Below are 57,671 nucleotides of genomic sequence, written 5' to 3'. Positions count from 1 at the left end.
CTGTCCTGGGTGGCGGCCGTGGTGGTATCGGCAATCGCCCTGTATGTCGCCAGCCGCAATCGCCTGACCACGGCGCGCCTGGTGGGCGGCTCTATCACCATGGGCGCGGGCATCTGCGCCATGCACTACACCGGCATGGCGGCCATGGACATGGTGCCCGGCATCCGCTGGTCCACGCCCTGGGTGCTGGCGTCGGTGGCGGTTGCGGTGGGGGCCTCGGCAGTGGCCTTGCTGATCTTTTTCTGGTTGCGCCGCCAGACGGGCTGGGCTGCCCGGCGTTGGGAGCTGGTGGCGGCACTGGTGCTGGGGGCGGGTATCAGCGGCATGCACTACACCGGCATGGCGGCGGCCTCTTTCCCCCTGGGGTCGCTGTGCCTGAGCGAGAACGAGCTGGGCGGTGATGGCCTGGGTCTGCTGGTGTCTGTGGCCACTGTGGTGCTATTGACCATGACCATGCTGACCTCCGTCATCGACGCGCGCATGCAAAGCAAGGCCGAGGTACTGGCCGCATCCTTGCAAAAAGCCAATACCGAGCTGCAGCAACTCGCTTTCCGCGATGCGCTGACAGGCTTGCCGAACCGGCTGCTGTTCGACGACCGGGTCGCCTTGGCGGTGGAGCGCAGCGTGCGCGACGGCACCTTGCTGGCCGTGTTGTTTGTCGATCTGGATGGCTTTAAGCCGGTGAACGACTCTTTCGGCCACGGCTTTGGCGACATGGTCTTGCGCGAAATGGCCCAGCGCCTGGCCAGCGTGGCGCGTACCACCGATACCGTGGCTCGCGTCGGTGGCGATGAGTTTGTGCTGCTACTGGAGGGCGGGCTGGACACCACCGCCACGGCGCAGATCGCCCAGCGCGTCATCGACGCGCTGACCCAGCCTGTGACCGGCGGCGAGCACGAGGTGCGGCTGTCCTGTTCCATCGGCATCGCTATGTACCCCTCCGATGGCGCGCGCGACCAGCTAATGGCCAATGCAGACGCTGCCATGTATGCCGCCAAGCGCGGTGGTGGCACGGCTTACGCATTTTTTGAGCCGCACATGAATGCCGGCATACGCGAGCAGATCGAGCTGCAGCACGACCTGCGCAGGGCTCTGGAGAATGGGGGCGAGCTGGCCTTGCACTACCAGCCCAAGGTGGGTGCTGGCGGCAGTCTCATCACCGGGGTGGAGGCCCTGTTGCGTTGGAACCACCCGGAGCGCGGCATGGTCAGCCCTGCTGTTTTCATCCCGGTGGCAGAGCGTTTTGGCCTGATCAACCGCCTCGGAAACTGGGTCATAGAAGAAGGCTGCCAGCAGATGCGTGCCTGGATGGCCCAGGGCCTGCGCATCCGCGTGGCCATCAATTTGTCGGTACACCAGCTGCGCCAGGACGACCTGGTGCAGCGCGTGGAGCTGGCTCTGCAGCGCCACGCGGTTGACCCAGCGCTGCTGATTTTCGAGATCACCGAGTCTGTGGCCATGGAGGATGCGGAAGGCACGTTCAAGGCCTTTGAAAACCTGGGCCGGATCGGTGTGAAGCTGTCCATCGACGACTTTGGCACCGGCTACTCCAGCCTGTCCTATCTGCGCCGCTTGCACGTCAGCCAGCTGAAGATAGACCAGTCTTTTGTGCAGGACCTGGAGACCAGTTCCGACGCCCGTGCCATCGTCGAGGCCGTGGTGCAACTGGCCCACGCGCTGGGCCTCAGTGTGGTGGCCGAGGGCGTGGAAACTGCCGCCCAGCGCGACGTGCTGACGGCGCTTCATTGCGACGAGCTACAGGGCTATCTGTTTGCCAAGGCTATGCCGGCCAGCATGATGGCCGACTGGGCCGTCAATATTGGCCGGCCTGCGGACCTGGCGTTCAAAGAGTCGGTGTATCTGAACTGAACCAGGCTCGCCGTTTCAGCGTTTTCAAAAGGGGGGCAGGATGGAATTGCGTAAACAATGCTTGCTGGTTCTGGGTATGCTGTTGGGCCCGGTCCTGGCCGTCGCGGCCGATGGGCTTGCGCTGGCCAAGGCCAAAAATTGCCTGGAATGCCACGCGGTGGACCAGGCCGTCGTGGGCCCGGCGTTCAAGGACATCGCTGCCCAGTACGCGGGCCAGGGGGGCATGGTCGATAAGCTGGCCCACACCATCATCCATGGCGGCCCCACCGACCAAATGGACGTGATGCCGGCCAACCCCCAGGTGTCCGAGGCGGAGGCCCGGCAGTTGGCCGCCTGGATTCTGGGGCTGAAATAGGTTGCTGTCGCCGGACTACAGCCGGCCGGTTAGCTTGAAGCGCTCGGTAGCGGCGACCAACGCGGTGGCGATGCCGGGCTCAAACGCCGCATGGCCTGCGTCTTCCACCATCGTGAAGCTGGCTTCGGGCCAGGCTGCGTGCAGCGCCTTGGCCGAACGCGGCGGGCAGACAGCGTCGTATCGACCCTGGATGATGGTGGCCGGCAGGTGGCGGATGCGCCCCACGTCGCGCACCAGCTGGTTCTCGTCCAGAAAAGCGCCGTTGCGCATGTAGTGTGCTTCCAGCCGGCCCACGCCCAGGGCGACCGCGTCGGAGCCAAAGGCATCCGCCACCTCCGGGTGCGGCAGCAAGTGCAGGCAACTGCCTTCATAGCGGCTCCAGGTGCGGGCTGCGGCCAGGCTTTCAGCCCGGTCGTCACTGAATAGGCGCTGCACGTAGGCCTTGAGCAAATCGCCGCGCTCGGCCTCGGGGATGTGGCCGGCAAACTTCGCATGCGCCTCTGGGAAGAACCAGCGTATGCCGTTCAGAAACCAGTCCACCTCGGCCCGGGTGCAGAGGAAGATACCGCGCAACACAAAACCGGTACAGCGCTCGGGATGGGTTTCGCCATAGGCCAGCGCCAGGGTGGAGCCCCAGGAGCCGCCGAATACCAGCCACTGGCCAATGCCCAGCATCTCGCGCAGTTGTTCAATGTCCTGTACCAGCAGCTGGGTGGTGTTGTTGCGGACATCGCCCAGCGGCGTGGACTTGCCCGCGCCGCGCTGGTCGAACAGCACGATCCGGTAGTACGCGGGGTCGAAGAATTGCCTGTGCTTTGGCGATGTGCCAGAGCCCGGTCCGCCATGCAGAAACAGCACCGGCACGCCGTCCGGGTTGCCACATTCTTCCCAGTACAGGGTGTGGATGTCGTCCACCGCCAGCGTGCCACTGCGGTAGGGTTCTACAGGGGGGTAAACCGGAACGACGGTGGGCGTATCTGCCATGGTGCTGCCTTTGCTGGTGATGGTGTCAAGCGAAGGCAGCATTGTGCAGGCAGCCGAGCCCCGAGCCGCATCAGGCGGTGCTGGTCTCGGCCTGGCGTGCCTTGTCGGAGCAGCTGGCGCCGCCGCAGCCGTGGATGGGCGTATCTGGCAGGGCCTGTGGCATAGCGACCTGGCCGGTGGACGGGTCGTAGCCTATGCCGCGCAAATGCAGGGCCAGTGCGGCGTCCATCGACTGGGCGTGGGCCGGGAACCAGGCGGCCAGCTCGCGGGCCATGTCGCGCACCACGTCCAGCTTGCCATCATGCCCGTTGCGCAGGCCTTCGCGCATCACCTGCAACACCACTTTGTGCTGCAGGCTGTGGCAGTTGGAGGATGAAAACCCGGTGTCGCGCATCCACGCGTCTTCCTGGCCGAAATGCGCTTCGGTGTGTGTGATCAGTTCTGCCCAGTGGCGTACCACGCTGTCGTCCGGCGCGGCTTCGACCAGCGCCAACAGGTCTACAAATTCGTGGTGGGTGTGGTCCATTTCCGCCAGGTCCAAGACCAATGCGTTGCTCCATTCCAGCTGTGCCATGTTCAGAGTCCTTTCAAGCTGCTGCAGCTTAGGTGGATTGGCGAGGCTTGTACTTGATCCAGGTCATGGGGCGGAATACCTGCAGCCGATTCAACGCTAAGGCAGCAGAGTGCCCGCACTTTGGCGTGACAACTGGTGCGCCGCCCGATGCAGGTGGGCAATGCAGTGGCGTATGGCGGGGGACAGTACGGAGTCGCTACGCACAATGGCGCCCACGGTGAGAGGAAAGCCACCCTCTGCCAGCGGCACCAGGCTCAGGAACGGTGCGGCCATGGGGTGGGTAGCGATCTGCTGCGGCATCAGTCCCACGAAGTCGCCGGTGGCGACCAGCGACAACAGGGCCAGAGTGGAGTTCACGATGGCGCCTACCGGCGGTGCGGGCAGGCCATGGCTTTCAAACAGCAGCTTGGCGTAACCGGTGTCGTTGGAGGCGCCGGTGTAGACCCATTTGGCTCCCATCAATTGTTGTAGCGAGGTGGCGCGCGCCAGCGGGCTGCCCTTGCGCACCACGACCACCATGCTGGTTTGCAGCAGCGGCTCGACGACGAATTCACCCGACGACAGGCCGGTCGGTATGCCACCCACGGCGATGTCCACATGGCCGTTACGCAGGCGCTGCATTTGCGCCTGGTACAGCTCTTCGCTGACGCGCAGCTGGATCTCGGGGAACTCGCGGCCAAAGGTGCGCAGGGTTTCAGGAATCAGCAGCATCACCGCCAGCGGCACCGCGCCTATGTGCAGCGAACCCACCATCTTGCCGCCCAGCTGGTTGATCTCATCCACCGCCGTACCCAGCTCCTTGCAGACCGCCAGTGCCCGCTGGTACAGCACCGTGCCCTGGGCCGTGGGCAACACGCCTTTGGAGGTGCGCACCAGCAGCGTGGTGGCCAGCTCTACCTCTAGTTCGCGGACCATTTTGGTGAGGGCGGGTTGTGATATCTGCATGCGTCTGGCGCCGCTGCGCAGGCTGCCTTCTTCGATGGTGGCGATCAAGGCCCGTAGCGTCGTGAGTTTCATGGGGCGCATGGTAACGACTCGTGTGGGCGTGTGGAATCCTGATAACCAGAGGTTATCGCGGCGGGCTTTGTGGCATCTGGTGGGAAGCGGTTCGTCTGCCCAGAATGCGGTCCTTGCCATGTCTGGCACTGCGCCAGTGCACTCGAAAACTACAACGGAGACCTCTCACACCATGCAGCTTGCCCCTACCCTGAACGTCCGGGAATTCATCAACAGCAGACCCCTCTCACGCAACCAGTGGTGGCTGGTGGTGCTGTGTTTTTTGATAGTTGCCGTGGACGGCATGGACGTTGCCATCATGGGCTTCATCGCACCGTCCATCCTGGCCGAATGGCATATCTCGCGCCCCGCTTTCGGCATAGTGATGGGGGCGGCCCCCATCGGCTTGGCGCTGGGCGCCTTGTTTGCGGGCTCCTCGTCGGACTGGTTCGGCCGGCGCAAGGTGCTGCTGTTTTCGGTGCTGGGCTTTGGCCTATGCACCCTGTTCACCGCCTTCGCACGCAACCCCACCGAGATGGCCTTGCTGCGCCTGCTGACTGGTCTGGGCCTGGGGGCGGCTATGCCCAACGCCACCACGCTGCTGTCTGAGTACGTGCCAGAGCGTCGACGTGCCTTTTTGGTGGCCATCATGTTCACCGGCTTCAACCTGGGTTCGGCCATGGTGGGCTTTGCGGCAGCCGCGCTGATACCGGCGTTTGGCTGGCAGTCTGTACTGGTGATGGGCGGCGCCTTGCCCTTGCTGCTGTTGCCCATGCTGTTCTTCTTCTTGCCCGAGTCGGCGCGTTTCATGGTGACCCGTGGCTACACCACGGCGCAAATCGGCGAGGTGCTGGCCAAGGTCAGCCAGAGCCCTTTGCAGGGCGTGCGTGAATTTATCTCTGGCGAAGCCGCTGTGGGTGCGCGCCAGCCCTTGGCTGTGCTGTTCCACCAGGGTTTTCGCCTGCGCACCATCACCCTGTGGGTGACCTACTTCATGGGTTTGCTGGTGATCTACCTGACCACCAGCTGGTTGCCCACCATGATGAAAGACGCCGGCATGTCGGTGGACCGTGCTGCCAATGTGACTGCCATGTTCCAACTGGGCGGCACCGTGGGTGCGCTGCTGGTCGGTTGGCTGATGGACCGCATGAATCCGAACAAGGTTATCGCCGGTGCCTACATCCTGGGGGCTGTGGCCCTGGTGGTGATGGGCCTGAACGGTCTGATGTCCGCGTCCATCGTGGCGTTGGTGGTGGCCGTGGGCTTCTGTCTGAGCGGCGCGCAGACCGGACTGAACGGCTTTGCCCCGGGTTGCTACCCCACCATGGCCCGCGCCACCGGCGTGAGCTGGATGCTGGGCGTGGGCCGCCTGGGCAGCATCATGGGCTCGTCGATTGGCGGCGTGCTGCTCAGCCTGGGCTGGGGTTTTGAAGGCATCTTCACCGTGCTGGCCGTGCCGGCGGTGCTGGCCGGGCTGGCGATTTTGCTGAACCGCCGCAGCATTGCGACCACCCCGACGATTCCTTACGCATCACAGAGCGCGCACTGAGCGCCATTTAGAAAGAGAACTATGGCCACCATCATCGGCGGTATCGCCGCCTCCCATACGCCGACGATTGGCTTCGCGTTCGACCGCAACAAACGCGACGACCCGGTCTGGGCGCCCATCTTCGAGGCCTTTGCCCCGGTGCAAGCCTGGCTGGCCGAGAAGAAGCCCGACGTGCTGCTGTTCATCTACAACGACCACGTCACCTCCTTCTTCTTCGACCACTATTCGGCCTTCGCATTGGGCGTGGGGCCGGAATGGAAAGTGGCCGACGAAGGCGGCGGCGAGCGCGACCTGCCGGCCGTGCCAGGCCACCCTGCGCTGGCCGCGCACATCGGCCAGTCGCTGGTGGCGGACGAGTTCGACATGTCCTTCTTCCAGGACAAGGCCCTGGACCATGGCTGCTTTTCGCCGCTGTCCATGCTGTGCCCGCACGAGCCTACCTGGCCGGTGCAGGTCGTGCCGCTGCAGATGGGCGTGCTGCAGTTTCCCGTGCCCAGCGCACGCCGTTGCTACAAGCTGGGCCAGGCGCTGCGCCGCGCCATCGAAAGCTACCCCGAAGACCTGCGCGTGGCCATCGTGGCCACCGGCGGCCTGTCGCACCAGGTGCATGGTGAGCGCGCCGGCTTCAACAACCCGGCCTGGGACGCCCGCTTCCTGGAGATGTTTGAAAACGACCCCCAGCGCCTGACTGAGATGACCCAGGCCGAATATGCCGAGCTGGGCGGACTGGAGGGTGCCGAGGTCATCATGTGGCTGACCATGCGCGGCGCCTTGTCCAGCCAGGTGCGCAAGCTGCACCAGAGCTACTACCTGCCATCCATGACCGGCATCGCCACCGCCATCTACGAAAACCTGGCCGCCCCCGCGCAGGCCGGCGAGATCGCCCGCCACCAGGCCCATATGGCGCGCCAGTTGGATGGAGCCCAGTCGCTCAAGGGCACCTATCCCTTTGATCTGAAGCGCAGCGCGCAGGCCTACCGGATGAACCGCTACCTGCACGCCATGGTGCAGCCCGCGCACCGCGCCGCCTTCCTGGCCGACCCCGAGGCCAGCTTTGCCGCCGCTGATTTGTCTGAGCAGGAACGCAGCCTGCTGCGCGCCCGTGACTGGCGCGGCCTGCTGCACTACGGCGCGATCTTCTTTGTGCTGGAAAAGTTGGGTGCGGTGCTGGGCGTGTCGAATCTGCACATCTACGCTGCCATGCGCGGCGAAACGCTGGAGCAATTCCAGCAGACCCGTAATGCACCCGGTGCCTTGTATTCGGTGGCCGGCGGTGCCAGCGCGCCGCAGGCCTGGGACAAGCCCGCAGCGCGCTGATTGCTCTGCTTTTGATAGCTGCCTGCGCAGTTGCAATCTGCGCGGCAGTCTGATTTTTTGAACAGCACTGGGCTAGCCAGCCGATGCTGTGCTGGCCATAATCCTTGCACCATGATGTACCTACGCCATGTACCCCGGGCCGCCGCCGCGTTGACGGCCTGCCTGCTGCTTGCTTGCAGCAGCCCTGTCATTCAGCCGCGTGCGGACGCACCCTCCGTTTCCATGCAATTTGACCCCAACCATTACCAAACCCAGCAACTGCTGGTCGATGGCCAGACCGTCACGGTGCGGGCTTTCGAGAACCTGGTGTACGTCGCTCACCCGGTGGACCCGAGCTACCAGGCCATGAATATCTATGTGCCCGAGGCCTACTTCCACGGCCAGACCGTGGGGCGCTTTAACGCGCAGACAGCGCCTATCTTCCTGCCCAACCAGGTGGGCGGCTATATGCCGGCCAAGCCAGGCACCCCCGCTAGCCGCAACGGTCCACCCCCCGCCGCTGGCCAAACTGCCCCGGCCAGCGCCATCGCCGTGGCTTTGTCCCAGGGCTTCGTCGTGGCAGCGCCCGGCGCGCGGGGCCGTACCGCCGTTACCGGTAAGGCACCGGCAGCCATCGTCGACCTGAAGGCGGCTGTGCGCTACCTGCGCTTCAACGATGCGCGCATGCCCGGCGATGCCGAAAAAATCATCTCCAATGGCACCAGCGCTGGCGGCGCGCTGTCGGCTCTGCTGGGGGCCAGCGGCAACAGCCCCGACTACGCGCCAGCACTGCAGGCGCTGGGCGCGGCAGAGGCACGCGACGACATCTTCGCCGTCTCGGCCTACTGCCCCATCACCAACCTGGAGCACGCCGATAGCGCCTATGAATGGCTGTTCAACGGCATCAACGACTACAAGAAGATCGAGCTGTCCATGCTCGACTTCAATGTGCAGCGCAAGGAAGTGGCGGGCAGCCTGACGGACGCGCAGATCCGCGTGTCGGCCGATTTGAAGGCCCAGTTTCCCGCCTACCTGAACAGCCTGGCTCTGCGCGGCCCGCAAGGCCAGCCGCTGACGCTGGACAGCGCTGGCCAGGGCAGCTTCCAGGCCTATGTGCAGTCTCTAGTGCTGGCCTCGGCACAAACCGCGCTGGACCAGGGCCAGGACTTGTCGGGCCTGGCCTGGCTGACAGTGCAAAACGGCGTGGTGCGCGGCCTGGACTGGGCCGGCTATGTGCGTTACGCGGGGCGCATGAAGTCCCCGCCCGCATTCGACGAGCTTGACCTCAGCAGCGGCGAGAACCAGCTGTTCGGCACGGCGGCGGTGGATGCGCAGCATTTCAGCGCCTGGGCCAGCCAGCACAGCACGGTGGCTGCCACGCAGACCGATGCGCAGACAGTGAAGATGATGAACGCCATGGCCTATATCGGCGCGCCCGGGGCGAGCACCGCCGGCCATTGGCGCATACGCCACGGCACCAAGGACCGCGATACCTCCCTGGCCGTGCCCGTCATGCTGGCTAGCGCCCTGCAGAACCGGGGCTATGCGGTGGACCTGGCGCTGCCCTGGGACCGCCCGCACAGCGGCGACTACGATCTGCCCGAGCTATTTGCCTGGATGACACGCATCAGCACCGCGCCGTGAAGACCTGGATGGCCTAGGCGGCCTGGTGCCCCTGGGTGAAGGCTTCCTCAAATACCGAGTAGCCCGCCCAGTCGCTGTGCGCAAACGCAATTCGCTCTGTTTTTTGTAGCTGCTCGCGCAGGTTAAATGTGCGCTGCAGGCCGATTTGGCTTGAAAGTGCGGGCGTGGGTATGGCCATGGCGTGGCCGTAGCGGGTGATGTCGATGCGCTTGGTTTTGCTGCGGATGTCCGGGTGGGCTGTGGCCAGCTCGGCCAGGATTTCGTCGCGCCACTGCGCCCAGGGTTTTTCCAGCAGCAGGCGCCGGCCGTCGGGCACATCGCCCAGTGCGCGGTAATAGCTCAGCACTGTGGCGCCGGGCACGGGCTGCAGGCTTTGGTGCATGGCGTCCACATAGCCCAGGCCGGGTGCGTCGTACAGCACGTTGTCCCAGCTGGGGGCCGGGCCGGGGCGGTCAAACAGCGGCGCTTCAATGTGGATGTTCGCCACCAGCCAGGGCGCGTAGGTGGTAGTTGCGGCGGCTTGGCGCAGGAAGTCCGGCGGGTTCTGCATCACGCGCGCGGCAATGAAAACGGGCAGCGCCACGATGGCGCGGCGCGCCTGCCAGCGCTCCAGCGCGTGGGTGGCGGTGTTGTAGGCGTCTACTTCTATGCCGTGCTTGGTCGCAGTGATGCGCACCACCACCTGGCCGGTACGCAAGCGATCACCTAAGGGCGTGGCCAGGCGGCGTGTCAGCCAGGCATTGCCCTCGGGCCAGGTCAGCACGCTGTCACGCTCACCGCTATCCGCACCCGGCGCATGGAAGCCGTGGCGGCTGGCGAAGTAGTGGATGCCGGCCCAGGCGGATACGGTGGCCGCACCCGCGCCAAAGTCGTCGCGGCAGCAGTAGTCCAGGTACCAGCGCAGATAGCTGTCGTTCAGGCCGTTCTGCTCCAGCCATGCTGCGAAAGTGATAGCTGCTAGCGCACGTTGTACCTGCGCCAGAGGCTTGTTTGACATGGGAATGGTCCAGCGTGCCTGCCCACGCAGCTGCTCCACCAGCGCGGCCATCTTTTGGTACTGGGCCAGCGTCTCTGCACCTACGCCGGCTACCGGCAGCAGACCGTCTTGCCAGGCGCCGTGCAGGTACAGCCGCTCTTGCGGGCTGTGGCACAAATGGCGTTCCTCGTATTCCCAGCGGCCTGCCACGCGCTTGCGCAGGCCCAGCTCTTCCAGCAGGTTTTGCACATCGGGTGCGTCGTCGCCGGGTACGGGCAGGTAGTGCGCGCCCAGCGGACATGCAATACCGTTGACCGTGCCGCCCCGGCTGTTGCCGCCGGCGCTGTCTTCCAGCTCCAGCAGGGCGAAGTCTTCAACACCTTTCAAGCGCAAGGCCCGCGCCGCCGCGAGGCCGGATACGCCGCCGCCGGCGATCAGCACCTCGGTGCGGCGGGTAATGCTGGGCGTGGGGTAGCTGCGGGTGTCGCGCAGCAGGTGGCCGCGCTCGAAGTGGATACCGGTGAAACCGCCCGTGATCTCTGATGGGCTTTGGCAGCCCAGCAGGGGCAGGCTGCTGGCGGCGGCGAGAAATTGGCGGCGGTGCATCATGCCGAATTGCCGTCCAGGCAACCTGGGGCCGATCCGCGTAGCTGCGGACGGGAGGTGGTCTGCATGGAGGAGGCCAAGGGTGTGGAAAAATGCGTTGGCATTCAGAGCAAGCGGAAGCAGCTGGGACGTGGACGAGATGCGTTACAGGTCGGCGGGGCGCTGCGTTTTACCGCAGATTCGACTTTAGCAGTTGGATGGCCAGAGGCCGCTTGCGACCCTACCCATGGCGCTCGTTTGCTGGCGCGGTTGTCTAGGATAAGAGCCGATGGAGAACTTCAACCATATTGGGGCTGTACCTTGATAGCCTAGCCATTGGCCGCAGTGGCGGTATGGTGAAATTTCAATTGAAGCCGCATTACCCCTCGCACTTGGAAAAAAGCTCAGCCCATGACAGACAAACCCACATCGTTTCCCCCCAAGTGGAAGGTGTTTTTTGCCGGAGCCGGTTATGGCTTGCTGATGCGCCTCCTCTTTGGGATGGCGACATTTTTAAATACATCAAGCCCCAGTTCGCCAAGCGGCCCGATGTTGCTGTCATTTGTGATGGCTGTCCCTTTGCTGATTGGCGCCTACACCGTGTACGCGTCTCGGCTACACGCATCCAGTTTGGGATTCGCGCTGTTTGCGCCCTGGCTGCCAACATTGTGTTTTGTGGCGGGTACGGCGTTGCTACTGATAGAGGGGTCGATCTGCATTGCCATGGCTCTACCGATCTTCTTGTTGATGGCATCGGTGGGGGGCCTGCTGGCGTGGTTGGTGTTGAAGACAATGGTGCCCCGTCCGGGCGCGGTCAATGCCCTCCTGTTATTGCCGTTGCTGGCCGGATATGGCGAGACGCAATTGCCGCTGCCGCAGGCAGTAAGCCAGAGTCGATCGTCCATCTACATAGCAAGCAAACCCGAAGTAGTGTGGGGTTACATCAACCATGCGGTGGACATCCAGCCCGCCGAAATGCAGGGCGGGCTGGCCTACATGATCGGCGTGCCGTATCCGCTGGAAGCGATCACGCAGGTGGAAGGAGGACAGCGGGTGCGCAAGCTACGCTGGGCAAAAGATGTTCACTTTGACGAGCCGATCACCGCATGGGACGAAAACCGCTTCATTCGCTGGACCTATGCGTTCAAGCCGGAATCATTTCCACCGGGTTCCCTGGACGACCATGTGCTGATTGGCGGTAAATACTTTGACCTTGTCGATACCTCTTACCGGCTGGTGCCGGAAGGTGAAGGTACGCGCTTGGAGATCGATGTGCACTACCGCGTTAGCACCCATTTCAACTGGTATTCGGGCTGGTGGGGGCGGGTGCTGGTAGACGATTCTGCTACCGCCATTTTGCGGTTTTACAAACACCGCAGCGAGGCTTGAGGGCAGTCCATTACCAATGGGGGGCTACGCTGGCCCCGTACTGAAGGCCGTCTCAGGGATGGCTGGCCTGGTAGTTCGAAATCGCCTTGGCCAGGTCTTCGTATTCTTCGCAACTGCGGTTGCCGCAAATCTGCTCCAGCGCGGCAAGGTGCTTTTGGGCCTCAGCAGGTTGCTGGTTCATCAGATAGGCCTCGCCAATGTACTCGTGGGCACCCCGGTGTTTGGGGTTCAGCTGCAGTGCGATTTTGTAATGCTCAAAGGCCTTGGCCAGGTTCGGCGTGGGGCTCTTGCGGGCGGTGTAGCCCATCAGGTTGTGGATGTCGGCGTTGCGCGGGTCGGCGCGCACCGCTGTGTCCAGCTCGGTCTGCGCCAGGCCCCAGTTGCGTGCCTGGATGGCCGCCTGCGCGGCTTTCAGGTGGTCGTCCGAGTTGGTCTCGGACATGGTGCCCTTGGCGTGGGCTGTTCCGCAGGCGAGCAGGCTTGCGGTGAGCAGTGTGTAGATGAAGCGGCGCATATCGGACTCCCATGGGTTGCCTGAATGCCAGTTATAGACGGTTTGGCGGGCTTACGTCGCCAGCATGTCTTTCTGCACCCGCTCCAGATGCTGCCGTACATAGAAGCCCGCTGCCTCCTGGTTGCCGGTGGCAATGGCCTCGTAGATCAGCCGGTGCTCGTACACATACAGCCTGGCGCGGGCCGGGTCGTGTATGCCGTGGTCGCGCAGCTGGCGCCAGAGCGGCTCGTCCACGGCGGAGGCCACCACCTGGGCAATCGCCTGCATCACCGGGTTGCCGGTCATCAGCGCGATGCGGTGGTGGAACTGGCGGTCGGCCTCGTTCCAGTCGCGGCGCTGGGCCGGGTCGCTGAGGTCGCTGGTGCGCTCCATCAGGTCCAGCAGGCGTTCTATCTCTTCGTCGCGCCGGCCCACGGCGGCTGCAAACTGGGCGACCAGCGGCTCTATGGCCAGCCGAGCGGCCAGGGTAGACAAGGGGCTGGTGTCGGGTTGACTGGGGGGTGCCTTCAGCGCGCGCATCACTTCCAGCGCGTTGTCGCGTACAAAGGAGCCGGAGTGGGGCTTGGTCTGCACCACGCCCTGGTTCACCAGCTCGCCCATGGCCTCGCGCACCGTGGCGCGGCCCACGCCCAGGGTGGTTGCCAGGTCGCGCTCGGCTGGTAGGCGCGAGCCGGGCGGGTAGCTGCCGTCCTGGATGGATTTCTTCAAGCGCTCGGCGACCAGTTCGTAGAGCTGGGGCACGCGCAGCGGCGATGCGCTGGGTTCAGTGGCGGAGAGGGCGGGGTGTTTCATAAATTGGCATAATTTTAAAACCAGTTTGGTTAAAATTAAACCAGATTGCCTTGTCAAATCTCTCCTGAAAGTCCGCCATGTTGAATCTAGTCCGTAGCGTCCAGACCGTGGATGCCCATACCGGCGGCGAGCCGCTGCGTATTCTGGTGTCCGGCATGCCGGCCGTGCCGGGCAACGGCATTCTGGAGAAACGCGCCTGGCTCAAAGCCCACCGCGACGACCTGCGCCAGTTTCTGATGAACGAGCCGCGCGGCCATGCCGACATGTACGGCGCCTACCTGCTGCCGCCCACCACGCCAGAAGCTGACTTTGGCGTGATCTTCATCCACAACGAGGGCTATAGCGATATGTGCGGCCACGGCATCATCGCCCTGGGCAAGGTGCTGGTGGAGCTGGGCTATGTGGAGCGCACCAGCCCGCTGACGCGCATTGGCTTTGACGCACCGGCGGGCTTTATTGAAGCCTTTGTGGAGTGGGATGGCCAGCGTGCAGGCAAGGTCACTTTCAAGAACGTGCCAGCCTTCATCTACCTGCGCGACCTGGAGGTGCAGACCCCCAGCTTTGGTACGGTGCGTGGCGACATCGTGTTTGGCGGCGCGTTCTACTACTACCTGAACGCCGAACAGGCCGGGTTGACGGTGAAGCCTGAACTGGTCCGTCAGCTGATCCAGCTGGGCGCGGAAACCAAGGCCGCCGTGATGGCCAAAGTGAAGATCCAGCACCCGCTGGAGCCGGGGCTGGACCAACTCTACGGCAGCATCATCGACAGCGCACCCAATTGTGCGGGAGTGGACCAGTCCAACGTCTGCGTGTTTGCCGACCGCGAGGTGGACCGCTCGCCCACCGGTACCGGCACCTCGGGCCGGGCGGCCCAGCTGTTTCTGCGCGGCCAGCTGGCCCTGGGCGCGAACTATGTGAACGGCAGCATCGTCGGCAGCCAATTCGAGGTGAAGGTCACGCAGGCGGTGAAGGTCGGCGACTTCGACGGCGCGCTCACCGAGGTCACCGGCAGCGCCCACATCATGGGCCACCACCAGTGGGTGCTGGAAGAGCTGGACCCGTTCCCCACCGGTTTCTTTTTACGCTGAGGCCCACCATGCAGATTCTGAACGCCGTACAGACCGCTCAGGCCTTGCCCTATGCGCAACTGGTGCCTGCCGTAGCGCAGGCCGCGCGCGAGCTGGCGCAACAGAAAATCCAGGCGCCTGAGCGTATGGTCGTGCCCATGGCAGCGGGTGGCGTGCTGCTGGCCATGCCCGCCGTGGGCCACGACCTGAGCGTGACCAAGCTGGTTACCGTGCACCCGGGCAATGGTGCGCACGGCCTGCCCGTGATCCAGGGCGAGGTGGTGGTGATGGACACCGCCACCGGCCGCCGCCTGGCTTTGCTGGACGGCCCCACCGTCACGGCTCGCCGCACTGCGGCCGTCAGCTTGCTGGGCATCGAGACGCTGGCACCCCACACGCCAAAGACCGCTTTGCTGATCGGCACCGGCGCCCAGGCTGCTGCACATGCGGACGCCCTGGTGGAACATCTGGGCATCGCCCAATTCTGGATCGCCGGGCGCAGCCTGGCGGCGGCACAGGCCTTCTGCGCGAAGCTACAGGCCCAGCATCCGCAGGTTGACGCTACCGCCATGCTGGTTAGCGACTTGCAAGATGCCTTGCCGGCGACCGATCTGGTGCTGGCCTTGACGACATCGCGCACGCCTGTCATTCCCGCCCACATCGGCGCGCAGACCTTGGCCATCGGCGTAGGGGCGTTCAAACCGGATATGGCGGAATTCCCTGCGGCACTGCTGCACAGCCGGCAGATCGTGGTGGACGACCTGGGCGGCGCCCGGCATGAGGCCGGCGATCTGCTGCAGGCTGGCGTGGACTGGGGGCAGGTGCGGGACTTGGCGTCTGTGCTGGATACGCCACTGGCCCCCAGTGCTGTAACGCCGGTGTTCAAAACCGTGGGTCAAGCGGCCTGGGATTTGGCAGCGGCGCGGGTGGCGATGGCCAGCCTTTAGCGCGCCACTACCTTGCCCCATTCCTCTTCATAGGTGGTCACCAGCACCTGGTTCGACAGCCGGTTGACCTCAGTCGGCACGCGCGCCATGTCCAGCGGGAAGTCGAACAGTGCGGGCAGGCTGGGCGGGCTCAGGAAGCGCAGGCCGGCTGGCAGTGTGGTGGGGATGCGGTAGGGCCGGCGGCTGGCGATGATGTAACCCCATTCGCCGAAGCTGGGCACATGGGCGTGGTAGGGCGTGGTGTGCAGGCCCACGGATTCGATGGTGGTGGCCACGGTCCAGAAACTTTTGCGCGCCACCAGTGGCGAGGTGGTCTGGATCACGGCGTAGCCGCTGGCCGACAGGCGCTGGTCCAACAGGCTGTAGAAGGAATTTGTATAGAGCTTGCCGATGGCGAAATTCGTCGGGTCGGGGAAGTCCACGATGACCACGTCGAAGGTTTCCGTGTTGGTTTGCAGCCAGTTGAAGGCGTCGGTGTTGACGATGTGAAGCTTGGGTGAGAGCAGGGCGCCGCCATTGAGCTGCACCAGCGCCGGCTGGGTGGCAAACAGCGTGGTCATGGCCGGGTCCAGCTCGACCAGGGTGATGCTTTCCACGCCGGGGTACTTCAGAATTTCGCGCACCGCCATGCCGTCGCCACCGCCCAGCACGGCCACCTTTTTCGGCGCGGCGCCGCTGGCCGAGAAGGCCGACATCACCGGGTGTACCAGGGCTTCGTGGTAGCGGTATTCGTCACGCTGGGCGAACTGCAGATTGCCGTTCAAGAACAGGCGGTAGCCGGCCTTGCCTTCGCCCGCGCTGTGCGTCACCACGATGCGCTGGTAGGGCGTGGCCTGGGCGATGACGACGCGGTCCTGGTAGAGCTTGTCTTCGGCCCAGGTGGTAATCAAGTCGGCTGCCGCCATGGCGGCGGCCAGTGCGGCCAGCGTCGCCGCGCAGGCCAGGGCGTGGGCCTTGAATTGGCGCAGGTCGTGCCGGAACAGCCACAGCGCCCACAGCGCCACCGTGGCGTTCATCAGGCCGAACAGCAGGCCGGTGCGTATGAGCCCCAGGTGGGGCACCAGCACCAAGGGGAAGGCCAGCGACACGGCTAGCGCGCCCAGGTAGTCGAAGGTCAGCACCTGCGACACCAGGTCGCGCAGCGCCACATTGCGCTTCAGAATGCGCATGACCAGCGGAATCTCCAGCCCCACCAGCGTACCGACCAAAATTACCAGGCTGTACAGCAGCGGGCGAAAGGCATTGGGCAGATAGGCATTTGCTATAAAAAGAAGAGCTGGAAGTGCACCACCTACCAGCGCTACCAGCAGTTCTATGCGTAAGAAGTGGGCGGGCAGCTGGCGCTCGAAAAAGCGCGACAGGTAAGAGCCCACGCCCATGGCAAACAGGTAGCTGCCGATCACCGTGGAAAACTGCAGCACCGAGTCGCCCAGCAGGTACGAGGCCAGCGCACCCGCCGCCAGCTCGTACACCAGGCCGCAGGCGGACACGATGAAAACCGAGGCGAGCAGCGCCACCTCGACCGGGCGTGGCCCGGGTTTGTCTGTCAGGCTCAATGGATGGCCGCTGCCACGATGATGCAGATACCTAGTGACATAGCTGCGACTACGAGTGCCAGCGCCAGGTTCTGCTTCTCGATGATTTCTTCCCACAGCTTGTAGGGCGTGAGCTTGTCCATCACCACAAAGCACAGACCAAAAACTGCCACACCGATCAGCGCGTACACGATGGAGCCGAAGACGACCCCAGCTTTCAACCATTCAACATCCATGGAGATCTCCTTCAAAAATTACTTGTGTCCGCCGCCGGATGAGAAACCACCGAACGAGCCACCCGAGGTGCGGGTGCCGCCGCTGGACGAGTTGCTGCAGTTCTGCACATTCGGGTCGCAGTCGGAACAGCGCGTCACCATGAATAACACCAGCAGCAGGATCACGAACACCCATATGGCGGTGCCCATGCTGATGTTGATGTTGTTGCCATTCAGGCTCAGGGGCGCGGCGTCGCTGCGTTTGAGCAGGTCTTTCTTGGCCTCCAGCTTGAATGCGCTGGCTACCATGCTGCTGTCGATCTTGCTGCCCACCGACCAGGTGACTTCACCGGGAGACTGCTCGCGCGATAACAGGCCTTTGCCGCTGCTGAAGTCCTGGTTGGAAGTGATCTGGCCGCGCCGCACCTGCCAGTAGAACTCGCCTGCCACATAGGTGGTTTCGGCGCGGTACGTGCTTTGCAGCCGGTACTGGCTGCCCAGGTAGCTGGCGCTCTGGCCGTTCTTGGCCATGGTGGGCGCGCCGGTGGCGGGTTTGACCACGCTCCAGCCGTCAGTCGCATCGACCAGGAATAGGAAGCCGCGCTTGCGGTGGTATAGCAGGTATTCTTCCCAGCCGAATTGCTCGTCTTCTTCGCCGGGCTCGGTGCCCATGCGGTGCTGGAAGCCCACTACCTGCCAGTCGGCGCCCTGCAGCTTGCCGACCGAGCCCAGGGGGATCAGCGGCTGCATGGGCTCGTCTTGCACCGCATGCCGCAGCTCGCCACCCACGCCGACCGTCAGGTCGATCAGGCTGTGGCACGACCCGCAGGCCAGGCTTTTGCTGCTGGCCAGCAGCGGGGTAATTGAGGCACCGCATTGCGGGCAGTTGAACTGGCGGCCTTGCTCGTCTTTGACCGATTCCTCGCGCAGGCCCACGAGCTGCAGATCTTCCAGCTGCACCGATGTCCCTATGGACAGGGTGGGCGGCTGGCTGCCGTAGTCCACGCTCAGCACCTCGCCCTCGGGGCTGCGCAGGTCCACCATGGCAAAGGGCTGGCCCAGCGCAGGCAGGCGGGGTAACTCGCCTTGGGCCGACATCAGCGCTACGGTTTGCTGGGAGGCGACACTGCAGCTCTTGCCGTTGATGGCCGTGGTGGCGCCAACACGCAGGTGTTCTGCATCCGGCAGTTCGCGCTCGGCGCGCAGCGGCGTGCTGAAGACGTAGGCGCCGTTGTCCTCGCTCAAAAAGGCTGTGCTGCCGTCGTCCAACAGGGCGACCCACTCGGTCCAGCGGCCTTCGTCGTATTTGTACTGCAGGCGGCCAACCAGGGTGAAGCCCTTGTTTTCCCAGCGGCCGCTGGCTTGTAGCTGCAGCGGGCTGTGGTCGTCGAACAGCTCGGCCATCTTGCCGATGCGCTGCAGTACTTCGCCGTTGCGTATCACCATGCTCTGGCAGTAGGCACAGATGGCGTGCGTCGATTGCGCGCTCAGAAAGTCAACCGGCGCGCCGCAGCCAGGGCAGGGCGCGCGGTAGGCGCGCTGGAGATTCGGTATCGCCACGAAGCTAAGGTGCGGCTAGACCAGTTTTTTCAGCAGTTCAGTCTTCTTGGCGTCGAACTCTTCTTGCGTGAGGATGCCCTTGGTCTTGAGTTCGCCCAGCTTTTCCAGCGTGGCCATGACTTCTTCTGGTTTCATGCCTGCCGCGTTGGCACCGCCTTGCAGGCCCGCCTGCAGGTTTTGCGCCAGTACCTGGCCGAGCGCGACGCCCGCGCCCAGGCCCATGGCGTCACCCGCCACACCGCCGCCGGAGCCTGCGCCCTCGGCAAATTTGGGGATGGCCTGCGCCGTCTGGTACTGCATGAATTTGCCCATGTCGTTGCCGACCATGCCCATGCCAATCTTCTGGTCCAGTATCTTTTGCAGGTCTTCGGGCAGGGACAGGTTTTGCACCGTCATGCCGTCCAGTTGCAGGCCGATCTTGGCGAATTCCGGCGCCAGTTGGGTGCTCAAGGCCTGGGCAAATACCTGCTGATTCGCCGCCAGGTCCAGGAAGGGGATGCCGCTGCTGGCGATCGCGTTGCTGATGTTCTGCAACACCAGGCCGCGCAACTGGCCGTCCACGTCGGCCACGCCATAGCTGTCGCGCGTGCCGGAGATTTCGGTGTGGAAGAGTTTGGGGTCGGCCACGCGGAAGCTGTAGTTGCCGAAGGCACGCAGCCGCACCGCGCCAAAGTCCTTGTCGCGGATGGTGATGGGCTGGGGCGTGCCCCATTTTTGGTCGATCTGTTGGCGCGTGCTGAAGAAGTACACATCGCTTTTGAAGGGCGACTCGAACAGCTTGTCCCAGTGCTGAAGGTAGGTCAGTACCGGCAGGGTTTGCGTGGTCAGCTTGTGGGTGCCGGGGCCGAACACGTCGGCCGCCTGGCCTTCGTTGACGAAGATGGCGACCTGCGACGCGCGCACCACCAGTGCAGCGCCGTTCTGGATTTCCATGTCGGCCATGGGGAAGCGCCAGGAAAGCAGGCCGTCGCTGTCTTCGGTCCATTGGATGATGTCAATGAACTGTTTGCGGATGAAGTCCATCAAGGCCATGGTGTGCTCCGGTAGCTGAGTGTGGTGGATGATGATACCCGCGGCCTAGTCGCCTCCGCCACCGCATCCGCCGCCACAGCCGCCTCCATCGGCGCTACCGCCGTCGCTGCTGCTGGAACTACTGTCGGAGCTGCTGTCGGAGCCGCCGAAATCACCACCACCGCAGCCTCCGCTGCTGCCGCCAAAGTCTGTGCCGCAATAGCCGCCGGCATCGCTTTGCGCGCCCACGTTGTGGCAGTCGGGTGTGTAGCGGTAGCCATCTGCAATCCCGAACTTGGCATCCAGCGCGAATAGCAAGGGCAGTCGCGTGGGTTTACGTGGGTTGATGCTTTCTTCCTTGCAGGCCCAGTACCAGGTACGCCGCAGGCCGTTGTTGCGCCGGGCATTGCTGCCCATGGCTTCGGCGGGCGTGTGGTGCAGCATGTGACCAAAGGCGCGTTGGCACCACAGCGCGTAGCCCTGGGTATGCAGGATGTAGGCGTGCCAGGCGCTGTCCACCACCTTGGATGGCATGCCGACGAATTGCTGTCCGCTACGCAGATAGGCCATAAAGAACTGGCGCAGGCCGCGCAGCACCAACTCGGCATCGCGCGGCTGCAGGCCGGGGTGGGCTTCTAGGATTTTGGCGGCCAGAAAGCGAGGGAATTCTGCGTCACGAATGAACTGGCGGCGCAGGCTTTGCTCCCAGGCGCGCAAGGCGGCCCACAGCATGGCGCCCATGGGCAAGACCAGCGCAGGCCACCAATGGTGGCGGGCAAAGCCCCAGATGCAGATCGGCAAGACCAGCAGTGCGCTGATACGGCGTAGCCACACCAGTGCGTAAATGCGTTGGTAGGGGCGGAGGTGGTGCAAGGCCGGCATGGCGTCAGCCCGGCTGCGGGGTCAGTCCGCCGCGCTGCAGGCGGTGGTGCTCGGTGCGGCCGGGCATGAATAGCGCGATCAGGCTGTCTAGCAGCAGCTGGGCTTTGGCCGAGTGGTCGGCGCCGAAATTGCACACATACACGTCCAGCGTCACGGCCGACTGCTCGGGCCAGGTGTGCACGCATAAGTGCGACTCTGCTAGCAAAATGGTAGCAGTAACCCCACCTGGACCCTGCGCTGTGGCAGGAAAACTATGGAAGAGTTCGCCCACGGCCTGCAGGCCTGCGGCTTGCACGGCATCCCGGCAGGCCACACCCAGCAGCTGGGCATCCAGCAGCCAGGCGCTGGCACAGCGGCAGTGGTGGAGATCGGCGGTGAGGTGCAGGCCTTGCATGGGGCCAGACTGTAGCGGCCTTTTGTGCGTTATCTCGCACTACATGGCGCTACGTGGCGCTACGTCAGCTGCGTTGAACGCGCGGCGGATTGGTCTGCAGGCCGGCCATCACCATGTCCACCATTGATGGTGCAGCTGTCTCCAGCGAGAAACTGTGCGGCGACAGCAGCCATTCCCGCATGGTGCCGGCGATAAAGAAATTGATGATTTGCTGGGACAGGAGCACATCGGTGTCAGCGGGCAGTTGGCCGTTGTTCACCGCGCGCACCAGAATGCCCTGGATCTGGGTGAAGCATTCATCGCGCCTTGCCAGCTTGTTCTCCATCACGGTGACCACTTCGCCGATGTTTTCGCATTTGAAAAACATGATGCTGAACACCCGCTGCTGCCGTGGCGAGCCGGCCAGCGTTGTCAAAGCCCGTACGCACATCTGGCGCAATGCGGCCAGCGGATTGGTGTCGGCGCATACGTCCAGTTCGACAAGCATGGCCTCCATCGGTAACATGGCCTGCGCAATCAGCGCTTGCAGTACGTCGGCCTTGTCTTTGAAGTGCCAGTAAATTGCGCCACGCGTCATTCCAGCTGCGGCGGCGATGTCATTCAGCGTGGTGTGGGCAACACCTTTGTCAAAGAACATTTGCTCCGCGGCTTCCAGTAACGCGGCATAGGTATGCTCTGCGTCCTCTTTGGTTTTTCTAGCCATGGTCGTGTCTTGCTGCTGTAAGAGTTAGTAACGTAGTTGAAACAAACATTCGTGAATGTATGTGATACTACACCCTCCAATTAAACCATTTATGTCTATGTCCATCGCATCTCCTCGCGCTTCATCGACCGAAAACCGCAACACCCGCTTTGCGCACCGGCGGTGGATATCCCCATTTTTGTTGGCGGCCCTGCCTTTGGCCCTGGTGGCTTGCGGCAAGTCCACCGGTGCGGCGGGCGGTCCGGGGGGCGCGATGCCCCCGCCCGAGGTGTCGGTGGTCACGGTGCAGGCCCAGGCCCATGCGGTCGAGTTGGAGTATGTCGGCCAGACCGCCGGTTCGCGTGAAACCGAAGTGCGTGCGCGTGTAGCCGGCATTCTGGAAAAGCGTTTGTACGAAGAAGGTTCGCTGGTCAAGGCCGGCACGCCCTTGTTCCAGATCGACCCGGGTACCTTCCAGACCCAGGCCGCTTCGGCAGAAGCCAATGTGGCTGTAGCCCAGGCCAAGGTCAACCAGGCCCGCCGTGACCAGGCCCGCCTGGCCCCACTGGCGGCTGAAAAAGCCATCAGCCAAAAAGAATTTGACGACAGCAAGTCCACCCTGGAATCCGCCGAAGCCTCGCTGAAGCAGGCCCAGGCCCAGGCCAACGAAGCCCGCTTGAACCTGGGCTACACCAAGGTGGTGGCCCCCATCAGTGGCACCACCGGCACGGCATCCAAGTCGGATGGCGCCCTGGTGTCGGCCAGCGACAGCCTGCTGACCACGATCGTGCAAACCAACCCGATGTACGTGAACTTCAGCGTATCGGAAAGCGATTTGCTGCGCATGACCAAGCAAGTGAGTACCGGCCAACTGAGCGTGCCCGGCCAGCGCTCGGCCAACGGCAGCCTGGGCTTTACCGTCAATGTGAAGCTGGCCGATGGCAGCATCTTCCCGCGTGCCGGCAAGCTCAATTTCGCCAGCGAAAAGGTGAATCCACAAACCGGCAGCTTTGACGCCCGTGCCGAGATCCCCAACCCCGATGGCAGCCTGCGTCCCGGCCAGTTCGTGCGAGTGCTGCTCAGCGGCGCAAGCCGCCCTAACTCCATCACCGTGCCCCAGCGCGCGGTGATCGACAGCCCCATGGGCAAGATGGTGTTCACTGTGTCGCCAGACGACAAGCTGGTACCCCACCCGGTGGAGCTGGACGGCTGGAGCAAGGGCGAATGGATCGTCACCAAGGGCATACAGAGCGGCGACCGTGTGCTGGTCGAAGGCTTCATCAAAGCCCATGAGCCCGGCATGACCGTGAAGCCAGTGCCCTATGTGGCCAAGGCCGCCAACGGCCAGCCCGCTGGGGCGCCTGCGTCCGAAGCAAAAACACCCGCAGCGCCTGCCAGTGCTGCGCAAGCTGCTTCGAAATAAGGAGCAACTGACCCATGTTTTCCAAGTTCTTTATTGACCGTCCGATCTTCGCGACGGTGCTATCGCTGTTCCTGGTGCTCGCCGGGTTGGCCGCCATGCGTGTGCTGCCGATCTCGCGCTACCCGGAAATCTCGCCACCGGTGGTGAGCGTCAGCGCGGTCTACCCCGGTGCTTCGGCCGAAGTGCTGGAAACCACCGTGGCCGCGCCTATCGAGCAGGCCATCAACGGCGTCGAGAAGATGCTCTATATGAGCTCCACCTCGTCCGGTGACGGCGCGGTGTCCATCAGCATCACTTTCGATGTCGGTACCGACCTGGACATCGCCGCAGTGAACGTGAACAACCGCGTGAACCAGGTGCTGAGCAAGCTGCCCCAAGAAGTGCAGCGCCAGGGCGTGACTGTGGCCAAGAGCTCGGCCAGCTTCATGACGGTGGCGGCGATCTATTCGCCCGACGACCGCTATGACGCGCTGTACATCTCCAACTACGTGACGCAGAACGTGTTGGACGCGATCAAGCGGGTGCCCGGCACCACCAATGTGCAGATCTTCGGTGCCAAAGACTACGCCATGCGCATCTGGCTGCGCCCGGACCGCATGGCCCAGCTGGGCGTCACGGTGGGCGATATTTCGGGTGCCATTACCGAGCAGAACGCGCAGTACGCGGCAGGCAAGATCGGCGCCCCGCCGAACAATACCGAAGAGCTGACGCTCACGGTCACCGCCAAGGGCCGCCTGCTGGAGCCCGATGACTTTGCCAACATCGTCGTGCGCAGTGGCGCCAACGGAGCGATTGTTCGCGTCAAGGACGTGGCCCGCGTTGAGCTGGGCGCCAAGGACTACAACTTCTATGGCCGCGTGAACGGCCACCCCACGGTGCCTGTTGGTATCTTCTTGCAGACCGGCGCGAATGCGCTGGAAACCCGTGAAGCGGTGGAAAAGACCCTGCAAGATCTCAAGGCCAAGTTCCCTGAAGGCCTGACCTACTCCACACCCTACGACACCACGCCTTTCGTCACGGAGTCCATCCACGAAGTGCTGAAAACCCTGGCGGAAGCCATGGTGCTGGTGTTCATCGTGGTGTATGTGTTCCTGCAAAGCTGGCGCGCCACCATCATCCCGACGCTGGCTGTGCCGGTGTCGCTGATCGGCACCATGGCCGGCCTGCATCTGTTGGGCTACAGCATCAACACCTTGACGCTGTTCGGCATGGTGCTGGCCATCGGTATCGTGGTGGATGACGCCATCGTGGTGCTGGAAAACGTCGAGCGCCTGATGCATGAAGAGGGCATGACGCCGCGCGAAGCCGCGATTGAAGCCATGCGTGAAGTGACCGGCCCGGTGATCGCCATCGTTCTGGTGCTGTGCGCGGCCTTCATCCCGGTGGCCTTCCTGGGCGGCTTGGCGGGCGAGTTGTACCGCCAGTTCTCCGTCACCATCACCATCGCCGTCTGCTTGTCGGGCGTGGTGGCGTTGACCTTGACGCCGGCACTCTGCGCCGTGCTGCTCAAGCCGGGTGCCGAGCGCAAGAACAAGGTGTTTACCTGGTTCAACAAGAGCTTCAGCAACCTGACCCACCGCTATACCAAGGGCGTGGCCTTCTTCCTGAAGCGCGGCGTGCTGGGTCTGGTGCTGTTCGTTGCCATGGGCGCGTTGACGGGCGTGCTGTTCAAGCTCGTGCCCAGCAGCCTGGTGCCGGACGAAGACCAGGGCTACTACATCGCTGCGGTCATCTTGCCGGAAGGTTCGTCTCTGGACCGTACCAACCAGGTGGTCAAGCAGGTCGAAGCCGCTGTGGGCGGTAACAAGAACATCGACACCACGTTCAGCTTGGTGGGCTTGAACTTTTTGGGTGGCGGCGGCTTGAAGTCGTCGGCGGCCACCATGTTCTTCCCGCTCAAGCCTTGGGGCGAGCGCGACCAGTCTGCCCAGCAGATGGTGGGCGAGTTCTACATGAAGACGGGCGGCATCAAGGAAGGTCTGCCCTTGGCCTTCGGTCCTCCGGCTATCCAGGGCCTGGGCCAGACTGGTGGTTTCGAGTTCTATTTGCAAAACAAGGGTGACGGTGGCGTGCGCCGCCTGGCCCAATTGCTGCCAGCCCTGCTGGAAGAAGCCAACAAGCAGCCCGAGTTGCAAGGCGTGAAGACGCTGTGGCAAGCCAACTCGCCCCAGCTCTTTGTAAGCGTCGATACCGAGAAGGCCCGCTCCATGGGCATCGCCGTGGCCGACATCTACAACACGTTGGCGGCTACGTTGGGTAGCTACTATGTGAATGACTTCAACAAGAGCGGCCGTATCTACCAGGTGCTGATGCAGGCCGAAGGCCAGTTCCGCTCCAAGCCAGACGACATTGGTGCGCTGTATGTGCGTTCCAATGCCGGCAAGATGATCCAGCTGCGTTCTGTGGCAGACGTGAAGTTCGTGGCCGGACCGGAATCCGTGCAGCATTTCAACGCGCTGCCATCGATCCAGATCCTGGGCGATCCCAAGCCAGGTTTCAGCTCGGGCCAGGCCATTGCCGCCATGGAACGCGCTGCCAACAAGGTTCTGCCATCTGACATGGGCTACGACTGGGGCGGAACCGCGTTCCAGCAAAAGCGCAGCAGCGGTGCTGCGGGCCTGGCCATTGGCGCGGGCTTTGTGATGATCTTCTTGATCTTGGCCGCGCAGTATGAAAAGTGGTCGCTGCCGTTCTCGGTGCTGCTGGCTTTGCCCTTCGGTATCTTCGGCGCGCTGGTGGCGGTGTACCTGCGCAACCATGCGAACGACGTGTACTTCCAGATCGGGCTGGTCACGCTGCTGGGGCTATCGGCGAAGAACGCGATTCTGATCGTGGAGTTCGCGATGATGAAGGTGCACGACGGCATGACCCCAGTGGCTGCGGCCCTGGAAGCCGCGCGCCTGCGCTTCCGTCCCATCATCATGACCTCGCTGGCCTTTATTCTGGGTGTGGTGCCCTTGGCCATCTCCACCGGCGCCGGCGCGGCAGCGCGCCAGTCCATTGGTACGGGTGTGGTGGGCGGCATGATTGCAGCGACCTTCCTGGCGGTGTTCCTGGTGCCGCTGTTCTTTAAATTGGTGAACGACTGGCACTTCCGCAGCAATCCGGAAGACTTTGACAGCGTGAACAAACCCGCCCACGGCGAAGGAGCGGCCCATGTTTAAGCGCATGCCCAAATTTGCTATATCTTTGATAGCTGCTGGCGTACTGTCTGCCTGCGGTATTGCGCCTGTAGGCCCTGATTACAAACGGCCTGAGCTGGATGTACCGGCCACGCTGTCAGTAAACGGCACAGCCACCAATGTGGACTGGCTGAGCTGGTGGAAGGGCTTCCAGGACCCGGTGCTGGACAGCTTGCTGCAGGAAGCCTCCAGCAACAGCCAGGACTTGGCCTTGGCTACGGCCCGCATCGCCGAAGCCCGAGCTACGGTGGACCAGAACCTGTCCAATTTCTACCCCTCGGTGGACTTGACGGCTGGTGCTACGCGCAAGCGCGGCAGTGAGAATTCGGCTTCGTTTACCCCAGGCGCGAACCCTTACTCCAACGACCGCCAGCTGGGCCTGAGTGCCAGCTACGAGATCGACTTCTGGGGCAAGTACGCACGCGCCGACGAGGCCGCCAAAGCCCGCCTGCTCAGCCAGGCCGCCAGCCGAGGCACGGTGCTGACCACGCTGTACGCCAACGTGGCGCAAAGCTACTTTGCACTGCGTGGGCTGGATGCGCAAACTACGCTGGCCGAACAAACCCTGGCCACCCGACAAGAGAACCTGCGCTTGCAGAAGCGCCGCTTCGACGCCGGTGTGATTGGCGAGCTGGACATGCGCCAGGCCGAGTCCGAAGCCGCCGGCATCGAAGCCACGCTGCAACAGACCCGCCAAAGCCGTAGCAATGCCGAGTCGGCCCTGGCCGTGCTGTTGGGCCGCAAGCCCAGCGACATCGTGCGCCCGGTGCTGGCACGCGGTGCGGAACTTGGCAAGCTGTACGCAGCCCAACCGATTCCTGCGGACCTGCCGTCCGACGTGCTGACGCGCCGGCCCGACGTGGTCAGCGCCGAGCAAAGCCTGATTGCGGCCAACGCCGACATCGGCCAGGCCCGTGCCGCCTACTTCCCCAAGTTCAGCTTGACCGCGAGCCTGGGCCAGCAGTCGAAAGACATGTCGAATCTGTTTGATCCGGCATCTTTGTTCTGGAGCCTGGTGGGCAACCTGACCCAGCCTATCTTCCGTGGTGGCGCATTGAAAGCTGTGGAAGCCGCCGCCAATGCCCGCCAGCAGCAGGCTGTGGCCACGTACACGCAGACCGTGCAAAACGCCTTCCGCGACGTGCATGACGCTTTGAACAATGTGTCTACTGGCAACGAGATCACCGCCACCACAGCCAAGCGCATCGCGGCATTGCGCGGCACCTTGCGCCTGGCGGACCTGCGCTACAAGGGCGGCTATTCCAGCTACCTGGATGTGCTGAATGCGCAGCGCGATCTGATGCAGGCCGAGTCTGGCCTGATCGACGCGCAGCGCACCCAGCTGAACGCGGTAGTCAGCCTGTACAAGGCTCTCGGCGGCGGCTGGGATGCCAGCAACCTGGTGGCCCAGGGCACCCAGCCCTGAGCATCCGCTGACCAGCCTGTTTGCCGAACGGCAGCAGGTTGGTTTGAATATCAAAATAGCACCCAGCGCAGACAATACCTGCGCTGGGTGCTATTTTATTTGTAGCGGTATGGAGGTGCTGGTGTGCTCGCTGCATCCATGCACAGTGATGGCTTGGGCGTGCAGCCTGCCGTCCATAGGCCGCTGAGGCCGAGGTTGTCTCTGGTGGCCATGCAGGCCGCAGCTGCCTGTGATACCTTCCGTGCCCAGTTCAGAATAGATTTACGCTTGATTGACGTAGCAGCCGTGGCCGCAGGCCAGCACCGGCTACTGCGTGAGTTCTCTTACGGATACCCACGACATGCCCAGTTTGCCCACACCGTCCCACGCCGCCTTGCTGGAGCGCCTGCATGCGCTCGCGCCCGCCCGGCTCCAGGGCATACGCCGTGGGCTGGAGAAGGAAAGCCTGCGCGCCCAACCCGGCGGCAGCCTGGCGCTGACGCCGCATCCCGCTGCGCTGGGCTCGGCACTCACGCACCCGCACATCACCACCGACTTCAGCGAGTCTCAGGTCGAGCTGATCACCGGCGTGCATGCAGGCGTGGAAGCCTGCCTGGACGAGCTGACCGAGGTGCACCAGTTCACTTACCGGGCCATGCAGGCCGTGGGCGACGAGATGCTGTGGGTGTCCAGCATGCCCTGCGGTTTGCCTACGGACGAGACCATTCCCATTGGCCGCTATGGCAGCTCGAACGTGGGCCGCGCCAAGAGCGTGTACCGCATGGGCCTGGGCCACCGTTATGGCCGGCGCATGCAGACCATCTCCGGTATCCACTACAACTGGTCGATGCCGGGCGTGTCCAGTGAGGAGTATTTCGGACTCATCCGCAACTTCCGCCGCCATGCCTTTTTGCTGCTATACCTGTTCGGTGCGTCACCGGCCGTATGCTCCAGCTTTGTCGCCGGGCGCCAGCATGAGCTGCAGCAGCTCAATGAGCGCACCATGTACATGCCGCACGGTACGTCGCTGCGCATGGGCCGCCTGGGCTACCAGAGTGATGCCCAGGCCTCGCTGGCCGTTAGCTACAACAGCCTGGAAGGCTATGGCGCGTCACTGCAAGAAGCGCTGACACGCCCGTACCCGGCCTACAAGGCGGTGGGCGTGCGCGGCACCGGTGGTGATTACAACCAGCTCGCCACCAGCTTGTTGCAGATTGAGAACGAGTTTTACGGCACCATTCGCCCCAAGCGCGTCATTCATCCGGGCGAGCGTCCGTTGCATGCTCTGCGCGAGCGCGGCGTGGAGTATGTGGAAGTGCGCCTGCTGGACCTGGACCCGTTCGTGCCCGTGGGCATCACGGCGCAGACCATGCGTTTCATCGATGTATTTCTGTTGCACTGCCTGCTCTCCGACAGCCCGCCCGACAGTCCGCAGGAAATCACCGAGCTGGCCCATAACCAGCACCGGGTGGCCGCCCGTGGCCGTGAACCCGGCTTGACCCTGGAGCGCGCCGGTACTGAAGTGCCCTTGACCGCCTGGGGCCAGGAGCTGGTGGCAGCCTGCCGTCCAATCGCCGCCGCGTTGGACGCCACCCATGGCGGCCAGCTGTACACCGATGCGCTGGATACCGCCGATGCGGCCTTGCTTGACCCCAGCCTGCTGTCGTCGGCCCGCGTGCTGGCCGCCATGCAAAGCGGCCACGGCGGCGCTTTCGTACCGTTCATCGCCGAGCAGTCGCAACGCACCCGCGAGACGCTGCTGGATTTGCAGTTCACCGCCGAGCAGCAAGCCCGTTTCGAAGCCATGACGGTACAGTCCGTCCAGGCGCAGAAAGACATAGAAGCGGCCGACACCATGCCCTTCGACGTCTATTTACCGCAGTATCTTTCTCCCGAGCGGCTGGAGGTGAAGCACCGCCGTACGCCCGCAACCGCGCAGTCTGCCTGATTCTGGTTTTTGGATGAAATCTGCCGCTGGCGCAGTATTTAACTGCGCTGGAAGCTATTAAAAATATAGCGGGCTGATTCAGAGCTTGGGGGTACCAGTCCACACCAGGGTCTGGCCCTGGCTAGATACCAGCCGCAGCACGGGTGGGCTGCCCGCAGTCATCAGCAATTGCAAAGGCTGGGCGAGCAGGGCGCTGATGGCTTTGTCTGCCTCCATCAGCGGCGCCTCGCAGCCCCTGCGCGTGCCCATCAGCGGGCCCACCTCCAGCACGCCCGCACCCAGGGTCTGGTAGTTGCCGCCCAGGCTATTGCAGCCACCGCTTACCGCCATGCGGTCGGCCATGAATTCCATGACAAAGCGGCGGTCTGCGCGCGGGAACAGCACTGCCATGCGTTGGCCTTGCCCGTCGCTGGCTGAGTCCAGCGTCCATTGAAAAGCTTGCAGCTGGCTGGCCGTAGGTGGGCTGGCGTGGGGCATGGCTGGGGCGTTGGCTTTGGACGCGCAGGCGGTCAGCGCGCCGCCCAATACTAGGAATACCAGGGTACAGGCCATGGCGAGCAGGCCGGCAGAACGGTTCAGCATATAAAAATTTCTCCTGCGTATTTTGAAATGGCAGTCTGCCATGGTAGGCCTTTTGCCTGGCTTGCAGGCTAGGCAATCGTTTTCCTTGGGTTGCTTAAATTTTAGGCGCCGCAAGCTTTATCTTTATAAAACAAAGACTTAGCCGCCCCATACAGCGGTTTTCCGAACTTATCCACAAGTTTGTCCAGTGCCGGCGGGTAAAACTTTGCGGGCGGCTGTGGCGTGCTGCTGCGCGTTTCTCCAGCTTGACGCCGCCGCAGGCTTGGGGCATCATTCCTGGGTGTTGTCTGACAACTGATGACGCCCCAGATTTACCACATCCCCACGCGCACGCACCGCCCCACTATAAGGACACGCCCGTATGACTTCCTCCACCCCGCTGACCATTTCCATGCATCCGCGGGACAACGTGGCCATCGTGGCGAACGACGGTGGCCTGCCCGCGGGCACCGTGCTGCCCAGCGGCCTGGTGCTGCGCGACAAGGTGCCGCAGGGCCACAAGGTCAACCTGGTAGACCTGGCCGCCGACGCGCCGGTGCTGCGCTACAACGTGGTCATCGGCTATGCAGAGCGCGATATCCCGGCCGGCAGCTGGGTCCATGAGCGTCTGCTGAAAATGCCTGCAGCCCGCGAACTGGAAGGCCTGCCCATGCCCGGCGACGCCGGGGTGGTGCCGCCCCCCGTGCTGCTGCCGCTGGAGGGCTATACCTTTGAGGGCTACCGCAACGTCGATGGTTCGGTGGGCAGCCGCAACATCCTGGCAATCACCACCACGGTGCAATGCGTGGCTGGCGTGCTGGATTTCGCGGTCAAACGCATCAAGTCTGATCTGATGCCGCGCTATCCAAATGTGGACGACGTGGTGGGGCTGGAACACACCTACGGCTGCGGTGTCGCGATCGACGCGCCCGATGCCATCATCCCCATCCGCACACTGCGCAACATCAGCCTGAACCCGAATTTTGGCGGCGAGGTGATGGTGCTGAGCCTGGGCTGCGAGAAGCTGCAACCCGAGCGCCTGCTGCCGCCGGGTGTGATCCCGATTGAGGACCAGCGCGATGCTGTTTTGGACGTGGTCTGCCTGCAGGCCGAAGAAAACGTGGGTTTCATGTCCATGATTGACGCCATCTTGCGCCAAGCCGAGGTGCATCTGCAGCGGCTGAACTTGCGCCGCCGCGAGGTCGTGCCCGCATCCGAGCTGGTGGTGGGTGTGCAGTGCGGCGGCAGCGATGCATTTTCGGGCGTGACGGCCAACCCGGCCGTGGGCTTTGCCACCGACCTGTTGGTGCGTGCGGGCGCCACCGTGATGTTTTCTGAAACCACCGAGGTGCGCGACGGCATTGCCCAGCTGACCTCGCGCGCCAGCAGTACCGAGGTGGCCGATGCCATGGTGCGCGAAATGGCCTGGTACGACAACTACCTGCAAAAGGGCCGGGTGGACCGCAGCGCCAACACCACGCCGGGCAATAAGCTGGGCGGTTTGTCGAATATCGTCGAGAAGGCCATGGGCTCCATCGTCAAGTCCGGCAGCGCGCCGATCTCGGGTGTGCTGTCGCCCGGTGAGAAGCTGAAGCAAAAAGGTCTGATTTATGCCGCAACCCCGGCCAGCGACTTCATCTGCGGCACGCTGCAGTTGGCGGCCGGTATGAATGTGCACATCTTCACCACCGGCCGAGGCACACCCTACGGTCTGGCCGAGGTACCGGTCATCAAGGTGGCCACGCGTAGCGACCTGGCGCGCCGCTGGCATGACCTGATGGACGTCAACGCCGGCCGTATTGCCGACGGATCGGCCACCATCGAGGACGTGGGTTGGGAGCTGTTCCACCTGATGCTGGCGGTGGCCAGTGGTAAAAAGACCTGGGCAGAGCAGTGGGGCCTGCAAAACTCCTTGGTGTTGTTCAACCCGGCGCCAGTGACCTGAGCTGGGGCTAGTCCAGCGCTGGCTCCATGAAAAAACCCGCCGAAGCGGGTTTGGGAGGAGGGGCTGGTTCGCTTATTTCTTGGTCGCGCTGGCGGCTGCTACGGGTTTGTCGGCGGCAGCTGCGTCAGCCTTGGCTTTTTTCGCATCGGCCTTGGCCTTTTTGGCGTCGGCTTTCGCATCCGCTGCAGCTGGCGCAGCAGCTGCGGCGGGAGCAGCCTTAGCGGCGGGAGCGGCTGCGCCATTGAATGTGCTGCCATTGACGGTCAGGCCACCGGCAGAAAACTTGGCAGCGTTTTTGTCGCCAACGCCTTTGACGCGCTCGATCAAGTCGCTCCAGTCCTTGAACTCGCCCTTTTTGCGTTCATCCAGAATCTTGCTGGAAATGCCCGGGCCTATACCTTTGACGCCGTCGAGATCGGCCACGCTTGCCTTGTTTACGTCCACCGCAGCGAAAGCCATGGCCGCAGTCAGCATGGCCAGAATGGCCAGAATCTTCTTCAACATAGGTTTTTCCTTTAAGTTCATGAGCGCCGCATGCCAACGCGGCAGTAGCGTTCAATGGCCAGCATACAACGCCAGACGGGCGTTTGGGGTTGACGTGCCGCCCTAAGCGCGCTGCTGGGCCGAACGCAGCAGTAACACCGGCTAAGATAGCCCCTCACAAGCATAGAGCAGAAGGATTCGGTCATGAAAATATTGGTCACGGGTGCGGCAGGTTTCATTGGTATGACTGCGTCGCTGAAGCTGTTGGCGCGCGGAGATGAGGTCGTCGGCCTGGACAATCTGAATGACTATTACGATGTCAATCTGAAGCACAACCGCCTGAAGCGCCTGACGCCGCAGAGCAACTTTCGCTTCGTACAGATGGACGTTGCCGACCGTGCGGGCATAGCCGATTTGTTTGCTCGCGAGAAGTTTGACCGCGTCATCCACCTTGCTGCCCAGGCGGGTGTGCGCTATTCCCTGCAAAACCCGCTGGCCTATGTAGACAGCAACCTGGTGGGTTTCATCAATATTCTGGAAGGATGCCGCCACAGCAAGGTTCAGCATCTGGTGTACGCGTCCAGCTCCAGCGTGTACGGTGGCAACACCAAGATGCCGTTCTCCGAGCATGACAGCGTCGACCATCCCGTCAGCCTGTATGCCGCCACCAAGAAGGCCAACGAGTTGATGGCGCACACCTACAGCCATCTGTACGGTTTGCCCACCACGGGCCTGCGGTTTTTCACGGTCTATGGCCCATGGGGCCGGCCCGACATGGCTTTGTTCCTGTTCACCAAGGCCATCTTGGAAGGGCGCCCGATCGACGTCTTCAACCACGGGAACATGCAGCGCGACTTCACCTACGTAGACGATATCGTCGAAGGTGTGGTGCGTGTGCTGGACCGTGTGGCTGCGCCCAACCCGGAATATGACGCTGTATTGGCTGACCCCGCCACAAGCAACGCGCCTTACCGTGTGTTCAATATTGGCAATAACAATCCTGTCCGTTTGCTGGACTTTATCGGTTGTATCGAAGATGCCCTGGGCCAAAAGGCCGAGAAGCGTCTATTGCCGCTGCAAGATGGCGATGTACCGGAAACCTATGCGAACACCGACGCACTGCAGGACTGGGTGGGATTTGTGCCGGGAACCAGCGTGCAGACCGGTATCGGTAACTTCGTCGCCTGGTACCGCGACTACTACAAGGTTTAAACCTTATCTGATGAGGCTTTGACAGTGCGCAATCACACCGCGCGCGCTAGCCTCGCAGAGGTCCAGCACCCGCTCGAAACCTTGGGCATTGCCAAAATACGGGTCTGGTACTTCATCTATATCCGTCTTGTGGGCGTACGCCATAAAGCTCTGCACCTTGTGCTTCAGGTGGCTGGGACATATTTGCTGCAGGTCGGCTAGGTTGGACTGGTCCATCGCCAATATCAATTCGTAGGCGTTGAAGTCACTTTCTGCGACTTTGCGTGAACGGTCCTTGCCTGCGGCATAGCCCCTGGCAGACAGCGCATTCTTGGCACGTGCGTCCATTCGTTCGCTGATGCGGCCTGCGTGGGTGCCTGCCGAGTCCACCCTTAACTTGCGTTTCAGGCCAGCATCTTCGGCAAACTTGAGCAGGACAGCCTGCGCCATGGGCGAGCGGCAGATATTGGCCTTGCAGACTATCAATATTTTGAGCATCGGAAGATACTGTGATGGTGCAATTTCGATGGGGCTGAAAATGGTGTTAAACCAGCTGTGGTGAGCGACCTCGGGATCCGGTTCGGTGGCCGGAGCGTCTAGCATCTTACTCATTATCTGAGTAGTGATTTCACCCTCTGTGGCCGCTATAGTGTGAGTGAGCTTTCTCGTTCAACCAGGCGTCCAACGGACTGCACTTCAATACCTGCATATGCTGGGTGATCTTGACCTTGATTGTGGGTACGACGTGCTCTGGCGTGGTGATAATGATTGCCCGTAGCCAAGCCGTGGATGAGTGGCCTGCAACCGTAGGAACGAGGGATACATGACAGAAAAAACCTTGAGTCAGCAGCCAGTGGCAATGCTTACGCAAGTCGAGAAAACCTACAGGCTCGATTCGGTGAGTGTCCCCGTCATCAAAGGCGTCGACGTGATGGTGCGATCAGCATGTTTTACAGTGCTGATGGGGCCATCTGGGAGTGGGAAGACCACCTTGCTCAATATGATTGGTTGCATCGACAAGCCGGATAAGGGCCAAATTGTCGTGTCGGACTGCAAGGTCGGCGAGCTGAGCGACGACGCTTTGTCTGACTTTCGCGCCAAGAACATTGGCTTCATTTTCCAAAACTTCAACCTGCTTCCGGTCCTGAGTGCCTACGAGAATATCGAATATCCGTTGTTGCTGGCTGGGGTGTCTGCCAAAACGCGTGGTACACGTGTACCTAAGTTGTTAGAGGCGGTAGGGCTGGAAGATCGGGCTAAGAACTTGCCAGGCCAGTTGTCCGGCGGCCAGCGGCAGCGCGTGGCCATCGCCCGGGCTTTGGCCCGCAAGCCCAAATTGGTTATTGCAGATGAGCCGACGGCAAATCTGGACAGCCAGACAGGAGCTGCCATTTTGTCTTTGATGCGCCGCATGGTGGACCGTTACCAGATCTCTTTTATTTTTTCGTCCCACGATCCAGAAGTTATCAAAGCGGCGGATGACACGATTTTTCTGCACGATGGCGTGATCCGTGATGTTCAGCGCAAGAACATGGGTGCGCCAAAATGACAAGAACCTTGAATCTGGCTGTGCGCAATTTGCTGCGCAACCGGCGCCGCTCTCTTGCCACTTTGGTGGCTATGTCGATTGGCTGTGCCGCAATATTGTTGTTCGGCGGCTTTAGCGGCAACATCAATTACGAGATGCACACCCGAATCGTGCAGCGCGGTGGGCATTTGCAGATCCAGCACCGCGATTTCTATCTTTATGGCAGTGGTAACCCTACTGACTACGGTATCAGTGACTACGCCAAAATTTTGACGGATATCCAGCAAGACGAAGTGCTTCGCAAAATGGTGCTGGTCGCTACTCCTACCCTGCAGTTCGGCGGTATTGCAGGAAACTATGCCGCCAGCGTATCCCGCACCGTGATTGGGACGGGGTTCGTGGCCGAAGACATCAACCGCATGCGCCACTGGAACGACTTTGGCCTGCGCTCCAAGGCGCCGATTTCGACCTTGGAGGGAACTGCGCTGGACTCTGCCGTGGTGGGTGTGGGAGTTGCGAGGGTGCTGCAGCTGTGCGAGGCCTTGAAGGTGGAGCACTGCCCCAAACCGGACAAGAAGCGATCGGGAGACGGTGAGGCCGTGCCAGACGATATCGCCCAGCTCAGCATGCAAGAGTCAAAAGCTGCATCCGGCGCAAGCAATGTCAGCCCGCGCAGGGTTGAAGTGCTTTTGGTGAACTCCAGAGGTGCGCCGAATGTGACTTCTCTGGAGGTGGTGAGGGCCGAGGACCAGGGCGTCAAGGAACTGGACGAGATCGCGCTCATCATGCACTTGGCAAAAATCCAGCAACTGGTCTACGGCAAGTCGGCCCCTAAAGTGACTTCCATCATTCTTCAGCTGAGGCATTCCGATCAGATCCCTGCTGCGGTGGCGCGCCTGGAGCCCATATTGGCGAAGTATTCCAGCAGCCAGCCATTGGCGGTGCTCAACTTCCGCATGCTGAATCCTTTCTATGTGCAAACGGTGCAAATGTTTGACACCATATTTGGATTTGTTTTTGTTCTTATAGGCGCGATTGTGCTGTTCACCGTCAGCAACACCATGAATACCGCTGTGGTTGAACGTACGGTAGAAATTGGGACCTTGCGGGCCATCGGTGTGCGACGTGCCGGTATCCGTGGATTGTTCGTCACAGAGGGGGCTTTGCTGGGTGTGTGTGGCGCGGTTTTGGGTGTCGTGCTGGCTTTGGTGATTTCTGCAATCATTAACCAGCTGGATATTCTTTGGGTTCCGCCCAGTACGGTAGAGCCGGTGCCTCTGACTATATTGGTGGCTGGCGAACTAAAAATGATTATTGGCACTACCTTGGGCCTGATTGGCATTGCCATACTGTCCGCTTGGTGGCCCGCCTACCAAGCTGCACAACTCAAGATCGTTGAAGCATTGCGCCACGTTTGAAATCATCAAGGCAGTCATCATGAAGTCATTACGCATATTCCTATGTATCTGTTTGCATGGAACTGGCTCGGCTTGGGCTGCACCATCGGCTGAAGAGATACTTGTCGCCAGCGATGCCATCCGCAACCCCGGTCGTGCATTCAGTGTCACCGTTACGCTGACGGAGTTTCAGGGAGGTAAGCAGGCTGACAGCAGCACCTTGACCAGTTATTCCTTGAGCCAGCAACAGGGCGGGCAATTCTCCAGCTTGATACGGTTTGTCTTACCTGCTCGTGATGCGGGTAAGTTGATGCTTAAAAGCGGCAACGATATGTGGTTCTATGACCCCAGCAGCAAAGCCAGCGTTCGCCTGTCCCCCCAACAGCGCTTGCTTGGGCAAGCGTCTAATGGCGACGTGGCGACGGTGAACTTGGCGAAAGACTACAAGGCAACGCTTGCTGGTGAGGAAGAGGTGCAGGATGGCGAAAAGCATATGCGCAAGGCATACAAGTTGGCTTTGACCGCAGCGACTCCCGATGTCACATATGCCAGCATTGAAATGTGGGTGGATAAGGAAAACAACCGGCCTATCAAGGGGCGGTTCTATGCAGAATCGTCCCGGCTTCTCAAAACGGTGTACTACCGGCGATTTCAGCCGCAATTAGGCGCTGAGCGGCCTACAGAGAGCGTGATCATTGACGGCCTGGATCCCCAATCCGTGACGCTCATGCGTTTTTCCGATTACAAAGCCCGTAACATTCCCGAAAGCTGGATGCAAAGAGATTTTCTGCCCCGTTTTCAACCTGATTAAACCGATGACTATCGTTTCTCGTTCCTTTTTTTTGTCTGCTCTCACGCTGGCAATGATGCAGCCTTTGCCATCTTTGAGCGCTACTGGCGCCGAGGTAGATGCACTTAATCTCGAAAGCGATATGAGTGTTGCTACCGAAGGCACCCGGGACACCAAGCTTTTTGTTGAGGGCGCTATTGGTAATGCGAGTCAGCGATACAAGTCGAGCAGTGTGGACACATCTCGCGCGTCCATAGATTTCACCCATAGTGCGCGTCTTGCCCATGGCTGGCGGGGGTTGCTCTCTGACCGGTTCGATCAAATCCATCCCCGAGATGCAGGTCTTGACGAGAGTGTTAACAGCTTGCGTGAGGCCTATGTAAGTTGGCAGTCGGATGACGGGGGGCTAATCGCAGAAGCTGGGCGCATCAATTTGCGCTATGGGCCGAGCTATGGCTACAACCCAACAGATTTTTTTCGCGATGGCAGCTTGCGTGTGGTGACCACTGCAGATCCCTTTGCACTCCGAGAGAACAGATTGGGTACTGCCATGCTGAGGGTCCAAAGCATATGGACTGGTGGATCTCTGTCGGTCGCATTTGCTCCGAAGCTTGCAGACCAGCCTAATCAAGACACGTGGAGCCTTGATCTTGGATCTACCAATAATCGGGATCGGGTTTTAGTGGCTCTTGGGAGCCAATTTTCTCAGCGGGTGAGCAGCCAATTTTTTTTGTATAAGCAGGATGGCCTATCCTCAGCTCTGGGGGCTAATCTAACAGCTTTGTTGTCGGATGCAGCCGTAGCGCACCTCGAGTGGTCCCGCGGCAGGGAGTCAGATCTATTGAGCGGTTTTACGGCGCTACCCGGTAGTACGTCAACGCGCAACCGTTTTGCTGGTGGAGCCACCTACACCACGCTGAGTAAGCTGTCGTTAACTGCTGAATACCAATACAACGGCTTTGCACCCGATAAGCCAGACTGGTCTGCGCCAGGAATGGGAGGGGTTCTGGCGCAACAAGCATATCTCGGCAAATCCCTGCGATTGCAAGAGCTTGCATCTCGGCAAGCCTATTTGGTTTACGTGACGCAAAAGGGTCTGCTGCTTAAGGATTTGGATTTGACAGCTTATCTGAGGGTCAATGTGGGCGACAGCAGCCGGCTCGCTTGGTTGGAATTGCGTCACCACTGGTCAAAGTTTGATTTGACATTTCAATTACAGCAGAGTGCAGGGCGTACTGGCAGTGATTTTGGAGACCTACCGGACCGTCGGACCATGCAAGTTTTGGGTACCTACTTCTTTTAACGTCTCCCGTGACCTGAGTTTTGCTGAGATGTTATGTCGGAAAACCTTACATTAAAACCTCTGTCAGATGGTTGTATTTCCATAAGCCATTGATTTTAATGGTTATATTCTAGTTGGCACACTGCATGCTTTGTAAGAGAAACGGTCGACTCCGCAGTGGACCAGACTGTTTAACTTTCACTCTAAGGGGTACATCATGAAATTTTCGATGCCAAAAGTCTCCGCTGCAGCAATGGCGGCTGGTGTTGTGCTCGCATTGAGCGCAGGTTCTGCGTCTGCGGTCCCAACATTTACTATTGATAGTGGTGCTATCACTGGTACGACACAGTTAAAAACTGGCGATAAGTTCTCCGGCACTTCCTCGGAGTTGCTGCATACTTCGGCAACTGGTCATACAGGTTCCGGCTGGTTACAAATCAGTACCTTGGATTTTCTGGGCTCCGCCGTAAAAGGTTTCGGTAGCGCTCTAGGTAGCTACGGCTTATACGTGACGTATGACCTGGCTGATACTTACGTTGGTGGTGGCGCCGGTATTAACACTGCAGGCAGCGTTGCTACGCTGACCCTGCTGAATTTCAAGGTATGGGCTGATCCTCTGAATAACAATTCTTTCACGCAGGCAAGCGCTGCTGGCACAGGCACTGAAGCTACTGTTTCTGGCACTTCCGATGACATCTTGCTGGGCTATGGCTCCTTGATTAATGGTGTTGCCGGTTTTAACAGTTTGGGTGGTGCATACACCAATGCGGTCAATACCCTTGCTCTGTGCACAGGCGCTGGTACGGCTAAGATTGGCGCAACTGCTGTGCCGTCTGCGGATTGCACAAGCGGAACTGGTAAGAGTTTCTTTGTTGATCCTGATCCGTTTTACACATTTGCCTTCACAGAGTTGAATAACACTACACAAGGCTTGTCTTCCAACGGGAATCTGGTTGCAATTAATCAAGCTACGGGTGCTATCGACTTCAACAGCGTTCCAGAGCCAGGTTCCCTGGCACTGTTCGGTGTAGGTTTGGCTGGTTTGGCTGCATCCGCAAGCCGTCGTAAATCTTCCAAATAGGAAGTTATCAAAAATATAGACCTGTAATTAAGGTTAAATTCAAAAAGCGAGGTTCTGCCTCGCTTTTTTTTACCCAAAATTTTAGTAAAAGTATTTAAACTCAAAATTACGCAATCTTATTCGCCTAATTTTGTTCTGATGTATTGATTGACAGGTGGTCTTGCCGTTCGAATGCTTGGCGAAGCTGCTTTCCCTGCACGAAAGACCATCATCGGCAAGCGCCCGGGGGCAATTTCTTCCCAGCCGGAAACCAAGAAGGACCTAAGTTCATCGGATGGGCCTTGACCGGAGCTATTAGGTAGTGCGAACATACACGATGCGGCCAATGGTTGCATGGCTATTCCCAAAAGTGTTGCTTTCAACCATACGCGCTCAAGTGCTGCTCCCGCATTGACTGCCCCCTTTTCTATTCCACCAGTTGTAGTGAGCAAACCTAGCGCAGGGGCTTGCCAGCAAGGTAAAAAACCAGCTCTTAGGCCAATGATATGGTGTAGCCCTATGCTCGTTAATGGGCGCATCAAATACCAGTTTCGCAGAGCCTTGAAGATCGGGCGCATAGGAGCTTCGATGTCGAGTGCGCCAGGAGGAAGTAACGTCTTTGAAGTTTCGTTCCACTTTAGGTCGAAACGAATGGATGAGAATAGATCTTCATGCAATGACTTTCGTAAAAATCGTTCACTTTCGGCCGACCATATGAGCTGAAGCGCCTTTTTTCTATGGTTGCCAGTTAGCCAGGTGAGTTGTATCCCATCGACCCCAGTAGCTGCATCGTTCAAGGCGCTGATCTGATGTTCCTCAAGCTTGGAGCCTTGGTACATTCGTCGATTGGTGTGCCGATGTGGAACTGCACTTGCAAACTCGTCGAAAATTGGCTCGGCTATGGTGTGAAATTTCAGTTCCGCAAATGGCCCTGAGTTGTTATGCTCGTAGAGCCAGGTGATATTGCTGTTCAAACCCAGTGCAAGGGCTTCTATCCGCATGTTCTCAATCACGGCGCCTATTGATACAAGGCCTAACGTCAAACGGATGGGGTTGATCGTCGAAGAAAATGCATCCGAGGGCCACAACCGAATTGCGGAATCCAGAATTTCTGCCTGAAATACATGCTGGTTGTCAGCAGACGGTGCAAAAACGCCGCTGTGCAGAATTTTTAAAAGCTTATCTTTCATCTAAATTCTCCTTTTGTTCAAATTTTGGTTGATTAAATTATGGATATAAAATTTAATTATGAAAAAGCTTTTTCAAGAAATATTGGATGGCTTACTTCTAGCGAGCAATTAAAGCTAAAAAACGCAAAAATTGCTATAGCTGGATTAGGTGGCGTGGGGGGGGCGCATCTATTGACACTTGCGCGTCTGGGTGTCGGTAGTTTTAACATATCAGATTTTGATATATTTGATATTCACAACATGAATAGACAATCCGGTGCGTTTATGTCGTCCATGGGGGCAAAGAAGCTTGAAACCATGACCAGAATGGCCAAAGATGTCAATCCAGATCTTAATATTCAAATTTTTCCAGAGGGCGTACAAAAGTCTAATGTTGATACGTTTTTACGTGACGTGGACGTATATGTAGATGCGCTTGATTTTTTTGCATTACCAGCACGCCGTATGGTATTTGCCAAATGTAGAGAAAAAGGTATCCCTGCCTTGACAGCCGCACCACTGGGCATGGGGGCTGCTCTTTTATATTTCAGCCCAACTGCAATGAGTTTTGAAGACTACTTCAAGATGGAGGGCCATGTTGAGCAGGAGCAATATGCACGTTTTATAGCAGGTTTGTCTCCTTCCATGCTAAACCGTAACTATTTAGTTACACCCGAATCGGTAAATTTTCGCGAAAGGCGCGGGCCGTCCACAGTCATGGCTTGCGATCTTTGCGCGGGTGTTGTTGGAACATCTGTTTTGAAATTGCTGCTGAATCGGGGGGCAATGAAGGCTGTACCTTGGGGTATGCATTTTGATGCATATCATCAAAAGCTTAAATTTACTTGGCGGCCTTGGGGGAACTCCAATCCACTTCAGAAACTGCTACTGCGATTTATTAGACCAATTTTACAAGGGCAAGTTAAAAAATAGCTAATAAATAAATTTATTTGAAAACTCTCATTTGCCCAGGTATTAATATAATCAATGTATTATTTACGCAGTAGCTTTCTGCTTTTCTGTCATCAAGGGTATTTGTAGATATTTATAATATTTGGTATTTGGTAAAATATTTTATCAATCTCAGTGGATTCGTAAAATATATGAAATTAAGAACATTTTCTCTTATTGCAATTAATTCTTCTTATGAAATATTAATTGCAAGAAGCTGAAAGTTGATATCTCTAATATATTCTTGATTGAAAGAATTTATTTTTATTACCTATCTAGAAATCGTAGTCTGGTGTAGTAAGAAGTTCAACTGACTCAGATGGGCAGGGATTTTTCTGAGGTTCGTTCCACTTCAGTAGGTTGGACACATTGACCCAGCGCATCGAGCATGCCTTTCAGGCTAAATTAGGCATCTATAAACATAGCTTTTTGACTATAGAATTGCATCGAATTGGGTTATATTAAAACTAGGTATGTGCAGTCAATCAATCCAGTACGGGGAGTAATTTTGAACACTTTTAACATTTTTTTGGTGGCTGCCGCTCGGTGGTGCTTAGTAGCACTAGTAGGGTCTTTTGTAACTGCTTGTTCATTGTTTTCGCCAGCGTTTCCTGCCGCTCCGGCATTGGCAATGCCTGCGACAGACTACAACTACATCATTGGCCCGGGAGACTCACTCAACATCATCGTATGGAGAAATCCAGAGTTGTCGATGACCGTTCCTGTCCGACCTGACGGAAAGCTGACTACGCCACTGATAGATGAGCTGGGCGTACAAGGCAAGACATCTGTAGAGGTGGCACGAGAGGTCGAAAAACTACTCGCAAAGTTTGTCCGAGATCCTGTCGTAACAGTTATTGTTACAGGTTTTGTCGGACCATATAGCGAGCAGATACGTGTGGTTGGTGAAGCTACAAAACCCCAAGTCTTACCTTATAAAAATAAGATGACTGTCCTGGATGTGATGATTGCTGTTGGTGGCCTGACTGATTTTGCAGACGGCAACGCCGCAACTATTTTAAGAACGGCAGAGGGCGATAAACGGTACACAGTGCGATTAAAGGATTTAATTAAACGAGGTGATGTTTCGTTAAATGTAGAAATGCGACCTGGGGATATCTTGATAATCCCGCAAGGGTGGTTTTGATTATATTTCTTTTACGCAATGATGAATAAATATATTTAGCAAAGAATTACCTAATGGATGAAGTAATTAGTCAGATATTGACCTATGCTAAAGGTGCATGGAAATATCGCTGGATCGGGGTAGTCGTTGCTTGGCTTATCGGAATAGTTGGTGCTGGAGTGGTACTGCGCGTGCCTGATCGTTATGAGGCATCTGCTCGCATTTATGTTGATACTCAATCTATCCTGAAACCGCTAATGTCTGGTTTGGCAGTGCAACCTAACGTTGATCAGCAAGTTGGGATGCTTAGCCGTACGTTAATAACGCGTCCAAATGTGGAAAAATTAATACGTATGGCTGATCTTGATTTATCCAATTCATCTAAATCAGCTCAAGATAGTTTAATAGAAAGATTAATGAGTACGTTGCAAATAAAAAGTACTGCAAGAGATAATCTTTATACACTATCTTACCAAGATCCAAGTCCAGAAAAAGCAAAGAGAGTAGTGCAATCACTTGTTTCTATATTTGTCGAATCCAGTATGGGTGATAGTAGAAAAGACACAGATGCTGCAAAGAAATTCATTAATGAACAAATAAAGACATACGAATCTAAGCTGGAGGCTGCTGAGGCACGCTTAAAAGAGTTTAAGTTGCGCAATATTGATGTTCAAACTACAAGCGGTGGTACCGATATAGCTGGAAAATTGGGAGAAATATCATCTCAATTAAACCAAGCGAAACTTGAGTTGCGAGAGGCAGAAAATGCGCGAGATGCTGCAAAATTACAGTTGCAAAATGAGAAATCACAAAACTCGAGCATAACATCTAAGAGTCTGTTGCAGGAGTCTGCTCAGTCTCTTGCAACACCTGAAATAGACTCGCGAATTGAGGTGCAGAAGAGAAATTTAGATGGTCTATTACAACGATTCACTGAGCAGCATCCAGACATCATAAGTGCGAGAAAGCTAATAAAAGAATTAGAAGAGCAGAAACGCAAAGAAGTTCAGGAGCTAAGGAAAACGGCGATGTTAAACAGCTCATCGGCTAGCGCTGGCGGCAATAGTCTTGCTGCGCAAGAAATGGGTCGATTGTTGGCTTCATCAGAGGTGCAAGTAGCTGCACTACGTGCGAGAGTGTCAGAATATTCCGCACGTTATGATCGGGCGCGCGAAACGATGAAAACCGCACCTCAAACTGAAGCTGAATATGCACAGTTAAATAGGGACTATGCAATTAATAAGAAGAATTATGAAGATCTGGTATCTCGGCGCGAATCTGCATCTTTATCTGGTGATTTAGAGTCTGCGGCTGGCGTGGCTGATTTCCGATTAATTGATCCCCCTAGGGTTTCACCGAAGCCCGTTGCGCCCAATAGAATACTTTTGTTGCTTCTTGTAATGTGTATTGCACTCGCTTCTGGTGGCTTTGCCGCTTTTGCCTCAAGTCAATTTAAACCTGTTTTTCATGATGCACGGACACTCCGTAGCGTTATTGATTTACCCATTTTGGGTGTTGTCACACTTGTTATGAGCGATACAGCCAAATCGCGTGAACGATCTGAGCTTAAAAAATTCTTTTTCGCGTCAGGTGGACTTGTCGGTATTTTTATTATTGCGATTGCTGCGTTGACTATCATTTCTGGACAGGTGGGATAATTTATGAGTAGCTTGATCGAACAGGCAACACGGCGACTGGAACTACTTAGGCGCGCAGGCGTTGCTGTACCCGAAGAAAATGTTGCCGTTTTACAAGTATCCGAAAAAAATGCAGAACCTGGTTTAAAGCAGTTTATTGATGAAAATGAAAAAACAAATAAAGAAAATAAAATATTTTCTCGAAAAGTTGATTTGGATTTAGATGCTCTAAATGTCGCGGGAATTGTCAGCCCGAATTCGCCACGGTCGCAGATTGCAGATCAATATAGAGTAATTAAGAGGCCGTTGATAAGCAATGCGATGGGCCGCGGCGCATCAAAAATAGAAAATGGTAATCTTATAATGGTTACAAGCGCATTGGCTGGAGAGGGGAAGAGTTTTTCTGCAATTAATCTGGCGATGAGTATTGCAACCGAACTTGATAATACGGTAATGCTAGTCGATGCGGACGTCGCTAGACCATCTGTATTAAGAATGTTAGGTTTACCAGCGAGTCCTGGTCTATTGGATTTGTTAGTCGGGGATGTGGATGATTTGTCTAGCGTATTATTAAAAACAAATATAGATAAATTAACATTATTGCCGAGCGGAACGCCTCATTTAAGAGCTACAGAGTTGTTGGCAAGTGATGCAATGAGTAAGTTGATTGAAAACATTGCCAATAGATATTCTGATCGAATTATTATATTTGACTCCCCTCCGTTACTATTAACTACTGAGGCACGCGTGCTAGCCACGCACATGGGGCAGATTGTTATAGTTGTTCACGCTGAAAAAACCCTACAAACAAGCGTCCAACATGCAATTACGTCGATAGAGTCTTGCCCAGTCAAGATGATGGTTCTAAATCAAGCTAGAAATGGATCCCAGGGGGGGTATGCTGGATATGGTGGTTATGGATATGGCTACGCACAATCTGATACTTAATAATTTTTTCAGTATAGATAACTTGTTTTATTGTTTTAAAAATGAAAATAAATATCTATAAAAAAAATTTATTTATATGGATTGTGATATTGTTTTTTTCGCAAAGCTATGCTCAAGAGACTCTTATAAATCCAGAATCCGGTAATTCACCTAGGGCCTCTTCTATTGTTCCGAGAGTTTCTGTAACTGAGTATTATACTGATAATTATAATCTCGCGAGGGATAATAAAAAATCTGGATTAACCACGGATATTAGTCCCGGGTTACATTTGAGCAGTTCTGTCGGTCGGGTAGTTGGTTCTTTAGATTACTCCTTGCATCAAATTATTCAATCTAGTGATTCAAACAAAAATGAATTGCAAAATGCACTTGATACAACTGGAACTGTTGAACTTGTAGATAGGTGGGCTTTTGTTGACATTAATGGGAAGATTTCGCAAAGAACTATTTCAGCATTTGGAGCGCAGTCAACTTTAGATAGTTTCTCGAATACGAATAAAACGGAAGTTTCATCATTTAGAGTTTCGCCATATATTAAAGGTAGATTTAAGTATTTTGCCGACTATGAGGCAAGATATGAGTCATCTACAACTCGCGCAAAAGATGCGCAGTATGCAAATGCCAATGGGCAATCCATTGATTTAAAGTTAAATGGCACTGGTATTAATGGGCGACTTAATTGGAGCTCTCAATTGTCGACAAAAAGAGTTGAACAAAGTTCGAGTCAAACCGTCAAATCAGACAATATAAAAAATTCTCTAACTTATTCAATTTATCCTCAATTCAATCTAACTGCTTCTTTCGGGCGGGAGTACGGTAATTACTCTTCGTCTGAGAGTAATTATAAAAATACGACGGGCGTAGGGGCAATTTGGACTCCTTCTGAGAGAACAACTCTTTCAGCAGATATTGAAAATGCTTACGCAGGCAAGACGCACAAGTTAAATTTTGAACATAGAACATCTAAAACCAGTTGGCGTGTCAGTGATATCAAAAACGTATCTTTTTCAAACTCTGTAAGTTCAAATTCAATATTGGGTAATACATATACCCTTTTGTTTAATCAACTTGTATCCGTTGAGCCGGATCCCGTTAAACGTGCTGAGATGGTAAATAATATACTTTTAACGAAGTATGGCATATCATCAGACAGCGTATTGAATGGATATCTAACCTCCGGAACTTCGATACAAAGAACTCAGGATTTTTCTTTTTCCTTGTTAGGAGTGCGTGACGTTATAACATTTACCGCCATGCAAAGCATTGGGAAAAATATAGAAAAATCCTCAATTAGTCTCGATGATTTTTCTAGTAATAACACTATTACTCAGCGTGGTATAACGTTAAGCCTGATGCATCGTTTGGATTCAAATGCATCGTTAAGCGCCCAGTTTACTAGTCAAAAAAATACAAGCGATAGTTCCAATTTGGCTTCTAATTTGAAGTCTATAAGCGTGGATACGTCCACTAAAGTGAGTTCTAAGTCTGTAGTTACAGTTGGAGTTCGTCGAACTATTTTTTCCAACAGTGCCTCTCCTTATAATGTTAATTCCATTAATGGTGGATTATCTGTGCAGTTTTAACTTATGTATGAATCATTTTATGGTCTAAATATCAAGCCTTTTCAGCTTAATCCTGATCCGGCATTTTATTTTTCCAGCAAGCAGCACAATAGAGCTAAAGCATATTTGGAATATGGCGTCCTTCGTAATGAAGGGTTTATTGTAATTACCGGCGAAATTGGCGCTGGCAAGACTACCATTGTTCGTGGGTTGCTTGAAAGCCTAGATGCGGACAAAGTAATTGCAGGAAGTCTTGTTAGTACACAATTGGACGCTGATGATACATTGCGATTGGTTGCCGCAGCATTTGGCGTGCGGGTTAAAGATGTATCGAAAGCAGATCTGCTGCTTGCGTTAGAAGCATTTTTTGTAAGTCAGGCGACTCAAGGAAAGCGTTGCTTGCTTATTGTGGACGAGGCGCAAAATTTAACCCCTCGTGCTGTTGAAGAGTTGCGAATGTTGTCAAACTTTCAATATGGCAAACAAGCATTGCTGCAAAGTTTTTTGGTCGGGCAGCCTGAATTTCGTGAGGTTCTCCAGCATCCGCAAATGCAGCAGTTAAGGCAAAGAGTAATTGCGGCTTGCCATATTGGACCAATGGACCTTGACGAAACACAAGGTTATATACAGCATAGATTGAAATGCGCAGGAAGTACGGGACGTCCGGAGTTTGAGATAGCGGCGTTCGATGAAATTTTTAGCACTAGTGGCGGGGTCCCCCGTCGTATAAATGCGGTATGTGATCGATTGTTATTATTGGGCTTTTTAGAAAATAAAGAAGTATTGACATCGGAAGATGTTGCTACTGTCTCTCGGGAAATGAGAGAGGAGTCCGGGTCTTCATTTAATTTATTGAATGAAGAAAGCTCTAGCATCTCTTTTGGTGAAATTAAAAAATCAGCGCGCTTCTCGCGTGACATGGACTCACCTGAGGTTCATAGTTTATTGGATGAATTTTCAAAAAATATCGACTGTCTTAGTAATGATCTCCACACTAAACGGCTAGAGCAAAGTTTGTTGAGACTAGAAAGATCTAACGATGAAATACTTTCAATGTTAAAGCTTTTTTTTGACGCGATAAAAATAAATTCGAGAGATGCAAAATAATGAAAAATCTGCCTTCAAAAAAACCAGTGATTTGTGTAGTCGGAGCAAGACCTAATTTCATGAAGATGGCGCCTATATTGCGGGCATTTTCTTCTCATGTCCCACCTATTCCTGTATTACTTGTTCATACAGGTCAACATTACGATAAGGATATGAGTGATCGCTTATTTGCTGATCTGCAACTACCAACGCCAGATATTAATCTGGAAGTGGGCTCTGCAAGTCACGCGATTCAAACCTCAGAGGTAATGCGGCGATTTGAACCAATACTGGATGCTAATAATCCACTGTGTGTTCTTGTTGTTGGAGATGTTAATTCAACGCTGGCCTGTACTTTGGTCGCTGTAAAAAAGCAAATTCCAGTAGCTCATGTGGAGGCTGGTTTGAGAAGCTATGATCGCGCAATGCCAGAGGAAATTAATCGAATTTTGACTGATCAAATTGCTGACAGATTGTACACAACTGAACGTAGTGCGGAGGAAAACTTACGTTTGGAAGGAATATCTTCGGCTCGAATTTGCTTTGTTGGAAATGTAATGATTGATACCTTAAAGTTCAGTCAAAAATTTGCGAAGAGTGCATCTGACACGCTAGCTTCCCAAGGTATTTCTTGTAATTTTTTGAATGATCCAATCAATTATGGTGTCGTTACATTACATCGTCCATCTAATGTTGATGACAAGGAAACATTAACCAAGCTGGTTTACGACTTATGTCTAATTTCTGAGAAGTTGCCTTTGATTTTCGCGTTGCACCCTAGAACGCGTGGAAATCTCGAAAAATTTGATTTGTTGCGCCTAATCGGTACCCATAGGATAGTTTTGTTACCGCCTCAGGGTTATTTGGAAATGATTGGATTAATGAGCGGCGCAACATTGGTTCTAACGGATTCTGGCGGTTTACAGGAGGAAACTACTGCCTTGGGTGTTCCTTGTATAACTTTGCGAGAAAATACGGAGCGTCCCATTACTATCGCTGAGGGAACTAATACATTGGTTGGAACCGATCATAATGCCATTATGAATTGCGTAGATCAGGTTCTCACTGGTAATGGTAAAAAGGGTCGTGTGCCGGAATTTTGGGATGGACATGCCGCAGAGAGAGTTGCCGCGGACTTATGGATCTGGATGTCTTCGCTTACCCAGAGTTAAATTTATCCATGCCTAAAAAAAAAATATCCAATGCATTAACTATTGATGTAGAAGATTATTTTCAAGTTTCTGCTTTTGCACCTTATATCTCACGTTCGAGTTGGGATACCTTGGATTGCAGGGTTGAAAAAAACATTACGTCAATACTTGCGCTTCTTGATAGATATAACGTTAAGGCAACCTTTTTTACGCTGGGCTGGATCGCGGAACGCTATCCCAATATGGTTCGACGTATTGTTGCGCAGGGGCATGAATTAGCTAGCCACGGATATGGGCATGAGCGTGTGACCGACTTAACTGCTTCTGAGTTTTTTTCCGATCTTATTTTATCGAAAAAGATTTTGGAAGATATTGGTGGCGTTGAAGTTTGTGGTTACAGAGCGCCGAGTTTTTCAATTGGAGAGAGCAACCTCTGGGCTTTCGATACTCTATTGGAGGCTGGCTATAAATATAGCTCTAGTATTTATCCAATTCAGCATGATCATTATGGGATGCCTAATTCTCCGCGTTTCCCTTATGAATCAAGAAAAAATCTACTAGAAATTCCTATTACGACAATAAGATTCTTTGATAAAAATTTCCCATCTAGCGGTGGGGGATATTTTAGGTTGCTTCCATATGGTTTATCTAATTGGATGATAAATAGGGTTAATGAGAAAGAAGGAAGGCCTGCCATATTTTATTTTCACCCTTGGGAAATTGATGTCATGCAACCGCGCATCCCTGGAGCCAATTGGAAGTCAAAATTTAGGCATTATATTAATCTTGATACTACAGAGAACAAATTGAAACGATTGTTGTCTGATTTCAAGTGGGATCGAATGGATAGCGTATTTCTCAGCAAATGACTGAAATAATCAGATGACAGATATTTCTACGTCCTTCATAAATATAAAACAATTAATTCGAGGCGATGTTGCCAATGAGAGTGCTTGGGATATTTTTGTAGAAAAATGCCCAAACGCGACTTTTTTTCATCGTTCAGGTTGGCAGCATATCATTCACGATATTTTTAGACACCAAACATATTATTTATACGCCGAAATTAATAATTTGATTGTGGCGGTGCTTCCACTTGCACATGTTAATAGTTTTTTATTTGGAAAATCTTTGGCCAGCTTGCCTTTTGCTGTGTATGCTGGAGTGGCTTCTGAAAATACTGATGCCGCAATTTTATTAGAAGATGAGGCCCAGAGAATTTCCAAGAAAATTGGTGTGGATTATCTTGAGTTTAAAAATATAAACCGTCGTCACCCCGATTGGCCATCTCAGGATATTTACGTTACTTTTCGAAAAGAGATTTTTCCGGATGTGGAGAAAAATCTCCTCGAAATTCCACGTAAGCAAAGGGCAATGATTAGAAAAGGTATTAAACACAATCTAGTCAGTCAGCTTGATACGAAGTCCGATATTTTTTTTAAACTATATGCAAACAATGTTCATAGACATGGTACGCCGCCTATGTCGAAAAAATATTTCGACGCATTGTTGACCCAGTTCGAAAGTAGCTGCGAAATATTAACGGTATTGGATGCGTCTGGAGATCCCGTCAGTAGTGTTTTTAGTTTCTACTTTCGGGACGAGGTCCTGCCTTATTACGCTGGTGACAATGAAAGAGCGCGAGATTTAGCCGCAAATGATTTTAAATATTGGGAGTTATTACGCAGATCATGCTTGCGCGGTATAAAAATATTTGATTTTGGCCGAAGTAAGTTAGGAACCGGTTCATTTTCTTTTAAAAAGAACTGGGGCTTTGAGGCTACGCCATTGAGTTACGAGTATAGGTTGCTTAATCGAGAGTCCGTACCTCAAAACAATCCCTTGAATTCGAAATACAGACTCATGATCGCTGTATGGCGGAAGCTTCCCGTTGGTGTTGCCAATTTTATTGGTCCATTTATTGTAAGAAATTTGGGCTGACGTCTTGAGCAACATACTCTATCTCGTACACAGAATACCCTTTCCTCCGAATAAGGGAGATAAGGTTCGATCTTTTCATTTGTTGAAATATCTTTCACTTCGCCATGATATTTACTTGGCAGCGTTTATCGATGATCCCTTTGATCGACAATATATTCCGCAGGTAGAAAAATACTGCGCTGACGTGTTGTTTTTGGAAATTAATCCGTTTATTGCAAAATGCCGAAGTATCTTCGGTATTTTTCATGGTACCCCTTTGACATTGGGCTATTATTACAACATAGCGCTAAAAAATTGGGTTGATAGTCTTATTGTAAGAAATAAGATTGACAGAATAATAATTTTTTCCTCTGCGATGGCGCAGTATGTAGATCATATAAATGATATCGATATATTGATTGACTTTGTGGATGTTGATTCTGCGAAGTGGTCGGAATATGCACTGAAGCATTTTTTCCCAATGTCTTTAGTTTATCGACGGGAATCTATTAAGTTGCTTGAATATGAACGATCTGTAGCGATCCATTCAAAGCAGTCTTTTTTTGTCACTGACAATGAGGCTTCTCTTTTTAATAGTTTGGCTCCGGAGTGCGTTGATAAGATTTCAACTATCAATAATGGCGTTGATGCTGAGTATTTTTCGATGGATTTTTCGTGTGAATCACCGTTTGAGAAACCAATATTAGAGACTGACAGTTATTTCTTGGTTTTTACTGGTGCAATGGATTACTGGCCAAATGTCGATGCTGTGACTTGGTTTTCTAGTGAAATTTTTCCAAAATTACAAAATATTCGAAAAAATGTATATTTTTATATCGTAGGTAGAAATCCTAGCGCACAGGTTTTGGCGCTTGCATCGGATCATGTGGTCGTGACTGGTACTGTAGCGGATGTTCGGCCTTATTTGAAGTTTGCTTCCGTTGTTGTGGCTCCCTTAAGAGTTGCACGCGGTATTCAAAATAAAATTTTGGAAGCCATGGCTATGGAGTGTCCTGTGGTTGCATCGGATATTTGTGTTAATAGCATGGCTGTTGAACCGGATCGAGATTTACTTTCTGCTGGAAGTTCGGACGAATTTTTTCAACAAATTAATAAATTATTAGATTCCGCAGTTTTTTCGCGCTTGATTGGTAAGTCTGGTCGCCGTACAGTCCAGGAGAAATATAGTTGGACTGCTCATTTGTCTCAAGTTGATAAGTATCTTGACTCGCCAGCTTTTTGAAGTTCTCATGAATAATGTCAATATTTTCCCTTCGCAAGTTTGGCGAAATTCAGTAATTTCATTGGTTCTTCTTGTCTGCATTGATTTTTTTGTTTTTAAAGGCAGCTTTGCTGGAATGTGGTCTATTTGGGGACGCTCGGAAACTTTTGCCCACGGCTTTGTTGTTCCGCCTATTTCGTTGTGGTTGATTTGGAGAAAGCGGGAATACATATTGGTCGAAGTTCCCCGGCCGAATTTTTGGTTTTTAGTTTTTTTATTTTTTGTTATTATTATTTGGTTTTTGGGTGATACCGTTGCTGTGGGTTCTGTGACTCAGTTTATGGCAGTTGCATCTATTGTGTTGCTTGTTCCTATACTGTTTGGTTACTCTATATTTAAAGTTATTTTATTCCCACTTTGCTTTTTATTTTTTGCTGTTCCATTCGGAGAATTTCTTTTCCCACAGTTAATGGAGTGGACGGCGGACTTCACTGTGCTCGCTCTGCGATTTAGTGGCGTTCCTGTATACCGAGAGGGATTGCAGTTTGTCATTCCTTCTGGAAACTGGTCTGTTGTTGAAGCATGTAGCGGTATTAGATATCTAATTTCGTCAGTAACTGTTGGTGCATTGTTTGCATATTTAAATTATAAATCGATTTGTCGAAGATTTATTTTTGTTCTTATATCTATTGCCGTACCTATTTTTGCAAATTGGATTCGCGCCTATCTTATTGTTATTCTTGGTCATTTGTCTGCGAATAAAATTGCAACCGGTGTTGACCATATTATTTATGGATGGTTCTTTTTTGGATTTGTTATTGCAGTAATGTTTTGGGTAGGGGCGCGATGGTCTGAATCCTCTATTGAGTTCGAAGCGTCTTCCAACCTGGCTCCAAAGAGTATTGCATTCAATTCTGGGACGGGATACTTTGGCGTTTCTTGTGCTGCTGCTTTGCTTTTAATTTGTCCGCTGTTGCTAAAATCCGTCGTAGACAGTGATTCTCTAAATGGCTTTAATAGTTCTGTTGATTTTTCAAATATAAAGCTGGGCTGGGTATCTAAGGATGACGCCCATCTTGGGTTTTTGCCTTCTTATAAAAATACGGCGCTTAAGTTTTCTGGAGGTTTTGAAAGAGATGGCAAAACTGTTGACGTTTTTTTCGGATATTACGCCAGACAAAATTATGGTTACAAGATGATTTCTTCGGACAATGTACTTGTGGTTAGCAGCGACCCACATTGGTCAAAAATATCCTCTGGTGTAAATTCTATTGATGTCGGCTCCCACGTTATACCGATGCGAACAACGGTGCTTCGTGGAGTTGGTTTTCCGGGGGGAGAGGTGCGGCTCGCTGTGTGGCAGTTTTATTGGATTAATGGTTTTATCACCAATAATGATTACGTTGCTATAGTTTATAGTGCATTTCAGAAGCTTTTGGGGCACGGTGATGAGTCTGTTGTGGTGGTGTTAAGTTCAAAAATCGTTGACGGTGTCGATGCTAATGATGCGATGGGCAAGTTTTTGGTAGATAACTACAAGAATATAAACACCATTTTTCATGGTGTAAAAAATTAAATATAATATTTTGATAAATGGAGTGATCTATGACTGTTGTAGCTGTGATTGGTTTGGGTTATGTTGGACTTCCGCTTGTTATTGAGTTTGGCAAGCATTTCCGAACTATTGGATTCGATATCTCTTTGCCTAAGGTTGACTCTTGTAATCGTGGTGTAGATCCATCGAGGGAATTGTCTGACGAGGAGATGCGTGCATCTCCTCATGCTGTGTATACCGCTGATCCCAAAATGTTAGGAGAGGCAGATATTATTGTGGTCGCGGTACCCACCCCCGTGGATGATGCGCATATACCGGATTTCAAACCACTAATAGGTTCCAGTACCAGTGTTGGTAGGAATATGAAGCGCGGCGCTATTGTTGTATACGAGTCGACTGTTTATCCTGGTGCTACGGAGGAAGTTTGTATCCCAGTGCTTGAGCGAGAATCAGGAATGAAGTGGAAGCAAGATTTTTTTGTTGGATATTCACCTGAACGTATCAACCCAGGTGACAAAGAACATACCCTCACAAAGATTTTAAAAGTGGTGTCGGGTGACGGACCTGAAACCCTTGAAAAAGTTGCTCAACTTTATGAATCCATTATTGTGCCTGGTGTACATCGTGCTTCTTCCATCAAAGCTGCTGAGGCGGCTAAGGTTATCGAAAATACCCAGCGGGATTTAAATATCGCACTGATGAATGAGCTTGCTATCATTTTCGATAAGATAGGTATCGATACCTCTGAGGTTTTGGCTGCTGCTGGTACAAAATGGAATTTTCTAAAATTTAGCCCGGGTTTAGTTGGTGGGCACTGCATTGGTGTTGATCCTTATTATTTAACCCATAAGGCCGCCATGTTGGGTTATCAACCTGAAGTTATTTTGGCTGGGCGCCGTATTAATGACAGTATGGGGAAGTTCATTGCCGAGCAAACAATTAAGAATATGATTGCTTCCGGTAGTTATATTAAAGGTGCGAAGGTTAATATTTTGGGTTTGACGTTTAAGGAGAACTGCGGCGACCTGCGAAACTCTAAGGTCGTTGATATTATTAAAGAGTTGCGCTCGTACGGCGTGGAAATATTCGTTACTGATCCTCAAGCGGATGTAGAGGAGGCTGTGCACGAGTATGGCGTGCATTTGTCCAAGTGGGATGATTTGCCGCGGGCTGATGCTATTGTGGCGGCGGTTGCTCATAGGGAATATGCCGCACTTTCCGTGGAAGATTTTTCTAAAAAGCTTGTTAAGGGCGGAGCCTTCATCGACGTTAAGGCAGCCTTTGACGGGGAAGCTATACAGGCTGCTGGTTACAAGTTGTGGCGCCTGTAGTTGATTTGCGTCCGGTTGTGGTACACGTGGTGTACCGTTTTGATACAGGTGGTCTTGAGAATGGTGTTGTTAATTTAATTAACAAAATGCCTGTATCGGCTTATCGCCATGTTGTTTTGGCTTTAACTGAAGTTACCGACTTTCGACTCCGTATTGTGCGATCGGACGTGGAGTTTATTGCTTTGAATAAAGCATCAGGGCATGCAGTCTGGTTGTATCCCCGTTTATTTAAGTTGTTTCGGGCATTACACCCAGCCATTGTTCACACCCGTAATTTAGCGGCACTTGAGGTCCTGGTGCCAGCTTGGTTGGCGGGTGTGAAGGTGCGTGTTCATGGCGAACATGGACGTGATCAAGAGGACTTGGCTGGCTTGAGCAAGAAACACCAATGGATTCGGCGAATTTACAGTCCATTCGTTTCTCACTACCTAGCGCTTTCTCGTGATTTGGCCGGCTATTTGCTGGATAAAGTCAAGATTCGGGATCGTCGGGTAACACAGGCATACAACGGCGTTGATTCTGGAAAGTTTCGTCCGTTCGACTCGGATTTGGACGCTTTTCCTGCTGATTTCCCCTTTAGGCAACCGTATGAGTGGATTGTGGGTACTGTTGGGCGTATGCAGGTTGTCAAGGATCAGCTTACTTTGTCCAAAGCGGTTGTTCGAGCGATTGAAATTGCGCCAGATTTGAAAGCATATTTGCGGCTTGTGATGGTGGGAGATGGTCCGTTGCGGGAGCAATGCCAAGCCATCTTGGATTCCGCCGGCTTATCCGATATTTCTTGGCTGCCTGGCGAGCGCCAGGACATTGCGGAACTTATGCGCAGCTTGGACTGCTTTGTGTTGCCTTCGCTTGCCGAGGGTATCTCCAACACTATTCTGGAGGCGATGGCGAGTGGTTTACCTGTGATCGCTACTGAGGTGGGCGGAAATGCGGACTTGGTGGTGCAAGGGGAAACTGGGCTGCTCGTACCGTCGAATGATCCAGAGGCACTTGCGCGCAGTCTTGTGCAGCTCGCGACGGCACCTGTCTTAGCCAAAAGTATGGGACGAGCAGGGCGCCAGCTTGCCGTAGAAAAATTTAGCATGGCTGCCATGGTCGCAACCTACCAAGGCTTGTACGATCGCCTTCTGGGTGCGGCAACGGTTGCTGTCCAAACACCTCTCAATACAAAATAAATACCATGTGCGGAATCGTTGGCATTTTTGATACGCGTGGCAGCCGAGATATCAACCGTGCGGTGCTTCATCGCATGAATGAGTCACAACACCATCGTGGACCGGTGGAGGGTGATCTTTATCTGGAACCCGGTTTGGGTCTTGGACACAGGCGCCTGTCGATTATTGACTTGGCTACAGGCCAACAGCCTCTCTTCAATGAAGATGGCTCGGTAGTTGTAGTGTTCAATGGTGAGATATATAACTACCAACAGCTTATTCCGGAGCTGCAGGCCTTGGGCCATGTATTTCGGACGCGCAGCGATACTGAGGTGATTGTTCATGCATGGGAGGCTTGGGGCAAAGATTGCGTCAAGCGCTTCCGCGGTATGTTTGCGTTCGCCTTGTGGGACCGCAACCAGCAGACATTTTTCATGGCGCGGGATCGGTTGGCAGTCAAGCCCTTGTACTACGCCCATTTAGACGACGGGACATTGCTGTTTGGCTCGGAACTCAAGTCATTGTTGGCCCATGGCGGCCTGAAGCGCGATATGGATCCGCTGGCCGTGGAGGAATATTTTGCATTGGGCTATGTTGCTGAGCCGCGGACCATTTTTCGCCAGGCAAAAAAGCTTTCACCAGCGCATACGCTGACCTTGCGCAGAGGGCAGGCCTTGGCTGAACCCGAGCAGTATTGGGACGTGCGGTTTAGTCTGGATAGCAAAATAGGTTTGGAAGAGGCTTGCGCGGAGTTGGATGCTAGGCTGAAAGAGTCTGTGCGTTTGCGGATGATTGCAGAGGTTCCACTGGGTGCATTTTTGTCGGGTGGCGTGGACTCCAGTGCG

50 protein-coding genes (2 of these 50 cut by a window edge) are annotated in these 57,671 nt (G+C 55.6%); 33 read left to right on the top strand and 17 right to left on the bottom strand.

Annotated features, from left to right (window positions below; genetic code table 11):
* On the top strand, positions 1–1,869 hold the 3' portion of the coding sequence (locus tag AC4BBN_RS03220; RefSeq protein ID WP_490590503.1) for a putative bifunctional diguanylate cyclase/phosphodiesterase. 252 nt of this gene lie to the left of the window's left edge; 1,869 of the gene's 2,121 nt are visible here — the last part of the coding sequence; the start codon falls outside the window, past its left edge; the stop codon is at positions 1,867–1,869.
* Positions 1,870–1,945: 76 nt separating this feature from the next.
* Complete coding sequence (locus AC4BBN_RS03215) at positions 1,946–2,224, top strand: c-type cytochrome (protein ID WP_490590502.1); 279 nt, start codon at positions 1,946–1,948, stop codon at positions 2,222–2,224.
* A 15-nt stretch (positions 2,225–2,239) separates the two neighbouring features.
* On the opposite strand, the gene pip is transcribed toward AC4BBN_RS03215, so the two are convergent.
* The 3 genes from pip to AC4BBN_RS03200 all read right to left on the bottom strand — a co-directional run bounded on the left by pip (position 2,240) and on the right by AC4BBN_RS03200 (position 4,799).
* Positions 2,240–3,208: a prolyl aminopeptidase gene (gene pip, locus AC4BBN_RS03210; RefSeq protein ID WP_490591382.1), complete on the bottom strand. Its 969-nt coding sequence runs from the start codon at positions 3,206–3,208 to the stop codon at positions 2,240–2,242.
* Between the two features lie 70 nt (positions 3,209–3,278).
* Entirely contained in the window at positions 3,279–3,782 is a 504-nt protein-coding gene (locus tag AC4BBN_RS03205; protein ID WP_490590501.1) for a hemerythrin domain-containing protein, read from the bottom strand.
* A gap of 96 nt (positions 3,783–3,878) precedes the next feature.
* Positions 3,879–4,799, bottom strand: coding sequence for a LysR family transcriptional regulator (locus AC4BBN_RS03200; protein ID WP_490590500.1), 921 nt, complete (start codon positions 4,797–4,799; stop codon positions 3,879–3,881).
* Between the two features lie 172 nt (positions 4,800–4,971).
* Here AC4BBN_RS03200 and AC4BBN_RS03195 point away from each other — a divergent pair, with 172 nt between their 5' ends.
* From AC4BBN_RS03195 to AC4BBN_RS03185, 3 genes are all read left to right on the top strand, one after another.
* On the top strand, positions 4,972–6,327 hold the full coding sequence (locus AC4BBN_RS03195; RefSeq protein WP_490590499.1) for an MFS transporter: 1,356 nt from the start codon (positions 4,972–4,974) through the stop codon (positions 6,325–6,327).
* Between the two features lie 21 nt (positions 6,328–6,348).
* Entirely contained in the window at positions 6,349–7,644 is a 1,296-nt protein-coding gene (locus tag AC4BBN_RS03190) for a gallate dioxygenase (RefSeq protein WP_490590498.1), read from the top strand.
* A 111-nt stretch (positions 7,645–7,755) separates the two neighbouring features.
* Positions 7,756–9,267, top strand: coding sequence for a subtype B tannase (locus AC4BBN_RS03185; RefSeq protein WP_490590497.1), 1,512 nt, complete (start codon positions 7,756–7,758; stop codon positions 9,265–9,267).
* 13 nt (positions 9,268–9,280) lie between these two features.
* On the opposite strand, the gene AC4BBN_RS03180 is transcribed toward AC4BBN_RS03185, so the two are convergent.
* On the bottom strand, positions 9,281–10,849 hold the full coding sequence (locus AC4BBN_RS03180) for a flavin monoamine oxidase family protein (RefSeq protein WP_490591381.1): 1,569 nt from the start codon (positions 10,847–10,849) through the stop codon (positions 9,281–9,283).
* Positions 10,850–11,239: 390 nt separating this feature from the next.
* Here AC4BBN_RS03180 and AC4BBN_RS03175 point away from each other — a divergent pair, with 390 nt between their 5' ends.
* Positions 11,240–12,217, top strand: a complete 978-nt coding sequence (locus tag AC4BBN_RS03175) for an SRPBCC domain-containing protein (RefSeq protein WP_490590496.1) — start codon at positions 11,240–11,242, stop codon at positions 12,215–12,217.
* Between the two features lie 52 nt (positions 12,218–12,269).
* Here AC4BBN_RS03175 and AC4BBN_RS03170 read toward each other — a convergent pair whose 3' ends face one another.
* Together AC4BBN_RS03170 and AC4BBN_RS03165 are read right to left on the bottom strand one after the other, a co-directional pair.
* Positions 12,270–12,731: a tetratricopeptide repeat protein gene (locus AC4BBN_RS03170; protein ID WP_490590495.1), complete on the bottom strand. Its 462-nt coding sequence runs from the start codon at positions 12,729–12,731 to the stop codon at positions 12,270–12,272.
* 51 nt (positions 12,732–12,782) lie between these two features.
* A complete protein-coding gene (locus tag AC4BBN_RS03165) occupies positions 12,783–13,523 on the bottom strand; it encodes a FadR/GntR family transcriptional regulator (RefSeq protein ID WP_490590494.1) in 741 nt (246 codons plus the stop codon).
* Positions 13,524–13,600: 77 nt separating this feature from the next.
* Here AC4BBN_RS03165 and lhpH point away from each other — a divergent pair, with 77 nt between their 5' ends.
* Positions 13,601–14,611, top strand: coding sequence for a trans-3-hydroxy-L-proline dehydratase (gene lhpH, locus AC4BBN_RS03160; RefSeq protein WP_490590493.1), 1,011 nt, complete (start codon positions 13,601–13,603; stop codon positions 14,609–14,611).
* A gap of 8 nt (positions 14,612–14,619) precedes the next feature.
* On the top strand, positions 14,620–15,537 hold the full coding sequence (locus tag AC4BBN_RS03155) for a delta(1)-pyrroline-2-carboxylate reductase family protein (protein WP_490590492.1): 918 nt from the start codon (positions 14,620–14,622) through the stop codon (positions 15,535–15,537).
* Here AC4BBN_RS03155 and AC4BBN_RS03150 read toward each other — a convergent pair.
* The 7 genes from AC4BBN_RS03150 to AC4BBN_RS03120 all read right to left on the bottom strand — a co-directional run bounded on the left by AC4BBN_RS03150 (position 15,534) and on the right by AC4BBN_RS03120 (position 21,837).
* On the bottom strand, positions 15,534–17,093 hold the full coding sequence (locus AC4BBN_RS03150) for a polyamine aminopropyltransferase (protein WP_490590491.1): 1,560 nt from the start codon (positions 17,091–17,093) through the stop codon (positions 15,534–15,536). The genes AC4BBN_RS03155 and AC4BBN_RS03150 overlap by 4 nt on opposite strands.
* A complete protein-coding gene (locus AC4BBN_RS03145) occupies positions 17,090–17,308 on the bottom strand; it encodes a DUF350 domain-containing protein (protein ID WP_490590490.1) in 219 nt (72 codons plus the stop codon). The genes AC4BBN_RS03150 and AC4BBN_RS03145 overlap by 4 nt, the downstream gene beginning before the upstream one ends.
* An 18-nt stretch (positions 17,309–17,326) precedes the next feature.
* Complete coding sequence (locus AC4BBN_RS03140; protein ID WP_490590489.1) at positions 17,327–18,847, bottom strand: DUF4178 domain-containing protein; 1,521 nt, start codon at positions 18,845–18,847, stop codon at positions 17,327–17,329.
* 15 nt (positions 18,848–18,862) lie between these two features.
* On the bottom strand, positions 18,863–19,879 hold the full coding sequence (locus AC4BBN_RS03135; RefSeq protein ID WP_490590488.1) for an SPFH domain-containing protein: 1,017 nt from the start codon (positions 19,877–19,879) through the stop codon (positions 18,863–18,865).
* A gap of 45 nt (positions 19,880–19,924) precedes the next feature.
* A complete protein-coding gene (locus tag AC4BBN_RS03130) occupies positions 19,925–20,740 on the bottom strand; it encodes a glycine-rich domain-containing protein (RefSeq protein ID WP_490590487.1) in 816 nt (271 codons plus the stop codon).
* Positions 20,741–20,744: 4 nt separating this feature from the next.
* A complete protein-coding gene (locus AC4BBN_RS03125) occupies positions 20,745–21,134 on the bottom strand; it encodes an S-adenosylmethionine decarboxylase family protein (protein ID WP_490590486.1) in 390 nt (129 codons plus the stop codon).
* A gap of 64 nt (positions 21,135–21,198) precedes the next feature.
* On the bottom strand, positions 21,199–21,837 hold the full coding sequence (locus AC4BBN_RS03120; RefSeq protein ID WP_490590485.1) for a TetR family transcriptional regulator: 639 nt from the start codon (positions 21,835–21,837) through the stop codon (positions 21,199–21,201).
* A 97-nt stretch (positions 21,838–21,934) separates the two neighbouring features.
* Between AC4BBN_RS03120 and AC4BBN_RS03115 the strand changes: the two genes are divergently transcribed.
* The 4 genes from AC4BBN_RS03115 to gshA all read left to right on the top strand — a co-directional run bounded on the left by AC4BBN_RS03115 (position 21,935) and on the right by gshA (position 29,774).
* A complete protein-coding gene (locus AC4BBN_RS03115; RefSeq protein ID WP_490590484.1) occupies positions 21,935–23,239 on the top strand; it encodes an efflux RND transporter periplasmic adaptor subunit in 1,305 nt (434 codons plus the stop codon).
* A 14-nt stretch (positions 23,240–23,253) separates the two neighbouring features.
* A complete protein-coding gene (locus AC4BBN_RS03110) occupies positions 23,254–26,403 on the top strand; it encodes an efflux RND transporter permease subunit (protein ID WP_490590483.1) in 3,150 nt (1,049 codons plus the stop codon).
* Positions 26,396–27,847 (top strand): efflux transporter outer membrane subunit, encoded by a 1,452-nt coding sequence (locus AC4BBN_RS03105; RefSeq protein WP_490590482.1) that lies wholly within the window; start codon positions 26,396–26,398, stop codon positions 27,845–27,847. Before AC4BBN_RS03110 ends, AC4BBN_RS03105 begins: the two co-directional genes overlap by 8 nt.
* Before the next feature lie 340 nt (positions 27,848–28,187).
* The gene (gshA, locus tag AC4BBN_RS03100; protein WP_490590481.1) at positions 28,188–29,774 is read left to right on the top strand and encodes a glutamate--cysteine ligase; all 1,587 of its coding nucleotides are present in this window, start codon (positions 28,188–28,190) and stop codon (positions 29,772–29,774) included.
* Between the two features lie 78 nt (positions 29,775–29,852).
* Here gshA and AC4BBN_RS03095 read toward each other — a convergent pair whose 3' ends face one another.
* Positions 29,853–30,356 carry an META domain-containing protein gene (locus AC4BBN_RS03095; protein ID WP_490590480.1) on the bottom strand — a complete coding sequence of 168 codons (504 nt, stop codon included), beginning with the start codon at positions 30,354–30,356 and terminating at the stop codon, positions 29,853–29,855.
* Between the two features lie 361 nt (positions 30,357–30,717).
* Here AC4BBN_RS03095 and garD point away from each other — a divergent pair, with 361 nt between their 5' ends.
* On the top strand, positions 30,718–32,280 hold the full coding sequence (gene garD, locus AC4BBN_RS03090; protein WP_490590479.1) for a galactarate dehydratase: 1,563 nt from the start codon (positions 30,718–30,720) through the stop codon (positions 32,278–32,280).
* Positions 32,281–32,352: 72 nt separating this feature from the next.
* On the opposite strand, the gene AC4BBN_RS03085 is transcribed toward garD, so the two are convergent.
* Positions 32,353–32,784 (bottom strand): ComEA family DNA-binding protein, encoded by a 432-nt coding sequence (locus AC4BBN_RS03085; protein WP_490590478.1) that lies wholly within the window; start codon positions 32,782–32,784, stop codon positions 32,353–32,355.
* Positions 32,785–32,967: 183 nt separating this feature from the next.
* Here AC4BBN_RS03085 and AC4BBN_RS03080 point away from each other — a divergent pair, with 183 nt between their 5' ends.
* Positions 32,968–33,975: an NAD-dependent epimerase gene (locus AC4BBN_RS03080; RefSeq protein ID WP_490590477.1), complete on the top strand. Its 1,008-nt coding sequence runs from the start codon at positions 32,968–32,970 to the stop codon at positions 33,973–33,975.
* 3 nt (positions 33,976–33,978) lie between these two features.
* Here AC4BBN_RS03080 and AC4BBN_RS03075 read toward each other — a convergent pair whose 3' ends face one another.
* Complete coding sequence (locus AC4BBN_RS03075) at positions 33,979–34,452, bottom strand: low molecular weight protein-tyrosine-phosphatase (protein WP_490590476.1); 474 nt, start codon at positions 34,450–34,452, stop codon at positions 33,979–33,981.
* 325 nt (positions 34,453–34,777) lie between these two features.
* On the opposite strand from AC4BBN_RS03075, the gene AC4BBN_RS03070 reads away from it, so the two are divergent.
* The 5 genes from AC4BBN_RS03070 to pepA all read left to right on the top strand — a co-directional run bounded on the left by AC4BBN_RS03070 (position 34,778) and on the right by pepA (position 40,032).
* Positions 34,778–35,503, top strand: a complete 726-nt coding sequence (locus AC4BBN_RS03070) for an ABC transporter ATP-binding protein (RefSeq protein ID WP_490590475.1) — start codon at positions 34,778–34,780, stop codon at positions 35,501–35,503.
* Complete coding sequence (locus AC4BBN_RS03065; protein WP_490590474.1) at positions 35,500–36,900, top strand: ABC transporter permease; 1,401 nt, start codon at positions 35,500–35,502, stop codon at positions 36,898–36,900. The genes AC4BBN_RS03070 and AC4BBN_RS03065 overlap by 4 nt, the downstream gene beginning before the upstream one ends.
* A 19-nt stretch (positions 36,901–36,919) precedes the next feature.
* Entirely contained in the window at positions 36,920–37,690 is a 771-nt protein-coding gene (locus AC4BBN_RS03060; protein WP_490590473.1) for an outer membrane lipoprotein-sorting protein, read from the top strand.
* A gap of 4 nt (positions 37,691–37,694) precedes the next feature.
* Positions 37,695–38,972, top strand: coding sequence for a hypothetical protein (locus tag AC4BBN_RS03055; protein ID WP_490590472.1), 1,278 nt, complete (start codon positions 37,695–37,697; stop codon positions 38,970–38,972).
* A 196-nt stretch (positions 38,973–39,168) separates the two neighbouring features.
* Positions 39,169–40,032 carry a flocculation-associated PEP-CTERM protein PepA gene (pepA, locus tag AC4BBN_RS03050; protein WP_490590471.1) on the top strand — a complete coding sequence of 288 codons (864 nt, stop codon included), beginning with the start codon at positions 39,169–39,171 and terminating at the stop codon, positions 40,030–40,032.
* Between the two features lie 116 nt (positions 40,033–40,148).
* On the opposite strand, the gene AC4BBN_RS03045 is transcribed toward pepA, so the two are convergent.
* Entirely contained in the window at positions 40,149–41,201 is a 1,053-nt protein-coding gene (locus tag AC4BBN_RS03045; RefSeq protein ID WP_490590470.1) for a hypothetical protein, read from the bottom strand.
* A gap of 39 nt (positions 41,202–41,240) precedes the next feature.
* Between AC4BBN_RS03045 and AC4BBN_RS03040 the strand changes: the two genes are divergently transcribed.
* The 14 genes from AC4BBN_RS03040 to AC4BBN_RS02975 all read left to right on the top strand — a co-directional run.
* Positions 41,241–42,113, top strand: a complete 873-nt coding sequence (locus AC4BBN_RS03040; protein ID WP_490590469.1) for a ThiF family adenylyltransferase — start codon at positions 41,241–41,243, stop codon at positions 42,111–42,113.
* 649 nt (positions 42,114–42,762) lie between these two features.
* Positions 42,763–43,278, top strand: coding sequence for an XrtA/PEP-CTERM system exopolysaccharide export protein (locus tag AC4BBN_RS03035; RefSeq protein WP_490591380.1), 516 nt, complete (start codon positions 42,763–42,765; stop codon positions 43,276–43,278).
* A gap of 53 nt (positions 43,279–43,331) precedes the next feature.
* Positions 43,332–44,915, top strand: coding sequence for an XrtA system polysaccharide chain length determinant (locus tag AC4BBN_RS03030; protein ID WP_490590468.1), 1,584 nt, complete (start codon positions 43,332–43,334; stop codon positions 44,913–44,915).
* A gap of 3 nt (positions 44,916–44,918) precedes the next feature.
* Positions 44,919–45,842, top strand: a complete 924-nt coding sequence (locus AC4BBN_RS03025; RefSeq protein WP_490590467.1) for an XrtA-associated tyrosine autokinase — start codon at positions 44,919–44,921, stop codon at positions 45,840–45,842.
* A 41-nt stretch (positions 45,843–45,883) separates the two neighbouring features.
* On the top strand, positions 45,884–47,425 hold the full coding sequence (locus AC4BBN_RS03020; RefSeq protein WP_490590466.1) for a TIGR03016 family PEP-CTERM system-associated outer membrane protein: 1,542 nt from the start codon (positions 45,884–45,886) through the stop codon (positions 47,423–47,425).
* A gap of 3 nt (positions 47,426–47,428) precedes the next feature.
* Positions 47,429–48,511 carry an XrtA/PEP-CTERM system-associated ATPase gene (locus AC4BBN_RS03015; RefSeq protein ID WP_490590465.1) on the top strand — a complete coding sequence of 361 codons (1,083 nt, stop codon included), beginning with the start codon at positions 47,429–47,431 and terminating at the stop codon, positions 48,509–48,511.
* A complete protein-coding gene (gene wecB, locus AC4BBN_RS03010) occupies positions 48,511–49,662 on the top strand; it encodes a non-hydrolyzing UDP-N-acetylglucosamine 2-epimerase (RefSeq protein ID WP_490590464.1) in 1,152 nt (383 codons plus the stop codon). Before AC4BBN_RS03015 ends, wecB begins: the two co-directional genes overlap by 1 nt.
* An 8-nt stretch (positions 49,663–49,670) precedes the next feature.
* Positions 49,671–50,510 carry an XrtA system polysaccharide deacetylase gene (locus AC4BBN_RS03005; RefSeq protein WP_490590463.1) on the top strand — a complete coding sequence of 280 codons (840 nt, stop codon included), beginning with the start codon at positions 49,671–49,673 and terminating at the stop codon, positions 50,508–50,510.
* 13 nt (positions 50,511–50,523) lie between these two features.
* Entirely contained in the window at positions 50,524–51,582 is a 1,059-nt protein-coding gene (locus AC4BBN_RS03000) for a FemAB family XrtA/PEP-CTERM system-associated protein (RefSeq protein ID WP_490590462.1), read from the top strand.
* Positions 51,583–51,586: 4 nt separating this feature from the next.
* Positions 51,587–52,804, top strand: a complete 1,218-nt coding sequence (locus AC4BBN_RS02995) for a TIGR03087 family PEP-CTERM/XrtA system glycosyltransferase (protein WP_490590461.1) — start codon at positions 51,587–51,589, stop codon at positions 52,802–52,804.
* 7 nt (positions 52,805–52,811) lie between these two features.
* Positions 52,812–54,359 (top strand): exosortase A, encoded by a 1,548-nt coding sequence (gene xrtA / locus AC4BBN_RS02990; RefSeq protein WP_490590460.1) that lies wholly within the window; start codon positions 52,812–52,814, stop codon positions 54,357–54,359.
* A gap of 29 nt (positions 54,360–54,388) precedes the next feature.
* Positions 54,389–55,669, top strand: coding sequence for a nucleotide sugar dehydrogenase (locus AC4BBN_RS02985; RefSeq protein ID WP_490590459.1), 1,281 nt, complete (start codon positions 54,389–54,391; stop codon positions 55,667–55,669).
* Positions 55,657–56,847, top strand: a complete 1,191-nt coding sequence (locus AC4BBN_RS02980; protein WP_490590458.1) for a TIGR03088 family PEP-CTERM/XrtA system glycosyltransferase — start codon at positions 55,657–55,659, stop codon at positions 56,845–56,847. The genes AC4BBN_RS02985 and AC4BBN_RS02980 overlap by 13 nt, the downstream gene beginning before the upstream one ends.
* Positions 56,848–56,852: 5 nt before the next feature.
* Positions 56,853–57,671 carry the 5' portion of an XrtA/PEP-CTERM system amidotransferase gene (locus tag AC4BBN_RS02975; protein WP_490590457.1) on the top strand. The gene runs 1,116 nt beyond the window's last position, so 819 of the gene's 1,935 nt are visible here — the first part of the coding sequence; its start codon is at positions 56,853–56,855; the stop codon falls past the right edge of the window.

It is taken from the genome of Rhodoferax sp. SPJ21 (assembly GCF_058216335.1).
The sequence above is the reverse complement of the archived record's forward strand: the minus strand, read 5'-3'. Positions and strand labels throughout refer to the sequence as shown.

Bases quoted from the DNA above. Each gene is read 5' to 3' on its own strand.
- AC4BBN_RS03045 (WP_490590470.1), bottom strand. From the start codon at position 41,201: ATGAAAGATAAGCTTTTAAAAATTCTGCACAGCGGCGTTTTTGCACCG.
- xrtA (WP_490590460.1), top strand. From the start codon at position 52,812: ATGAATAATGTCAATATTTTCCCTTCGCAAGTTTGGCGAAATTCAGTA.
- AC4BBN_RS03020 (WP_490590466.1), top strand. From the start codon at position 45,884: ATGAAAATAAATATCTATAAAAAAAATTTATTTATATGGATTGTGATA.
- wecB (WP_490590464.1), top strand. From the start codon at position 48,511: ATGAAAAATCTGCCTTCAAAAAAACCAGTGATTTGTGTAGTCGGAGCA.
- AC4BBN_RS03115 (WP_490590484.1), top strand. From the start codon at position 21,935: ATGTCCATCGCATCTCCTCGCGCTTCATCGACCGAAAACCGCAACACC.
- garD (WP_490590479.1), top strand. From the start codon at position 30,718: ATGACTTCCTCCACCCCGCTGACCATTTCCATGCATCCGCGGGACAAC.
- AC4BBN_RS03105 (WP_490590482.1), top strand. From the start codon at position 26,396: ATGTTTAAGCGCATGCCCAAATTTGCTATATCTTTGATAGCTGCTGGC.
- AC4BBN_RS03095 (WP_490590480.1), bottom strand. From the start codon at position 30,356: ATGCTGAACCGTTCTGCCGGCCTGCTCGCCATGGCCTGTACCCTGGTA.
- AC4BBN_RS03180 (WP_490591381.1), bottom strand. From the start codon at position 10,849: ATGCACCGCCGCCAATTTCTCGCCGCCGCCAGCAGCCTGCCCCTGCTG.
- AC4BBN_RS03075 (WP_490590476.1), bottom strand. From the start codon at position 34,452: ATGCTCAAAATATTGATAGTCTGCAAGGCCAATATCTGCCGCTCGCCC.
- AC4BBN_RS03080 (WP_490590477.1), top strand. From the start codon at position 32,968: ATGAAAATATTGGTCACGGGTGCGGCAGGTTTCATTGGTATGACTGCG.
- AC4BBN_RS03190 (WP_490590498.1), top strand. From the start codon at position 6,349: ATGGCCACCATCATCGGCGGTATCGCCGCCTCCCATACGCCGACGATT.
- AC4BBN_RS03170 (WP_490590495.1), bottom strand. From the start codon at position 12,731: ATGCGCCGCTTCATCTACACACTGCTCACCGCAAGCCTGCTCGCCTGC.
- pip (WP_490591382.1), bottom strand. From the start codon at position 3,208: ATGGCAGATACGCCCACCGTCGTTCCGGTTTACCCCCCTGTAGAACCC.
- lhpH (WP_490590493.1), top strand. From the start codon at position 13,601: ATGTTGAATCTAGTCCGTAGCGTCCAGACCGTGGATGCCCATACCGGC.
- AC4BBN_RS03155 (WP_490590492.1), top strand. From the start codon at position 14,620: ATGCAGATTCTGAACGCCGTACAGACCGCTCAGGCCTTGCCCTATGCG.
- AC4BBN_RS03065 (WP_490590474.1), top strand. From the start codon at position 35,500: ATGACAAGAACCTTGAATCTGGCTGTGCGCAATTTGCTGCGCAACCGG.
- AC4BBN_RS03195 (WP_490590499.1), top strand. From the start codon at position 4,972: ATGCAGCTTGCCCCTACCCTGAACGTCCGGGAATTCATCAACAGCAGA.
- pepA (WP_490590471.1), top strand. From the start codon at position 39,169: ATGAAATTTTCGATGCCAAAAGTCTCCGCTGCAGCAATGGCGGCTGGT.
- AC4BBN_RS03135 (WP_490590488.1), bottom strand. From the start codon at position 19,879: ATGGCCTTGATGGACTTCATCCGCAAACAGTTCATTGACATCATCCAA.
- AC4BBN_RS03000 (WP_490590462.1), top strand. From the start codon at position 50,524: ATGACAGATATTTCTACGTCCTTCATAAATATAAAACAATTAATTCGA.
- AC4BBN_RS03125 (WP_490590486.1), bottom strand. From the start codon at position 21,134: ATGCAAGGCCTGCACCTCACCGCCGATCTCCACCACTGCCGCTGTGCC.
- AC4BBN_RS03120 (WP_490590485.1), bottom strand. From the start codon at position 21,837: ATGGCTAGAAAAACCAAAGAGGACGCAGAGCATACCTATGCCGCGTTA.
- AC4BBN_RS03005 (WP_490590463.1), top strand. From the start codon at position 49,671: ATGCCTAAAAAAAAAATATCCAATGCATTAACTATTGATGTAGAAGAT.
- AC4BBN_RS03015 (WP_490590465.1), top strand. From the start codon at position 47,429: ATGTATGAATCATTTTATGGTCTAAATATCAAGCCTTTTCAGCTTAAT.
- AC4BBN_RS03145 (WP_490590490.1), bottom strand. From the start codon at position 17,308: ATGGATGTTGAATGGTTGAAAGCTGGGGTCGTCTTCGGCTCCATCGTG.
- AC4BBN_RS03040 (WP_490590469.1), top strand. From the start codon at position 41,241: ATGGATATAAAATTTAATTATGAAAAAGCTTTTTCAAGAAATATTGGA.
- AC4BBN_RS03060 (WP_490590473.1), top strand. From the start codon at position 36,920: ATGAAGTCATTACGCATATTCCTATGTATCTGTTTGCATGGAACTGGC.
- AC4BBN_RS03055 (WP_490590472.1), top strand. From the start codon at position 37,695: ATGACTATCGTTTCTCGTTCCTTTTTTTTGTCTGCTCTCACGCTGGCA.
- AC4BBN_RS03070 (WP_490590475.1), top strand. From the start codon at position 34,778: ATGACAGAAAAAACCTTGAGTCAGCAGCCAGTGGCAATGCTTACGCAA.
- AC4BBN_RS03030 (WP_490590468.1), top strand. From the start codon at position 43,332: ATGGATGAAGTAATTAGTCAGATATTGACCTATGCTAAAGGTGCATGG.
- AC4BBN_RS03035 (WP_490591380.1), top strand. From the start codon at position 42,763: ATGCCTGCGACAGACTACAACTACATCATTGGCCCGGGAGACTCACTC.
- AC4BBN_RS03130 (WP_490590487.1), bottom strand. From the start codon at position 20,740: ATGCCGGCCTTGCACCACCTCCGCCCCTACCAACGCATTTACGCACTG.
- AC4BBN_RS03215 (WP_490590502.1), top strand. From the start codon at position 1,946: ATGCTGTTGGGCCCGGTCCTGGCCGTCGCGGCCGATGGGCTTGCGCTG.
- AC4BBN_RS03175 (WP_490590496.1), top strand. From the start codon at position 11,240: ATGACAGACAAACCCACATCGTTTCCCCCCAAGTGGAAGGTGTTTTTT.
- AC4BBN_RS03025 (WP_490590467.1), top strand. From the start codon at position 44,919: ATGAGTAGCTTGATCGAACAGGCAACACGGCGACTGGAACTACTTAGG.
- AC4BBN_RS02985 (WP_490590459.1), top strand. From the start codon at position 54,389: ATGACTGTTGTAGCTGTGATTGGTTTGGGTTATGTTGGACTTCCGCTT.
- AC4BBN_RS03205 (WP_490590501.1), bottom strand. From the start codon at position 3,782: ATGGCACAGCTGGAATGGAGCAACGCATTGGTCTTGGACCTGGCGGAA.
- AC4BBN_RS03185 (WP_490590497.1), top strand. From the start codon at position 7,756: ATGATGTACCTACGCCATGTACCCCGGGCCGCCGCCGCGTTGACGGCC.
- AC4BBN_RS03165 (WP_490590494.1), bottom strand. From the start codon at position 13,523: ATGAAACACCCCGCCCTCTCCGCCACTGAACCCAGCGCATCGCCGCTG.
- gshA (WP_490590481.1), top strand. From the start codon at position 28,188: ATGCCCAGTTTGCCCACACCGTCCCACGCCGCCTTGCTGGAGCGCCTG.
- AC4BBN_RS03110 (WP_490590483.1), top strand. From the start codon at position 23,254: ATGTTTTCCAAGTTCTTTATTGACCGTCCGATCTTCGCGACGGTGCTA.
- AC4BBN_RS03085 (WP_490590478.1), bottom strand. From the start codon at position 32,784: ATGTTGAAGAAGATTCTGGCCATTCTGGCCATGCTGACTGCGGCCATG.
- AC4BBN_RS03200 (WP_490590500.1), bottom strand. From the start codon at position 4,799: ATGAAACTCACGACGCTACGGGCCTTGATCGCCACCATCGAAGAAGGC.